The sequence below is a fragment of the Paenarthrobacter aromaticivorans genome (assembly GCF_019038615.1).
GTDB classification, from domain to species: Bacteria; Actinomycetota; Actinomycetes; order Actinomycetales; family Micrococcaceae; genus Arthrobacter; species Arthrobacter aromaticivorans.
In genome coordinates this window covers 1-56892 of the sequence record NZ_JAHOPC010000017.1, presented here as the reverse complement: position 1 = coordinate 56892, position 56892 = coordinate 1, and the positions used below count along the sequence as shown (strand labels likewise).

The 56892-nt window shown below is 61.9% G+C and carries 54 protein-coding genes and 1 pseudogene (1 of these 55 only partly in view); 17 read left to right on the top strand and 38 right to left on the bottom strand.

The genetic code is table 11. The features are described from left to right. The 5 genes from KSW38_RS20820 to KSW38_RS20800 form a co-directional block, all read right to left on the bottom strand. On the bottom strand, window positions 1-158 hold the start of the coding sequence (locus KSW38_RS20820; protein WP_216926857.1) for a molybdopterin oxidoreductase. The gene continues 190 nt to the left of window position 1, outside the view; only the first 158 of its 348 coding nucleotides appear in the window; the start codon lies at window positions 156-158; the stop codon falls past the left edge of the window. Between the two features lie 142 nt (window positions 159-300). Continuing rightward, window positions 301-1950 (bottom strand): ABC-F family ATP-binding cassette domain-containing protein, encoded by a 1650-nt coding sequence (locus tag KSW38_RS20815; protein WP_216926856.1) that lies wholly within the window; start codon window positions 1948-1950, stop codon window positions 301-303. 164 nt (window positions 1951-2114) lie between these two features. Continuing rightward, the gene (locus KSW38_RS20810; RefSeq protein WP_308169457.1) at window positions 2115-2978 is read right to left on the bottom strand and encodes a metal ABC transporter permease; all 864 of its coding nucleotides are present in this window, start codon (window positions 2976-2978) and stop codon (window positions 2115-2117) included. Window positions 2979-2981: 3 nt separating this feature from the next. Further along, window positions 2982-3716, bottom strand: coding sequence for a metal ABC transporter ATP-binding protein (locus tag KSW38_RS20805; protein WP_216926855.1), 735 nt, complete (start codon window positions 3714-3716; stop codon window positions 2982-2984). After that, on the bottom strand, window positions 3713-4657 hold the full coding sequence (locus tag KSW38_RS20800; RefSeq protein ID WP_216926854.1) for a metal ABC transporter substrate-binding protein: 945 nt from the start codon (window positions 4655-4657) through the stop codon (window positions 3713-3715). The genes KSW38_RS20805 and KSW38_RS20800 overlap by 4 nt, the downstream gene beginning before the upstream one ends. Before the next feature lie 51 nt (window positions 4658-4708). Here KSW38_RS20800 and KSW38_RS20795 point away from each other — a divergent pair, with 51 nt between their 5' ends. The 4 genes from KSW38_RS20795 to KSW38_RS20780 all read left to right on the top strand — a co-directional run bounded on the left by KSW38_RS20795 (window position 4709) and on the right by KSW38_RS20780 (window position 8546). Continuing rightward, window positions 4709-5437: a CPBP family intramembrane glutamic endopeptidase gene (locus KSW38_RS20795; RefSeq protein ID WP_216926853.1), complete on the top strand. Its 729-nt coding sequence runs from the start codon at window positions 4709-4711 to the stop codon at window positions 5435-5437. Between the two features lie 67 nt (window positions 5438-5504). Beyond that, window positions 5505-6455 carry a 1,4-dihydroxy-2-naphthoyl-CoA synthase gene (locus tag KSW38_RS20790; RefSeq protein ID WP_216926852.1) on the top strand — a complete coding sequence of 317 codons (951 nt, stop codon included), beginning with the start codon at window positions 5505-5507 and terminating at the stop codon, window positions 6453-6455. 9 nt (window positions 6456-6464) lie between these two features. Further along, a complete protein-coding gene (locus tag KSW38_RS20785) occupies window positions 6465-7604 on the top strand; it encodes an AMP-binding protein (protein ID WP_216926851.1) in 1140 nt (379 codons plus the stop codon). Between the two features lie 60 nt (window positions 7605-7664). Further along, window positions 7665-8546 (top strand): 1,4-dihydroxy-2-naphthoate polyprenyltransferase, encoded by an 882-nt coding sequence (locus KSW38_RS20780; protein ID WP_216926850.1) that lies wholly within the window; start codon window positions 7665-7667, stop codon window positions 8544-8546. Between the two features lie 6 nt (window positions 8547-8552). On the opposite strand, the gene KSW38_RS20775 is transcribed toward KSW38_RS20780, so the two are convergent. Beyond that, window positions 8553-8864: a DUF4229 domain-containing protein gene (locus KSW38_RS20775; protein WP_216926878.1), complete on the bottom strand. Its 312-nt coding sequence runs from the start codon at window positions 8862-8864 to the stop codon at window positions 8553-8555. Between the two features lie 87 nt (window positions 8865-8951). On the opposite strand from KSW38_RS20775, the gene KSW38_RS20770 reads away from it, so the two are divergent. Together KSW38_RS20770 and KSW38_RS20765 are read left to right on the top strand one after the other, a co-directional pair. After that, window positions 8952-9395 (top strand): PLD nuclease N-terminal domain-containing protein, encoded by a 444-nt coding sequence (locus KSW38_RS20770; RefSeq protein ID WP_216926849.1) that lies wholly within the window; start codon window positions 8952-8954, stop codon window positions 9393-9395. A 5-nt stretch (window positions 9396-9400) separates the two neighbouring features. Then, window positions 9401-10012 (top strand): hypothetical protein, encoded by a 612-nt coding sequence (locus KSW38_RS20765; RefSeq protein ID WP_216926848.1) that lies wholly within the window; start codon window positions 9401-9403, stop codon window positions 10010-10012. Window positions 10013-10091: 79 nt separating this feature from the next. Here the strand turns inward: KSW38_RS20765 and ccsB are convergent, their stop codons facing one another. Genes ccsB through KSW38_RS20740 form a run of 5 tightly spaced genes read right to left on the bottom strand, consistent with a single transcriptional unit; the run spans window position 10092 to window position 14925 of the window. Next, entirely contained in the window at window positions 10092-11159 is a 1068-nt protein-coding gene (gene ccsB, locus KSW38_RS20760; RefSeq protein WP_216926847.1) for a c-type cytochrome biogenesis protein CcsB, read from the bottom strand. After that, the gene (gene resB, locus KSW38_RS20755; protein WP_216926846.1) at window positions 11159-12889 is read right to left on the bottom strand and encodes a cytochrome c biogenesis protein ResB; all 1731 of its coding nucleotides are present in this window, start codon (window positions 12887-12889) and stop codon (window positions 11159-11161) included. Before resB ends, ccsB begins: the two co-directional genes overlap by 1 nt. After that, the gene (locus KSW38_RS20750; protein WP_216926845.1) at window positions 12889-13644 is read right to left on the bottom strand and encodes a cytochrome c biogenesis CcdA family protein; all 756 of its coding nucleotides are present in this window, start codon (window positions 13642-13644) and stop codon (window positions 12889-12891) included. The genes resB and KSW38_RS20750 overlap by 1 nt, the downstream gene beginning before the upstream one ends. Before the next feature lie 5 nt (window positions 13645-13649). Continuing rightward, entirely contained in the window at window positions 13650-14255 is a 606-nt protein-coding gene (locus tag KSW38_RS20745; RefSeq protein ID WP_216926844.1) for a TlpA family protein disulfide reductase, read from the bottom strand. A gap of 4 nt (window positions 14256-14259) precedes the next feature. After that, window positions 14260-14925, bottom strand: a complete 666-nt coding sequence (locus tag KSW38_RS20740; protein WP_216926843.1) for a histidine phosphatase family protein — start codon at window positions 14923-14925, stop codon at window positions 14260-14262. Between the two features lie 215 nt (window positions 14926-15140). Here KSW38_RS20740 and KSW38_RS20735 point away from each other — a divergent pair, with 215 nt between their 5' ends. The 3 genes from KSW38_RS20735 (at window position 15141) to KSW38_RS20725 (ending at window position 17699) form a co-directional block, all read left to right on the top strand. Then, the gene (locus KSW38_RS20735) at window positions 15141-15692 is read left to right on the top strand and encodes a YceI family protein (RefSeq protein ID WP_216926877.1); all 552 of its coding nucleotides are present in this window, start codon (window positions 15141-15143) and stop codon (window positions 15690-15692) included. A gap of 181 nt (window positions 15693-15873) precedes the next feature. Then, the gene (locus KSW38_RS20730) at window positions 15874-16554 is read left to right on the top strand and encodes a hypothetical protein (RefSeq protein ID WP_216926842.1); all 681 of its coding nucleotides are present in this window, start codon (window positions 15874-15876) and stop codon (window positions 16552-16554) included. A 263-nt stretch (window positions 16555-16817) separates the two neighbouring features. Further along, window positions 16818-17699, top strand: a complete 882-nt coding sequence (locus KSW38_RS20725; RefSeq protein ID WP_216926841.1) for a hypothetical protein — start codon at window positions 16818-16820, stop codon at window positions 17697-17699. A 48-nt stretch (window positions 17700-17747) separates the two neighbouring features. Here the strand turns inward: KSW38_RS20725 and KSW38_RS20720 are convergent, their stop codons facing one another. Together KSW38_RS20720 and KSW38_RS20715 are read right to left on the bottom strand one after the other, a co-directional pair. Further along, on the bottom strand, window positions 17748-18455 hold the full coding sequence (locus KSW38_RS20720; protein WP_216926840.1) for a redox-sensing transcriptional repressor Rex: 708 nt from the start codon (window positions 18453-18455) through the stop codon (window positions 17748-17750). An 83-nt stretch (window positions 18456-18538) separates the two neighbouring features. Next, the gene (locus KSW38_RS20715) at window positions 18539-18793 is read right to left on the bottom strand and encodes a glutaredoxin family protein (RefSeq protein ID WP_216926839.1); all 255 of its coding nucleotides are present in this window, start codon (window positions 18791-18793) and stop codon (window positions 18539-18541) included. A 229-nt stretch (window positions 18794-19022) separates the two neighbouring features. On the opposite strand from KSW38_RS20715, the gene KSW38_RS20710 reads away from it, so the two are divergent. Beyond that, complete coding sequence (locus KSW38_RS20710) at window positions 19023-19838, top strand: HAD family hydrolase (protein ID WP_216926838.1); 816 nt, start codon at window positions 19023-19025, stop codon at window positions 19836-19838. A gap of 151 nt (window positions 19839-19989) precedes the next feature. After that, a complete protein-coding gene (locus tag KSW38_RS20705; RefSeq protein WP_216926837.1) occupies window positions 19990-20955 on the top strand; it encodes a DUF559 domain-containing protein in 966 nt (321 codons plus the stop codon). A gap of 232 nt (window positions 20956-21187) precedes the next feature. On the opposite strand, the gene KSW38_RS20700 is transcribed toward KSW38_RS20705, so the two are convergent. The 11 genes from KSW38_RS20700 to KSW38_RS20650 form a co-directional block, all read right to left on the bottom strand. Continuing rightward, window positions 21188-21286 carry a 30S ribosomal protein bS22 gene (locus KSW38_RS20700; RefSeq protein WP_003792170.1) on the bottom strand — a complete coding sequence of 33 codons (99 nt, stop codon included), beginning with the start codon at window positions 21284-21286 and terminating at the stop codon, window positions 21188-21190. Between the two features lie 171 nt (window positions 21287-21457). Beyond that, a complete protein-coding gene (locus tag KSW38_RS20695; RefSeq protein WP_017199160.1) occupies window positions 21458-21670 on the bottom strand; it encodes a helix-turn-helix domain-containing protein in 213 nt (70 codons plus the stop codon). A gap of 151 nt (window positions 21671-21821) precedes the next feature. Further along, window positions 21822-22979 (bottom strand): 3-deoxy-7-phosphoheptulonate synthase, encoded by a 1158-nt coding sequence (locus KSW38_RS20690; RefSeq protein ID WP_254186761.1) that lies wholly within the window; start codon window positions 22977-22979, stop codon window positions 21822-21824. A gap of 219 nt (window positions 22980-23198) precedes the next feature. After that, on the bottom strand, window positions 23199-24206 hold the full coding sequence (locus KSW38_RS20685; RefSeq protein WP_216926836.1) for an acetylxylan esterase: 1008 nt from the start codon (window positions 24204-24206) through the stop codon (window positions 23199-23201). Window positions 24207-24256: 50 nt separating this feature from the next. Then, a complete protein-coding gene (locus tag KSW38_RS20680) occupies window positions 24257-24934 on the bottom strand; it encodes a DUF1961 family protein (RefSeq protein WP_216926835.1) in 678 nt (225 codons plus the stop codon). Then, a complete protein-coding gene (locus KSW38_RS20675) occupies window positions 24931-25602 on the bottom strand; it encodes a rhamnogalacturonan acetylesterase (protein ID WP_216926834.1) in 672 nt (223 codons plus the stop codon). Before KSW38_RS20675 ends, KSW38_RS20680 begins: the two co-directional genes overlap by 4 nt. A gap of 23 nt (window positions 25603-25625) precedes the next feature. Then, window positions 25626-26498, bottom strand: coding sequence for a carbohydrate ABC transporter permease (locus KSW38_RS20670; RefSeq protein ID WP_216926833.1), 873 nt, complete (start codon window positions 26496-26498; stop codon window positions 25626-25628). Beyond that, on the bottom strand, window positions 26498-27472 hold the full coding sequence (locus KSW38_RS20665; RefSeq protein ID WP_216926832.1) for an ABC transporter permease: 975 nt from the start codon (window positions 27470-27472) through the stop codon (window positions 26498-26500). The genes KSW38_RS20670 and KSW38_RS20665 overlap by 1 nt, the downstream gene beginning before the upstream one ends. Then, entirely contained in the window at window positions 27469-28998 is a 1530-nt protein-coding gene (locus KSW38_RS20660; RefSeq protein WP_216926831.1) for an extracellular solute-binding protein, read from the bottom strand. Before KSW38_RS20660 ends, KSW38_RS20665 begins: the two co-directional genes overlap by 4 nt. A 3-nt stretch (window positions 28999-29001) precedes the next feature. Further along, window positions 29002-29244 (bottom strand): hypothetical protein, encoded by a 243-nt coding sequence (locus KSW38_RS20655; RefSeq protein WP_216926830.1) that lies wholly within the window; start codon window positions 29242-29244, stop codon window positions 29002-29004. Beyond that, window positions 29237-29968 (bottom strand): YesL family protein, encoded by a 732-nt coding sequence (locus tag KSW38_RS20650; protein ID WP_216926829.1) that lies wholly within the window; start codon window positions 29966-29968, stop codon window positions 29237-29239. The genes KSW38_RS20655 and KSW38_RS20650 overlap by 8 nt, the downstream gene beginning before the upstream one ends. 354 nt (window positions 29969-30322) lie before the next feature. Between KSW38_RS20650 and KSW38_RS20645 the strand changes: the two genes are divergently transcribed. Beyond that, window positions 30323-32356 (top strand): DUF6807 family protein, encoded by a 2034-nt coding sequence (locus tag KSW38_RS20645; protein WP_216926828.1) that lies wholly within the window; start codon window positions 30323-30325, stop codon window positions 32354-32356. A 22-nt stretch (window positions 32357-32378) separates the two neighbouring features. Here KSW38_RS20645 and KSW38_RS23900 read toward each other — a convergent pair. From KSW38_RS23900 to KSW38_RS20610, 6 genes and pseudogenes are all read right to left on the bottom strand, one after another. Beyond that, window positions 32379-33611, bottom strand: a pseudogene (locus KSW38_RS23900) (IS30 family transposase). 67 nt (window positions 33612-33678) lie between these two features. Beyond that, a complete protein-coding gene (locus KSW38_RS20630; RefSeq protein WP_428982416.1) occupies window positions 33679-34995 on the bottom strand; it encodes an MFS transporter in 1317 nt (438 codons plus the stop codon). 40 nt (window positions 34996-35035) lie between these two features. Next, window positions 35036-35704: a Poxvirus protein I5 gene (locus KSW38_RS20625; RefSeq protein ID WP_216926825.1), complete on the bottom strand. Its 669-nt coding sequence runs from the start codon at window positions 35702-35704 to the stop codon at window positions 35036-35038. A 25-nt stretch (window positions 35705-35729) separates the two neighbouring features. After that, window positions 35730-36647 (bottom strand): carbohydrate ABC transporter permease, encoded by a 918-nt coding sequence (locus KSW38_RS20620; RefSeq protein WP_216926824.1) that lies wholly within the window; start codon window positions 36645-36647, stop codon window positions 35730-35732. Beyond that, window positions 36644-37597 (bottom strand): carbohydrate ABC transporter permease, encoded by a 954-nt coding sequence (locus tag KSW38_RS20615; RefSeq protein WP_216926823.1) that lies wholly within the window; start codon window positions 37595-37597, stop codon window positions 36644-36646. The genes KSW38_RS20620 and KSW38_RS20615 overlap by 4 nt, the downstream gene beginning before the upstream one ends. A 48-nt stretch (window positions 37598-37645) precedes the next feature. Next, entirely contained in the window at window positions 37646-38932 is a 1287-nt protein-coding gene (locus tag KSW38_RS20610) for an ABC transporter substrate-binding protein (protein WP_216926822.1), read from the bottom strand. A gap of 290 nt (window positions 38933-39222) precedes the next feature. On the opposite strand from KSW38_RS20610, the gene KSW38_RS20605 reads away from it, so the two are divergent. Further along, window positions 39223-41208 (top strand): beta-galactosidase, encoded by a 1986-nt coding sequence (locus KSW38_RS20605; RefSeq protein WP_308169458.1) that lies wholly within the window; start codon window positions 39223-39225, stop codon window positions 41206-41208. A gap of 156 nt (window positions 41209-41364) precedes the next feature. On the opposite strand, the gene KSW38_RS20600 is transcribed toward KSW38_RS20605, so the two are convergent. From KSW38_RS20600 to KSW38_RS20590, 3 genes are all read right to left on the bottom strand, one after another. Next, window positions 41365-42732 carry an ABC transporter substrate-binding protein gene (locus tag KSW38_RS20600; RefSeq protein ID WP_216926820.1) on the bottom strand — a complete coding sequence of 456 codons (1368 nt, stop codon included), beginning with the start codon at window positions 42730-42732 and terminating at the stop codon, window positions 41365-41367. A 143-nt stretch (window positions 42733-42875) separates the two neighbouring features. Continuing rightward, on the bottom strand, window positions 42876-43808 hold the full coding sequence (locus tag KSW38_RS20595) for a carbohydrate ABC transporter permease (RefSeq protein WP_216926819.1): 933 nt from the start codon (window positions 43806-43808) through the stop codon (window positions 42876-42878). Then, the gene (locus KSW38_RS20590; protein WP_216926818.1) at window positions 43801-44745 is read right to left on the bottom strand and encodes a carbohydrate ABC transporter permease; all 945 of its coding nucleotides are present in this window, start codon (window positions 44743-44745) and stop codon (window positions 43801-43803) included. Before KSW38_RS20590 ends, KSW38_RS20595 begins: the two co-directional genes overlap by 8 nt. A 374-nt stretch (window positions 44746-45119) precedes the next feature. Between KSW38_RS20590 and KSW38_RS20585 the strand changes: the two genes are divergently transcribed. Genes KSW38_RS20585 through KSW38_RS20575 form a run of 3 tightly spaced genes read left to right on the top strand, consistent with a single transcriptional unit; the run spans window position 45120 to window position 49539 of the window. Then, window positions 45120-46343, top strand: a complete 1224-nt coding sequence (locus KSW38_RS20585; protein ID WP_216926817.1) for an acetylxylan esterase — start codon at window positions 45120-45122, stop codon at window positions 46341-46343. Then, a complete protein-coding gene (locus tag KSW38_RS20580) occupies window positions 46340-48412 on the top strand; it encodes a DUF6807 family protein (protein WP_216926816.1) in 2073 nt (690 codons plus the stop codon). Before KSW38_RS20585 ends, KSW38_RS20580 begins: the two co-directional genes overlap by 4 nt. Then, on the top strand, window positions 48409-49539 hold the full coding sequence (locus tag KSW38_RS20575; protein ID WP_216926815.1) for a M24 family metallopeptidase: 1131 nt from the start codon (window positions 48409-48411) through the stop codon (window positions 49537-49539). The genes KSW38_RS20580 and KSW38_RS20575 overlap by 4 nt, the downstream gene beginning before the upstream one ends. An 85-nt stretch (window positions 49540-49624) precedes the next feature. Here the strand turns inward: KSW38_RS20575 and KSW38_RS20570 are convergent, their stop codons facing one another. Genes KSW38_RS20570 through KSW38_RS20550 form a run of 5 tightly spaced genes read right to left on the bottom strand, consistent with a single transcriptional unit; the run spans window position 49625 to window position 55556 of the window. Beyond that, window positions 49625-51076 (bottom strand): aldehyde dehydrogenase (NADP(+)), encoded by a 1452-nt coding sequence (locus KSW38_RS20570; protein WP_216926814.1) that lies wholly within the window; start codon window positions 51074-51076, stop codon window positions 49625-49627. Beyond that, window positions 51057-52205, bottom strand: coding sequence for a mandelate racemase/muconate lactonizing enzyme family protein (locus KSW38_RS20565; protein ID WP_216926813.1), 1149 nt, complete (start codon window positions 52203-52205; stop codon window positions 51057-51059). The genes KSW38_RS20570 and KSW38_RS20565 overlap by 20 nt, the downstream gene beginning before the upstream one ends. Then, on the bottom strand, window positions 52205-53110 hold the full coding sequence (locus KSW38_RS20560; RefSeq protein ID WP_216926812.1) for a 5-dehydro-4-deoxyglucarate dehydratase: 906 nt from the start codon (window positions 53108-53110) through the stop codon (window positions 52205-52207). The genes KSW38_RS20565 and KSW38_RS20560 overlap by 1 nt, the downstream gene beginning before the upstream one ends. Further along, window positions 53107-54105: an NAD-dependent epimerase/dehydratase family protein gene (locus tag KSW38_RS20555; protein WP_216926811.1), complete on the bottom strand. Its 999-nt coding sequence runs from the start codon at window positions 54103-54105 to the stop codon at window positions 53107-53109. Before KSW38_RS20555 ends, KSW38_RS20560 begins: the two co-directional genes overlap by 4 nt. Window positions 54106-54134: 29 nt before the next feature. Then, window positions 54135-55556, bottom strand: a complete 1422-nt coding sequence (locus KSW38_RS20550; RefSeq protein ID WP_216926810.1) for a Gfo/Idh/MocA family protein — start codon at window positions 55554-55556, stop codon at window positions 54135-54137. 179 nt (window positions 55557-55735) lie between these two features. Here KSW38_RS20550 and KSW38_RS20545 point away from each other — a divergent pair, with 179 nt between their 5' ends. Further along, window positions 55736-56764 (top strand): LacI family DNA-binding transcriptional regulator, encoded by a 1029-nt coding sequence (locus KSW38_RS20545; protein WP_216926809.1) that lies wholly within the window; start codon window positions 55736-55738, stop codon window positions 56762-56764. Window positions 56765-56892: the final 128 nt, after the last annotated feature.

The following is a 56892-nucleotide window of genomic DNA, read 5'->3' as shown; positions in this document are numbered from 1 at the left end:
AGTTCGGAGCTGGAATTACCGCCGCGGAAGTAGAGCGTCTGGTTCACGACGCCGTCCGGGACAAAGTGCGCGAGCTCGCCATGAAGGGGAACCGGCTTTTCCATACCGATGCCCTCAAACGGGAAAATGCCTTGGAGGAAGAGGTTCTTGGAAATCACGGAAAGATCCTTTCGGCCGGCTTCCCTCCATGGTGCTCCGCCGATGTTTCAGGACGCTTGGTGCCGTGTTTCCATTCGCAGGACACAGCGTAACGATCGCTTTGCGAACAACTCACCCCGGCGGCAGGGGCGGCGGCGGGGGTTAGAGCAACTCGCCATCCTGCATTCCGTACCGGACCCAGCTACCCACCGAGCCGGCCGCGGCACAGCGATCGAACCACTCCCCCAGTGCGCGGTCGTGGCTCACGATGACCAGCGTCCCGGCGAAGCCTGCGAGCGCAGCTTCCAACTGTTCCACGAGCACTGGCGCAAGGTGGTTGGTGGGTTCGTCCACGATCATGGTCTCGTAACTGCCCAGAAGCAGTCTGGCCAGGGCGAGCCGGCGTTGCTGTCCGGCCGAGAGGCTGCCCACGGGAACGTGAAATTCCGCAGGCCGAAACAAGCCCAGGCGCAGCAGGTTCTCGGCGTGTTCGTCGATGTTTCCGCCCAGTCCGGCGGCAAACGCGGGAAGCAGCCGAAGGCCTGGACGGGGCGGTACGTCGAGTTCCTGTTGCAGGTACCCCACCGTGCCCTGAACGGCCACGGTGCCGGCTGCGGGCTCCAGCGTCCCGGCCAACACAGAAACCAGCGTTGATTTTCCTGCACCGTTGGGACCAGTGATGAGGACCTTTTCCCCGGTTTCGACGCGGAAGTCCGTTGGCTTGAGGCGCCCGGGCACGCTAATGCCGTGTGCTTCGATGGCCGGTCCAGCAGCTTCCTCCAGCTGAACGTCAAGTTGCGCGGCTAGCTTCAGCGGCACGGGTGGCCGGTCAATGGGGTTCTCTTCGAGCCGTCGCAGGCGTTCCTGCGCATTCCGCACTTTGCTGGTGGCTGCGCGCTGCCAGGTGCCCTTTTTGAAGCCGGTGGCAAATTTGTCGTTGTCGCGCACTCTGCCATAGCCCATGCCGCCCGAAACCGTGGCGGCCTGGAACCGTTCGGCGGCCATGGCGTCGAGCCATTCCTCGTATTGCTGCACCCAACGGGCTCGCTGGGCGGCTTTCTCGCGGAGGTAACCTTCGTAGCCATTGCCGTACCGATTGACCGAACGGCGTTCGGCGTCGACTTCGATGACAGTGCTGGCTACCTTCCGCAGCAAGACACGGTCGTGCGAAACCACCACAACGGTCCCTCGGTGCGCAGCCAACCTCGACTCCAGCCACGCCGTGCCGTTGGCGTCCAGGTGGTTGGTGGGCTCGTCAAGGAGCAGGGCTTCGGCGGGGTCGGCCAGTAGGCACGCAAGGGCCACCCGCTCCTGCTCGCCGCCGGACAAAGATCCAAGCGTTCGACGCCGGTCCAGACCTCCCAGCCCCAGCCGGTCCAGCGCTGCTTCCACCCGGGATTCGGCGGCATACCCCTCACGGAGTTGGTACTGGGTCTGCAGGCTTCCATAGCGTTCCAGGGTTTCGGAGTCGGCATCCGCAAGGTCCCGCTCCAGTTCAGTGATGCTGGCCTCGAGCGCCCGCAACGCAGTAAGCGACGCGTCAATGGCGTCCCCCACAGTGAGCGAGGCCGGAAGTCCGTGTGTCTGGGCGAGATAACCCACGCGATAGCCGGCATTGCCCACCAAACCTGCCGTGCCGTCGTCGGGCGTTTCTACGCCGGCCAGCAAGCGGAGAAGGGTGGATTTGCCCGCCCCGTTTTCTCCGACAATGGCAACGTGCTCGCCGTGATCGATGGTGAGATCAGCGCCGTGGAAAAGTTCGCGGTCCCCGTAGCCATGGGAAACGCCGGAAAGGTGAAGGTGGTCAGTCAAGAGGTGTCCTCGCAAAGTCCGCAGTGAATGGCAGGAAACCGCTTGGGGTACTGCCGTTGTGGGGTACTGGGGATGCAGCCGGATGGAAGGGCTGCTCTCAAGACTTCATCGCTCCAGACTGCCGGGCGAACGCTTGCACGTCAAGAACAGGCGCCCGTCAAGTGTCAGGCCGCGGCCACCGCCCGCTTGCGTCGGGCCTTCGCCAGGCGCGTACCAATCAGTCCTTGCCTCGGACTGAACAGATAGACGACGGCGAACACAGCGCCTTGGGTGACCACCACCATGGCACCTGATGCCGTGTCCAGGTAGTAGCTGAGGTAGATGCCTGTCATGGAGCACACCACCGAGATGACCGGGGCGATCACCAGCATCCGGGAGAACCTGTCCGTCAGCAGGTAAGCGGTGGCGCCGGGAATGATCAGCATGGCCACCACCAGAACCACGCCCACGGTTTGCAAAGCCACCACGGATGTCAGCGCCAGCAGGCCGAGCAGCAGGGCTCCAAGCCGCCGGGGCGACAGGCCAATGGCGTGGGCATGCGTGGGATCGAAGGCGTAGAGCGTGAGGTCCCGGCGCTTGAGGATCAGGATCGCGAAAGTCACTACGCCAAGGACCACAACCTGGATGAGGTCAGGAACGCTGACGCCCAGCAGGTTGCCGAAAATGATGTGGTTCAGGTCGGTCTGGCTCGGCGTCACGGAGATCAGCACCAGGCCCAGCGCAAAGAGCGAAGTGAACACGATGCCGATGGCCGCATCTTCCTTCACCCGGCTTGTGTTCCGTACGACGCCGATCAACGTCACGGCGATCAACGCGAACACCAACGCACCGAGTGCGAAAGGCGCACCCACAATGTACGCGAGCACGACGCCGGGAAGCACCGCGTGCGATACGGCGTCGCCCATGAGGGACCAGCCGATCAGAACGAGCCAGCAGCTAAGGACGGCACAAACAACGGCGGCAATTGCCGTGGTGGCGAGGGCACGCACCATGAAGTCGTAGCTCAATGGTTCAAGCAGGAATTCCACGGCTTAGCCCCTGTTCATGACGTCGAGGCCGAATGCCATGGCCAGATTTTCGGGTTGCAGCACCACGTCCGGGCTGCCATGCATCAGCACCTTGCGCATCAGGAGCACGGCTTCGTCGCAGAGTTGCGGGAGCGCGTGGAGGTCGTGGGTGGAGATAAGGATGGTGGCGCCGTCAGCGGCAAGTTCGCGCAACAGCCTGGTAATAGTGGCTTCGGATCGCTTGTCCACTCCGGCGAAGGGTTCATCCAGGAGCATCATGGTGGCGCCTTGGGCGATGCCGCGGGCTACGAAGGCACGCTTCTTCTGCCCGCCGGACAGCTGGCCGATTTGGCGGTCGGCAAACTCGCCAAGCTCCACCCGTTCCAGGGCCTGTTCGACGGCGTCCCTGTCTGCTTTCCGTGGACGGCGGGTGAAACCGAGGTGCCCATAACGGCCCATCATCACCACATCCCGGACGGACAAGGGGAAGGCCCAGTCCACATCCTCGCTCTGCGGGACGTAGCCTATGCCGGCCTCCTTGCGGGTCTTCATGGGCGGGTGACCGTTGATGAGGACCCTGCCGGAATCGGGTTTCACCATGCCCATGATGGTCTTGAACAGGGTGGATTTGCCCGAGCCGTTCATGCCGACCAAACCGCAGATTCTGGCGTGGTCCAGGGTGAGGGATGCGGAGTCCAGCGCCAGCACCTCGCCGTAGTGGACCGTGACATTCTCAACGACAATCGCGGGGCTGGTCATGACGCTCCTCCTGCCAGTGCTGTGGTGATGGTCTTCGCATCGTGGCGGATAAGGTCCAAATACGTGGGAACAGGACCGTCTGCTTCTGATAGCGAGTCCACGTAGAGGACGCCACCGAATGTGGCCCCGGTAGCACCGACAACTTGGCGCATGGGGGCGTCCGAGACGGTGGATTCGCAGAACACTGCCGGCACTTGGTTGTCCTTGACGAATTCGATGGCCCGCGCGATCTGCTGGGGCGTGGCCTGCTGCTCCGCGTTCACGGCCCAGATGTAGACCTCTTTGAGTCCGGCATCCCGGGCGAGGTATGAGAATGCACCCTCACAGGTCACCAGCGCCCGGTGTGCTTCCGGCAGTACGGAGAGCTTGGAGACCATCTCATCCTGGACGGTTTGCAGTTTGGCGTTGTAAGCCTTGGCATTGGCTTCAAACTCGCTGGCGTGGGCCGGGTCCAGCTTGGCGAAAGCCTTGGCCATGTTGTTGGCGTAGATCTGGACGTTGCTGGGGGACATCCATGCATGCGGGTTCGGTTTGCCCTGGTAGGAGTCTTCTGCGATGGGCATGACCTTCACGCCGTCGCTCACCACGGCGTGGGGCACATCGAGCCCCTCCACGAATTGGGAGAACCATGCTTCAAGGTTCAGGCCGTTATCCAGGATGAGGTCGGCCTGGGCAGCCTTGCGAATGTCCCCGGGAGTGGGCTCGTAGCCGTGGATTTCAGCCCCGGCCTTGGTGATGGATTCCACCCGGAGCTTGTCACCGGCGACGTTTTTGGCGACGTCGGCCAACACGGTAAAGGTGGTCAGGACAACGGGCTTGTCATCACCTCCGGCGGAGGAATTCCCTCCGCAAGCGGAGACCCCGAGCACCAGAGCGGATGCGGTCAGTAGGGCAGCGAATCGGCGGACAACTTTGGCGCACCGAAACGAAATGTTAGGCATACCGAAAATTGTAGCGAAGCGGGGGCCACCCAGCAAAGATAGTCTGGTCATATGGGCACCATTTCGACGCAGGCGAGGCTTTACCGGTTCAACGCCCTGGACGCCGTGGCCGTCGCCGCCTACGTGGGTTTCACGGTCTACTTCACGTTTGCGGGCGAATCGGTGGAGCGAATGATGCTCCAGTTTTTTTCTGACCCTGCCACCGCCTCGTATGCCGTTAACGCGCTCTTTTATGCCGCCGTCGGGGTCTTTGCCTTGGCGTCGGCTTGGCGCATAGTTGGCCGTGACGTCAAGATCCTGGGCACCCGCCCTTGGTTCACTCTTGGAATGGTGCCCCTTGCGGTGGTGGTCATGCTGATCATCACGGCTCTCCTGGTTGGGGCGCTCGGTACGGCGCAGACTTCCGAAAACCAGTTGGGCATCCAAGGCCTCCTACAGCGTGTGCCGGCCTGGCTCATGGTGCCGCTGCTGGTGGTCCTGGGGCCATTCGTGGAGGAGTACTTGTTCCGGCACCTACTGATCGGCAAGTTGTCGCAGTACGTGAACATTTGGATCTGCTGTGCCATTTCGGTAGGAGTTTTCGCGTCGATCCATGTTGTGGGCAGGGAAGGGTTGGTGTTGTCCGCCCTTGCGCCGTATCTTGGCATGGCCCTTGTGCTGGTAGCGGTCTATGTGTGGACGGGAAAGAACCTGATGTTCTCCTACTTCGTCCATGCGGCCAAGAACCTCCTGGCCGTGGTTCTCATATATGCGATCCCGCCGGACTTCCTCCCCCACTAGGCAAGACGGGACCTGCCGCCAAGACCACGAGTTCTGCATCAGCCAAGGCCATTACTAGACTCGGACTGTGAACAACCAACTCCCTGCCAAGGTTTCCGACATCTTTGACCCCTCGCGCTGGCGTACCGTTTCCGGCTTCGACGACTTCAAGGACATGACGTACCACCGGCAGGTTGACCGTTCCGCGGACGGCACAGTCAAGGACCTCCCCACTGTCCGCATCGCCTTCAACCGCCCCGAGGTCCGCAATGCGTTCCGTCCGGGCACTGTGGACGAGCTGTACCGGGCCATGGATCACGCCCGCATGACTCCTGACGTCGCCACCGTACTGCTCACGGGCAACGGGCCGTCGGAAAAGGACGGCGGGCACTCGTTCTGCTCGGGCGGCGACCAGCGGATCCGCGGCAGGGACGGCTACCGCTACGCCGAAGGCGACACCCAGGAAACCATCGATCCCGCCCGGGCAGGCCGCCTCCACATCCTGGAAGTCCAGCGCCTGATGCGGACCATGCCCAAGGTGGTCATCGCCGTCGTCAATGGTTGGGCAGCCGGCGGCGGACATTCCCTCCACGTGGTCAGCGACCTCACCATCGCCTCGCGCGAACACGGCAAGTTCAAGCAGACTGACGCCACGGTGGGAAGTTTCGACGCCGGATATGGCTCTGCGCTGCTGGCGCGCCAGATAGGGCAGAAAGCCGCGCGGGAGATCTTCTTCCTGGCCCGCGAATACTCCGCCGAGGACATGGTGAAGATGGGAGCCGTGAACGAGGCCGTGGACCACGCGCGGTTGGAGGAAGTCGCGCTGGAGTACGCGGCTGATATCGCCCGCCAGTCCCCCCAGGCCATCCGCATGCTGAAGTTCGCCTTCAACCTGGCCGACGACGGCCTTGCCGGGCAGCAGGTCTTCGCCGGTGAAGCCACGCGGCTGGCCTACATGACGGACGAGGCCGTGGAGGGCAAGGAAGCCTTCCTCCAGAAACGCGACCCCGACTGGTCCAACTTCCCCTACTACTTCTAGGACTCCCCCGTGGACATCGATCCCGTACTCAAAGCACTGGCCGCTGCCCTGCATGGCGAGGGTCCCGCCGTCGAAATTGTGGTTCACCAGGACGGCCAGCCGGAAGCAGTCCCGGTAGAGACCGGCGTGGAAGAAGCCGCAGTGGTGGTCCGAACCTCCGGCTCCACCGGCACGCCAAAGGCGACTGTCCTCACTGTGGATGCCCTGGCGGCGTCCTCTGTTGCCACGGCAATGGCATTGCGCGGTGAAGGCCAGTGGCTGCTGGCGCTCCCCTTGCAGTATGTGGCTGGCGTCCAGGTCCTGGTTCGCTCCCTCTATGCTGGGACGCGGCCCTGGGTGATGGACCAGTCAAACGGCTTCACGCCTGAGGCATTCACAGCTGCGGCCGGGGAACTGACGGACAAGATCCGCTTTACGTCGCTGGTCCCCACCCAGTTGCAGCGGCTCCTGGACTCCCCCGCACCGGAGACCCTTGCCGTGTTGCGCCGCTTCAATGCGATCCTGCTGGGCGGCGCGCCAGCCTCGGATGAGCTGCTGGCAGACGCCCAGGCGGAAGGGCTGCACGTGGTCACCACCTACGGCTCAGCCGAGACGTGCGGCGGGTGCGTGTACGACGGCGAGCCGCTGGACGGCGTCGAGGTCCGCATCGGAGAGGGCGAACTGGAAGGACGCATTCTGCTGGGCGGTGACACCGTGGCGGCGGGCTACCTTGACGCCCCGCGGGCCACAAAGGCCGCGTTCTTCGAGAAGGACGGCGTGCGTTGGTACGTCACCGGCGACCTCGGCGAAGTTACCGACGACGGCAAGCTCACCGTCCTTGGCCGCGCCGACGACGTCATCATCACCGGGGGCGTGAAGGCCTCCGCCGGATATATCCAAAGCAAACTGGAAGAGCTCGACGGCGTCACCGCGGCTTTCGTCGCGGGTGTCCCGTCGCGTGAATGGGGCCAGGCCGTGGCAGCGTACGTGGCCATGACCGATCCCTCGCCGGAAGGGCTGAAGAGATTCACGGCCCGCCACGAAGCAGCGTTGGGGGTCTTGGCCCCCAAGACCGTGGTTGCCGAGAAGGACTTGCTGATGCTGCCCAACGGAAAACCGGACCGGCTGGCCATGATCGAACAGCTTTCCGCCGCGCATCAGGGACAATAGACACGTTCTGCCCTCATGACTCCGACCATAGATCAACGCGAAATACACGAGGTACTACACGTGGCGACAGCTGCACAATGGATTCAAGGAGCCCGGCTCCGCACACTGCCCGCGGCAATCGCGCCCGTACTGATCGGTTCGGCAGCGGCGTACGAGCTCCATGCTTTCCGGCTGCCGAATGCGATCCTGGCGGCGCTCGTGGCGCTTCTTCTCCAAGTGGGCGTCAACTACGCCAATGACTACTCGGACGGCATCCGCGGGACGGACGAGGACCGGGTGGGGCCGCTGCGCCTGGTTGGTTCCGGACTCGCCAAGCCCGAGCAAGTGAAGTGGGCCGCCTTCGGTCTGTTCGGCGCTGCCATGGTGTGCGGGCTGATCCTGGTCATCATCACCCAAACCTGGTGGCTGATCCTGGTGGGCCTCGGTTGCGTCCTGGCAGCCTGGGGCTACACGGGCGGCAAGAACCCTTACGGCTACCTTGGCTTGGGCGACGTCTTCGTTTTCGTGTTCTTCGGCCTGGTGGCAACGCTCGGCACAACCTACACCCAAGCCGGGCAGGTTAGCCTTGCAGCGGTCATCGGCGCGATCGGCACCGGACTCATCGCCTGCGCCCTGCTCATGGCCAACAATGTCCGGGATATTCCCACGGACACGGCGGCCGGAAAACGGACCTTGGCGGTGCGTCTTGGAGACAGGCATGCCCGCGAGAGCTACGTGTTGATGCTGGCCGTCGCCATCCTGCTGGTGATTGTTCTGGCACCCACCAAGCCATGGATGTTGATCGTTCTCCTGCTGATCCCCGCCTGCCTGATGCCTGCCTGGCTCATGGTCAACGGCAAGAAGCGCAAGAGCCTCATACCCGTGCTCAAGCAGACCGGCCTGATCAACCTCGGCTACAGCCTGCTGTTCTCGCTCGGCCTGATCCTGAACCGCGGCTTCTAGGTTTTCCTACTTGGAACCCGGGCGTTTGTCGTTGTTGACGGCGATGTCCGGGTTCTGCTCCACGAGGCCATCCTCTGCCTCGGCGTCCTCAACCTCACCAGCGGTGCGGATGGGCTTGGCGCGGCCGGAAAAACGTTCCCGCATGGCCGCAGTGGCGGCGTCGCGCTGTTTCTGGAAGAAGAGGTAACTGATGGCGAACGCGATCAGCCCCGCGAAGACCACCGCCAGGACCCAGCCCACCTGCAAAAGGGCGAAAAGGATGAATAACGGCACGAACAGCGCCATACGGATGAGGGAATACTTCAGGAAAGCCACTATCCAAGTTTAGCGGTCCGGATGGTTGCACTCTGATCACAGCCGGAACCGGGCGTCCAGTGAATGCCTTCCGGCGACTAGACTTGGTGCATGCTCCGGGTTGTTGGCGTCGTCGTCGTCCTTGTTATCTTCGTCTACGCCCTCGTGGACGTGATACGTACCGATGGCAGGTACACACGAGGCATCTCCAAGCCCGCGTGGATCGTGGTCATGATCCTCCTGCCCCTCCTCGGTGCCGTCCTTTGGTTCATCTTCGGCAGGCCCTACGGCAAGGCCTCGGCGCAGCCAATCCGCCGCCACCCCACCGCCCCGGACGACGATCCCGAGTTTCTCCGCAATCTCGAATCCCGCCGCCGGAACGCCGCCGAGGAAGAGCGCCTCAAGAAGCTCAAGGCAGAACTGGAAGCCAAAGAGCGAAAGCTCAATGGTACTGATGGAGCGCAGGGCAGCCAGGGCAATAAAGCCCCTGGGTACAAGTCCGGCGATGCCAAGCGCGGCGAGCCCGATACCCATGGCACCGACGAACTGAAGTAGGGAACATGGCCCAGCAAGCTGATGGATCACGGCAGTCGTCTGCTACCGCGTCACCCATCGGCGGGCCACCCAGGTCTACGCCGCCTTCGAGCTCCGGCGTCTCCCTGTCTCCTCCACCGTCCCTTGACGGCGTCGTGCGGCCACCGGGCCCTGCGCTGCTGTCCAGGTGGCTGTGGGTAGCCAGCTTTGTCGCAGGAATCGCAGTAGTCGTCACCACTTTCCTTGCCCGCGACTCGCACCTGGACCGTCTGAAGGGCGTTATCGCGAACAAGCTCCCCGATGGCGACGCCCAGGCAGTCGAGGGTGCAACCGCCGTCGTGTTCCTGGGAAGCCTGGCCATGCTTGCGCTGGTGGTCGCGATGGAAGCGGTCCTGCTGGCCGTGGCCTTCAGGCGCCGCAGCTGGGCGCGCTGGCTGCTGGCACCGGTGGCCCTCCTGCACGCCGTGGTCACAGTGATCACAGCCGATTTCGTCGTGGCGCCGGGAGGCGAAGGTGTCCTATCCACAGTGCTGCTAGCCGTGCAGTACGTCTTGGCTGCAGCAGGCCTGATCCTGTTGTTCCTGCCCTCCACCACGGCGTGGCTGATGAGCGGACGACGGCGCGCGACGGAAATCTAGCCGCGTCCACCGCGGCTAAACGCCAGCGAGGCCTTTCACGCCTGGCGCCTGAAAAGCGTTCTGCTGACAGCCCCGAATATTAGAGCCCGGAGTATGAGTGCAGGCCGTTGAAAACGGTGTTCACGAGTGTGAAGTTGATGATCACGCACGCGTAGCCAACGATCGACAACCACGCTGCGCGGGTTCCGGTCCAACCACGGGTGGCCCGGGCGTGAAGGTATCCGGCGTAGACCACCCAAATAACGAACGTCCACACTTCCTTCGGGTCCCAGCCCCAGAACCTTCCCCAGGCCTTCTCAGCCCAGATGGCACCGAACATGAGGGTGAACGTCCAGCCGATGAAGGCGATCGCGTTGATGCGGTAGGACAGGTTTTCCAGGCTCAGCGCATTCGGAACCACCCGCATGAAGCCAAGATTGTCCGCGCGGCCCGCGGCCAGGTTCTTCTGCCGGTACGACTGCACCAACTGCAGCGCGGACATGGCGAACGTCAAAGTAAACAGGGCCGAGGACAGGACAGCGATGGAGACGTGGATGATCAGCCAGTAACTCTGGAGGGCCGGAACCAGGTGGCCCACCGGCGTCCAGAACGATACCGAGGCAGCCACCAGCATGATGATGGCCAGCCCGATGACGAACGTACCCAGGAACCGCAGGTCACGGCGGATGAGCACGATCAGGAAGACTGCCACGGCGACGAATGCGCCGGTGGTGAGGAACTCGTACATGTTGCCCCACGGCACCCGGCCTGCGCCCAGTGCACGGGTCACAACGCCCGCACCATGAATGAGCACGCCCAGGACTGTGAGTGCCACAGCCACCCGCGCAGGCACGCGGCGTTCGGCGGAGTACTTCATGTCGCCGGCTGCGGTGCCGCCCTCCACGGTGAGGCCCGACGTCGGACGCTCGGCACGGCCAGCCGGCCCACCGGCGTCGACGCCCCCCAAGCCTCCGCCGCCGCGACCAGCCGCCACAGCCACCTTCTGTGCTGGGGAGCTGGCAGCAGCCTTCTCGTCGATGGCACGCAGCGCCTTGCTGCTCTTGGCCAGGTCCCAGGCAAACGCGATGAACGCCACGGTGTACGTGCCGGCGGCCAGCAGCATGAACAGCTCGCTGTACTGGCCCAGGGTTTCGTTGATGACGGGCATTACTGGTCCTTCGAGGTTGGGGAAGAGACTGTGGGGTTTGCTGACGGGTTGGGGTTTGCTGACGCGTTACCCGAGTCAGAGGGGATCTGCCATTCCCGGGTAAGGAGTTCGCGGAGGGCTGCTGCTTCGCCCGCGAGCCGGTGGTCTTCGCCTCGGGCCAGCAGGCCATATTCCACCATGGTGCGGCCGTCCTGGTGGGTCCCCGTGCGGACCCAGACACGGCGGCGGTTGACGTAGAGCGAAGTCACCAGGCCGGCAACGGCCAGGAGGCCGAAGATCAAGGCGTACAGCTGGCCTGGGTTGTGGTGGACGTCCACGCCGATGTACTTCTTGACGCCGTCGAAGCTGATGCTGCCTTTGCCGTCCGGCAGTGTTTTGGTCATCCCCGGGGCCAGCGTGATTCCACCGGCTTCAAGTTTTCGGCCATTGAGCTGTTGGAGGTTCCTGACATCCAGCTCGAACACGTTCTGGGGTACGCCCTTGTCCAGGCCGAGGTCCCCAAAGTAGGAATCCAGGCTCAACTGTGGGTTGAAGAGTTCGGGACTTGCGCTGAAGGAGATGCCGTCCTCGGACTTGAAGGCGGTGGGCAGGAAGAAGCCTTGGAATGCCAGCTGGTCCGGTTTGCCGTCCGGCACCTTGATGACCACGGATGAGTAGTAGTTATCGCCCTGGACCTTGGCCGTGACCGGGCCTTGGAAAGCAATGTTGCCCTCGCCGTCGCGGACCGTCACCACGGGGGCGTAGCCGTTTCCGGTGAGGTACAGGCTGGTGCCACCCAGAGTGATGGGATCGTTGACCTTGAGGATTTCCTTCTTCGCCGGCGAATCCGGATTTTCCTTGGTGGTGACCTCGGCGGTGTAGTCAATGGGCTGACCGATCTTCTTTGGCGATTCGCGATCGAAGGTGGCCTCAAACTTGTCCAACTGGATGGAGTAAGGCTGGAGCCAACTGCTCTGGAAGTTGGTGCCCGGGGTGAATTGGTCGTAGCCCACCAAAGTATTGACGAACGTCTCACCTTCCACCAGGATCCGCTGGCCGCTGTATCCGAACAGGCCGCCGATAGCCACGGAAACCAGCACGCCGATCAGTGAAGTGTGGAAGACCAGGTTGCCGACTTCCTTCAGGAAACCGCGCTCGGCACCCAGGGACGGGAGGTCGCCGTCGACGTCCCTGACTTCCACGCGGTAGCCGCGCCTTTTGAGCAGTCCAGCGGCATCGTTGATGGCCTTCGACGCCGGGATCCCGGCGTCGGCGGGCAGCGCCAGGGTGCCGTACTCAGGCAGGCGCGAAAGGCGCTTGGGGGTGCGCGGGGGCTGTGACTTCATGGCCTTGTAGTGGGCAATGGCCCGCGGGGTGACGCAGCCGATCAGGGAGATGAACAGCAGGATGTAAATGGCCGAGAACCAGGCCGACGAGTAGACATCATAAAGCTGCAGGGCATCGAGTAGCTGGCCGTAAGACGGGTTGTCCTTGATGTACTGGGTGACAACCGCAGGGTTCGCAGGGCGTTGCGGGAACAGGGACCCCGGCACCGCGCCCACAGCCAACAGGAGCAGCAGGAACAGCGCCGTCCGCATGCTCGTCAGCTGGGTCCAGGCCCACCGAAGCATGCCCAGGATGCCCAAGGAGGGCAGCGCGGCCTCGGACTTGGCCTGCTGGAGTTTTCCTTCCGCTGTCTTGGTGCTTTCAGCGGCTGGTGACTTCTTCTTGGCTTTCACGGACTCGCTCATCAGATTGGCAACTTCACATCGGTTTGGAACCAGTACTGCAACTCGGTCACCCAGGTTCCCCACACACCGGTGGCCATCAGGATGCCGAGCAAAATCAGGATGCCTCCGCCAAACCGCTGGATCGCCAGGCGGTGCGTCCGGAAGAAGGACATGACACCCATGCCCCGCCGGACGGCAAGGGCGATCAGGAGGAACGGGATACCCAGGCCAAGGCTGTAAACGAAGGCCAAAAGCGCACCCTTTGTCGCCGACGATCCACCGGACAGGCTCAGCAACTGTACCGCGGAGTATGTGGGCCCGATGCATGGAGCCCACCCGAGGCCGAACGTCAGCCCCAGCAGCGGCGCGCCCCACAGACCGGCCGGAGGCTTGGCATGGATCTTGGCGTCGCGCTGCAGCCAACCAAAGCCACCCATGAAGACGATGCCCATGAGGATGACCAGGATGCCCAGCACCTGGGTGATCCAGGCGTTCTGCGGACCTGTCAGCAGGGTCCCGAGTTGGCCGAACGCACCGCCCAGGAGGACGAAGATCACCGAGAAGCCCAGCACAAACAGCCCGATACCTGCCAGCATGCGGCCCCGCCGCTGCTTTTGGAGGTCGACGCCGGTCAGTCCCGTGACGTAGCCAAGGTAACCGGGGACGAGCGGCAGCACGCACGGCGAAAGGAATGAGACGAGTCCGGCCAGCAGCGCAACCGGCACGGCAAGCAGCAGTGATCCATTCAGGATCGTCTCGGCGAAAGGACTGTTCATTGGTACTACTCAGCCACTGCGGACGTAATGAGGGCCTTCAAAGTGCTCTTCTCAATTTCGCCCAGGACGCGGGAGGCAACTTTGCCCTCCTTGTCCAGGACCAAGGTGGTGGGCACCGCACCCGGAGGCACGATCCCGGACACAGACAGGAGCACGGCCCCGTCCTTGTCGTTGAAGCTCGGGTAGGTGAGGTTGAAGGTCTTGTCGAAGGCGTCAGCGGTGGCTTTCTCGTCACGCAGGTTAACGCCGAAGAATTGAACGCCTTGGTCCTTGAAGTCCTGGTGGAGGGCTTCAAGCTGGGGAGCTTCGACCCGGCATGGGGCGCAGGCCGCGAACCAGAAGTTCAAGACCGTGACTTTACCCTTAAGGTCTTCGGGCTTGACCGTGTCTCCATTGAAGAGTGTCCCCTTGAGCGCCACGGGTGCAGCGCGGTCCGCTTTGGCGAACTCCGTGACGGAACCGTCCCCGGCCACGTAGTTCTTGTTGTCGCCTTTTCGGGCCTGCTCTGCGAGGGAGTCCTTCTGGGCGCAGGCTGACAGGCCCATGGTAAGTCCTGCCAACAGGACACCACCGGCTGTCAGCACGCCACGACGCGAAAGGTTGTTGTCCATGTGCCTACGCCCCCGGGGTGCTTGCTGCACCGGGAAGGAGCACCGCAGCAGGTTCGCTGTATTCGACCCGCACAATCTTGCCGTCGTCGTCCAGGACCAGGGATGTCAGGGAGGTCAAAGTGCACTCACGCTTACGGGGGTCGTGCGCTAGCCGACGGCCCTCGGCGGACCGGCGGGTGGACCAGATGGGAAGCTGATGGCTGACGAGGATCGCTTCAGCGCCGTCGCCACCCAGTTCGATGGCCTTGACGCGTGCGTCTTCAACGGCAGCCAGGACCCGCGCTGCTTGCTCTTTATAGGGCTCGCCCCAAGACGGCCGCAGGGGGTTCCGGAAGTAGAACCAGTGCTTGGGTTTCAGGAATTCGCTGCGCGTGGGGTGGAGTCCCTCGAAGTGGTTCTCTGCTTCGATGATCCTGGGGTCCGTGTGGATGTCGAGATGGAGCGCCTCAGCAGTGGGCTGTGCCGTTTCCTGGGCGCGCGTGAGCGGCGAGGCGACCAAGTGGACAATCTTGGCACCCTCGCTCGCACGGACAGCGAAGTGCTCGGCCAGCATGCGGGCCATCTCCCGGCCCCGCTCGGAAAGATGGAATTCAGGCAGCCGGCCATAGAGGACGCCATCGGGATTATGGACCTCGCCATGGCGAAGCAGATGGACAGTTGCTTGGGGCATGTTTACCAGTTTCTCAAAGAAGCGGGGCGATCCGAAATCTTCTACCGCTAGTAGAACTCAAAGTTTTCTCAAAATGTTCCGTGGAGTTGGAATAAAAGATGCATATGCATGTTTATACTAGACACGAAGCTCGGTTGACGTTTCAAGTAAATGCATCAACCAGTCGGCCGGGCAAGCAAGCGGTACCTTCCACTACATACAGGAGCAACATCATGATGACCCTTCCCGCCAACGTCACCACCGGCATCTGGACCCTCGACGCTTCCCACAGCGAGATCGGCTTCACGGTCCGCCACGCAGGTATTAGCAAGGTCCGCGGTGTCTTCAAGGACGCCGACGCTACCCTCGAAGTTGGCGAGACGCTGACTGACTCGAAGGTCACCGCAACCATCCGGACGGCCAGCTTTGACTCCGGCGATGTCAACCGCGATGGCCACGTCAAGGGCGAAGACTTCTTCGATGTGGAGAAGTTCCCGGAGATCACCTTCGTCTCCCGCCACGTCAAGGCAAACGGCGACGGCTTCGATCTTGTGGGCGATCTCACCATCAAGGGAATCACCAGGGAAGTTTCCATCGAAACCGAATTCAACGGTGTCGCCGTGGATCCCTTCGGCAACACCCGTGCAGGCGTCTCCGGCGAAACCACCATCAGCCGCAAGGACTTCGGCCTGACATGGAACGCAGTGCTCGAGGCCGGCGGCGTCCTGGTCAGCGACAAGGTTGTCATCAACTTGGAACTCGCGTTCATCGCACCGGCAGCTGCCTAGATCCACAGCAGCTTGCACGGCAGTCCCGAGTAAACGGCGCCCCGTCACAGTTCAGCTGTGGGGGCGCCGTTTCGCGTACTCAGAAGTCACCCTGCGATTATTCGGCAAACACCCTGTAGTTAGCTGCGAACCGGCTCCAAATCTCCTATGCATCCTTCAACCTGCGGTCTAAAGTGATGCCATGAGTAACCCAGACGAAGCACCACAGCCTCAGCAGCCCGGCTCCCAGCCTCCGCAGCCCGGCAATGTTCCTCCTGCGGGTTACCAACCACCGCAGGGTTACCAACCACCGCAGGGCTACCAGCCGCCGTCGCAACCTGGCCAGTATTCGCAGCCCGGACCGGGTCAGCAGGGCCAGCCAGGTGGTTTCCACTTCGAAATGCCCACCGACGGACCCCGCAACTTCAACGATGTCCTTCCGCAAGGTGGTTTCTCGGGCATCTTCAAGACCATGGGCCTGCCCACCGAGCTCAAAGTGTCCTACTTCATTTGGGTCATCTCGGGACTCCTGGGCCTCCTCTTTGGCCTCATTGGACTTTTCGCCATCATCGCCGCGTTCGCTTTCATGCCAGGAGTTGCAGCACTCCTTCTGGTTCTCCTGATCATCAGCCTTGCTGTTGCAGCCGCCCAGATAGTCCTCGCCATGAAGATGAAGGAAGGCAAGGAATGGGCACGCCTTGCCCTCACCGTCCTTGCCGCGGTTTCCCTGTTGCTCGCCATCTTTGGCTCCATCAACGCCGGCGGACCCGGTGCGGGCCTGGGTGGCAACTGGTTTGGTTTCCTGGTCAGCGCAGTCGCCGTTGTACTGATGTGGTTGCCGAACTCGCAGCTGTGGTTCAAGGCAGTAAAGGGCGCCGTCTAACCCTCCTGAAGTACCGGCGTCGGGCTCTCATCCAAGCCGCCCTGACAGGTGAACAAGGCCGTGGTGGTCCATTGGACCACCACGGCCTTCATCATGAAGGCGTACGCCATCGTGATGATTTCAGCTCAAGCAGGAAATTCCTGCGTGGGATCATCCGCAGCACCGGACCCCGGAGGTACGGTGGAAGCAGAACCAGGCTGGGGGCAGGGTCTTTTTGCTGATCCCGGCAGCCGTACCAGCAGTCGAACAAGCAAAGGAATGCCATGAGCAACCCTCCATACCCGCCGTCCAACGCCGGGGACGCCAATCCCGGCGATGCCAACACCGGTGATGCCAACAAGGGCGACGCCAACAAGCCTGAGCAGCCGGGCCAGCCATCCATGCCACAGTACGGTCAGCCCTCGGCACCGCAATATGGTCAGCAGACTCCCCAATATGGTCAGCAGCCGAGCGCTCCGCAGTACGGTCAGCAGTCCCCGGCTGCCCCGCAATATGGTCAGCCCCCGGCTCCCCAGTACGGCCAGCAGACTCCCCAATATGGTCAGCAGGCTCCGCAGTTTGGCCAGCAGCCATCTCCCTACGGTCAGCAGCCGTCTCCCTACGGTCAGCAGGCCCCGCAATACGGCCAGGACACCAACTGGCCCAGCCAGCAGCCAGGGCCTACCACCGTTCCCCAGATGGTCAACATCTCCTTCTGGATGATCATCGCGGCGGGCATCCTCTCCGCCATCAGCTCGCTGATCCTGGCCACCACCGGCTCGGATGCCTTCATCAACTCGATGATGCGGCAGGCCGCACAGCAGGGAACTGAATTCCCCCCAGGCTCCCTGGAAGGCATGCGTGGCGGTCTTGTCGTTGCCGCGATCGTTGGGGCCATCGTGTCCCTTGGCCTATACGCCTTGGTTGCGTTCCCAGTCCGCAAGGGCAAGAACTGGGCGAGGATCCTGGGCACCGTCTTCGCGGCAATCTCTGTCCTTGGCCTCGCCGGACTGTTCCAATTCGGTGCCACGTACGGCATCCTGCAGCTCTTGGTGATCCTGCTGGGAGTTGCCGCAATCGTCCTGCTGTACCTGCCGGCGTCGGCTCCGTACTTCCGCAAGCCGCAGCCCTTCGGCAACCCATACCAGAACCCTTACGGCCGCTAAGCCAACAAGCTTGCTGCCATAACGTCAGCGGGCGCGGACCCGGTAAGGCTAGACAGCCTGACCCGGTGTTTGCGCCCGTTGTGCGTGGTAGGCCAGGATCTGCAGCTCGGTGGCCATGTCCACCTTGCGGAGGTTCACGTGCGGCGGAACCTGCAGGAGAACTGGAGCAAAGCTCAGGATGCTCCGGATTCCAGCAGCGATGACGCGATCACAGACTTCCTGGGCCACTGTGGCGGGCAAAGCCAGCACCACCATGTTGGTATGGGTGCGCTCCAGGACACGTTCAAGTTCCGCTGAATCGCTGACCCGCAACCAACCCACCTCGTTGCCGATCACCATGGGGTCTGCATCGAATATAGCCACGACGTCGAAGCCCCGGGACTCGAAGCCGCCATACCGCGCCAGCGCCTTGCCGAGGTTACCGGCACCGACAATCGCGACCTTCCAGTCGTGCGTCAGGCCAAGGGCTGCGGCAATGTGACGGCTGAGGTACTGGACTTCATAGCCCACGCCGCGGGTCCCGTACGAGCCGACGTAGGAGAGATCCTTACGCAGTGTGGAGGAGCTGACGCCTGAAGCCTCGGCCAACGCGTCCGATGACACACGTTCCACGCCTTCTGCCAGGAGCGAGTTGAGCGCGCGCAAATAGAGAGTCATCCGGGCCACAGCCGCGGGCGGGATCTGCTTGGCGGCAGGTTCGTGGTCCCCGCTTGTTGCCCCCGGGGACGGTTCCAGCGCAGTCACGGTTTTCTCCATTGCGTCGCTTGTTGTTCCACTCTATGGCCCTTGGCCGGACTCAACAAAAGCCGGTACTTCCGGGTAACAGAGTCCTCTGGCCCTCAGCCTTCGAGGACTCTTTTCAAAGTACGGGTCAAGCGCTGCTCGTCGATCTTCCAAAAGTCGCGCTGGACCCCATCCACCAGCACCACTGGAATTTCCTCCGCGTAACGCTGCTGCAGTTCTGCGTTACCGTCGATTGCCTGCTCGGTCCACGGGACGCCCAGTTCCGAGGTAACGCGCTCGACGGCGGCACGCGCCTCCGTGCATAGGTGGCAGTCAGCTTTGGTGAGGAGAACGACGTCGGGAATAGCCATGTCACAACGGTAACCGCCCGAACGCTCTCTCACATCCCACCCCCTCCCGGCCATCCTTCTCTCACATCCCACCCCCTCCCGGCCATCCTTCTCTCACATCCCACCCCCTGCCGGCCGAACGCTCTCTCACATCCCACCCCCTCCCGGCCATCCTTCTCTCACATCCTCTAGGGCAGCCCCCACCGTGCGCCCTCAACGCTGGGCTCTGGCGATTGACTAGACTCAAGGCATGCCCGACGAGAAGAACGCCGCTGTGGTCGCTGACGCCAAAGTGCAGCAGCACACAGGCGAAGCCGCTTTCTTCGACGTCGATAACACGCTGATGAAGGGCGCCAGCCTCTTCCACGTGGCTCGCAAGATGTACGAACGCAAGGCCTTCACACTGTCCCAGGCGGCCGGCTTCGCTTGGAAGCAGTTCAAGTTTGTGATGCGTGGCGAGAACATGGACGACGTCCATGCCGTGCGCGATTCCGCTCTGACCCTGGCAGCCGGGATCACCGTCGAGGACATCAAAGCCCTGGGCGAAGAAGTTTATGACGAAATGATCGAGTCCCGGATCTGGCCTGGGACGAAGGCCCTTGCGGAGCAGCACCTTCGTGTCGGCCGGAGGGTGTGGCTAGTGACCGCCACGCCGATTGAGGTTGCCACAGTCATTTCCAAAAGGCTCGGTCTGACAGGCGCGCTGGGAACCGTGGGTGAGGTCCATGACGGAATGTATACCGGAAAGCTAGTAGGCGACATCCTGCACGGGCCGGCTAAGGCCATCGCGGTCCAACTAGTGGCTGAGCAGGAAGGCTTGGACTTGGATCACTGCTGGGCTTACAGCGACTCCGCCAACGACATCCCACTGCTCACCATGGTGGGTCACCCCGTGGTGATCAACCCCGACTCCAAGCTGCGCCGGCATGCCCGCGACAACAACTGGCCGGTCTACGATTTCCGGTCCGGACGCCGTGCAGCAACGCTCGGGCTGAAGGCGGCAACCGTGGGTGGCGCCATTTATGGGCTGTGGCGTGGATTCTCAAAGTTCCGCGGCCCCCGCTAACCGTTCTTCTCTCACATCCCGACGCCTTTCCACCGTTCTTCTCTCACATCCCGCCCCGTTTCCACCGTTCTTCTCTCACATCCCGCCCCGCCAGTCGGAGGCCTGTGGATAACTTCTGCACGCTCAGCTGCTTCCAAGGAACAATGCGGGTATGCAGAATTCGCTACTCAACCCATCAAGCCCGGTCTTGGGGCCCTTCAGCCTGAACGAAGCCAAAGCAGCGGGCATCGATCCCTCAGTCATTTGGCGCAACAGCAACATCGTTCCCGTTAGCCGTGGCTTGTACCGGCCAAGTGATTGGGATTTCGACCTTGCGTCAGCCGCCCGTTCACTCTCCTCCGCCAGCCCTGGCGCTTGGATCTCCCATACAACTGCCGCCAGGCTCCATGGTCTTGTATTGCCAGCGTGGCTATCGGATTCAAACGAATTGCACTTGAGCAAACCGCGACATCTGCCGTCGGTCCGGCGCAAAGGCATCATCGGGCACACCCAAACGCTCTTCGAGGGAGAGATTGAGCAAGTCCAAGGAATTTGGATGAGCACTCGAGCCCGAACATGGCTGGATTTGGCGCGTCGTCTTCCCCTTCATGACCTCGTATGCGTGGCAGATCAGTTGATTCGCATTCCACGGCCCGACTTTGAGGGGCGCGTTGCGCCGTTCGCTACTGCTGAGGAGCTTCGGAGCATGGTCGAACGGCACAAAAACCGCCAAGGCGTCGTCCGGGCACGGGAAGCCCTGGACCTTATGCGCGTCGGGGCCGACTCGGCTCCCGAGACTTTGCTTCGTTTGGCCATGTTTGATGCCAACTTGCCGGAACCTCAGCTCCAGGTGATGCTCCGTCCGAACGACCCCTTCTCGCCTTCAGCGGACTTGGGTTTCAAGAGCCGTCGCCTCGCGATCCAGTACGACGGCGGCCATCACCTTGAGGAGGAGCAGATGCATAGCGATCGGCGCAGGGATAAAGCATTTAGGGCAGCCGGTTGGACTGTCCTTGTCTTTGGAAAAGAGGACCAGGCGGACAATTTTGGCAGCGCCGTTCGGCAGATCAAGAGGGCGCTACGGACTGCATGGGTAGATCCATCCGTTGCATCCGGGTTTGCCAGGAACACGACGTGAGAGAAGATCCGGCCACACCCCGCAGGACGTGAGAGAAGATCCGGCCCACACCCCGCAGGATGTGAGAGAAGATCCGGCCCACACCCTGCAGGATGTGAGAGAAGATCCGGCCAGAAGCGTCCCGATGTGAGAGAGGAACAGCCAAAATGCCGCAGGATGTGAGAGAGCGTTGGGATGCAAAAATGCCCGCTGCCTTGGAAGGCAACGGGCATTCACGCTTGGTGAAGTATCTCTACTTCTTATTGCGGCGCTGGTGGCGAGTCTTGCGAAGCAGCTTGCGGTGCTTCTTCTTGGCCATACGCTTGCGGCGCTTCTTAATAACTGAACCCACGAAAGTTCCTTACAAACTAGATGAAGGTCCTGTCTGTTGGAACGGATCCGCGGACTAGCAGCAGACAGTACAACTGACAGATTCTTACATTGACGTAAAACGTTCCTTAACAGAGTACCGCTTCAAAGGGGCACCCCGTGACCACGGTCCGCGGGACGGACTGCGGCGCCCTCAGGCGGTCTCCGATTGTCCGTCGACCACAGCACCCTTGAGGTACTGGGCCACGGCTTCCTCAGGCACCCGGAAGGAGCGGCCAAACCTGACGGCAGGCATTTCCCCGGAGTGGACCAGGCGATACACAGTCATTTTGGAAACACGCAGGACGTCGGCTACTTCAGCCACAGTCATGAAACGCGCATTCGAGAAGTTAGTCTCCGCGGACATTTCCCATATTCCTTTGCTCTCAGCCGGACAGGACACCCCCAGTAGAACGGTGTGCCGATGCTGAGCCATCAAACAACCATGTGCTAGATACTCTAGAGGCTGAAGTGACCAATGTGAAAGCATTTCGGCTAAGTGGGACTCTACTCCGCGGCTACTCCCCCGAAACCAGCCGGCGCTTCCGAGCCGATGCAGCGAGCTGCTCCAGGACTGAAGCGGTGACATCCCATTCCATGCAGGCATCGGTCACGCTCTGGCCGTAGACGAGTTCCTGCTCACCAGCCAGCTGCTTGGCCACGTCGAGGTTCTGCGCCCCGCCTACCAGGAAGCTCTCCAGCATCACGCCGGCAACAGGAGAAGAGGTACCCGCCTCGAGTTGCGCGCCGATTTCCAAGGCAACCTCGGCCTGGCGGTGGTGGCTCTTGCCGCTGTTGGCGTGGCTGGCGTCCACGATCAAGCGTGGGTTCAGTCCCTTGGCGGCGAGCTTGGATGAGGCAGCGGCAACGTCTTCCTGCGAGTAGTTGGGGCCCTTGCGGCCGCCGCGCAGGATCACGTGGGTGTCCGGGTTGCCGGACGTGGCCACGAGAGCCGCGCGGCCGTCGTCGTCGATTCCCAGGAAGGCTTGCTCAGCGGCGGATGCGCCGCATGCGTCAATCGCCACCTGGAGGTCGCCGTCGGTTCCGTTCTTGAAGCCGATGGGCATGGACAGCCCGGAGGCGAGCTGCCGGTGGATCTGGCTTTCGGTGGTGCGGGCGCCGATGGCACCCCAGGAGACGAGGTCCGCCATGTACTGGGGGCTGATGGGCTCCAGGAATTCGGTGGCGGTGGGCAGGCCCAGCGCCGTGACCTGCTTGAGGAAGCCGCGGGCGGCGCGCAGGCCGGCAGCGATATCGTGGCTGCCGTCCAGGTGGGGATCGTTGATGAGGCCCTTCCAACCGACCGTGGTGCGCGGCTTCTCGAAGTAGGTCCGCATGACGATCAGCAGGTCTTCCTTGTGCTTCTCCGCCTGGCTGACCAGCCGGCGCGCGTATTCCAGACCGGCCTTGGGATCGTGGATGGAGCAAGGCCCGACGATTACCAGCAGGCGGTCGTCCACGCCGTCCATGATGGCCCGGACTTCATCCCGGCCACGGTCGACGACGGCAGCTGAGCGGGCGTCCAGCGGCAGCTCGGCGATGAGGTCCTGAGGGGCCGGAAGCGGCTCGAAGCGGGCCACCCGCAGGTTGGAGGTGGCGGGCTGGGAAGCTTTCCCGGCAGCGGGGAGTGCCTCGTTATCGAGTGTCTCGGTGGATTCTGCAGCGATGCTGGTCATTTCTGGGTCCTGTTCCGGATGCGGAGCGGGCCCCTTTTCAGAACCCGCCGGATATGGCGAAGGGCAGAGAATGATCTCTGCCCTGCTGGCTCTGAAGGAAAGTTGGATGCGTGTCAGTTAGACGCGGGCCCCTCCAGAGCCAACGAAAAATACGCATACCAACGGTTAGTCATAGCCACACCATAACCGCGGTTCGTCAAACCGGGCAAATTGGGTCCGTCATGATGACAAAAGTTTGCGGAGAAACTGGAGCTGCTTGATCCAGTGGTGTTCCTGGCCGCCCTCGTGGTTGTTGAAGCGGTATACCTCGATGTCCTTAGCGGGCGCACCTCCTGCAACACCGTAATTGTTGAAGCTTGCAAAGACCGTTGACGGCGGGCAAATATCGTCCATCTGCGCTGCCGAGAAGAGCGCAGGCACCGTAGCGGCCCGGCCGAGATGCACGCCATCGAAGTAGTTCAGCACGGCAAGCATGGGCTCGTACTTTTCGCGGTGCCGCCCCAGGAAACCTGCAATTTCGGGGTAGGGCCCGCGGGGCGCGATGTCGATCGCACGGGGAAAGTCCTGCAGGAAGGGGACGTCGGGCAGCGCGGCGATCACGCCGTCGAGCCTTCCGCCGGCCAGCCCAGCGGCCGCCACGGTAATGCCACCTCCTTGGCTGATCCCGGCCACCACCACTTTGGAGGGGTCGACGGCGGGATGGCTCTGCGCCGCTTCTACCGCGCGGAAGGCGTCCACGTAGACCCGGCGGTAGTAGTAATCGTCCTGGTGCCCCGAACCGCGCGTCATGAGCCCGGCATAGTTGACTTCACCAGCTGATGGGTGCGGATCCGGGGTGTCACCGGAGACGCCGCCGTAGCCCTGACCGCGGGTGTCCATGATGAAGTGGGCGTATCCAGCCTGCGCCCACCGGGTGTTCTGGTTGGCCAGCCCGCGTCCGCCGGAGTAGCCGATGTACTCCACGACGACAGGAATCTGCTGCCCTGCTTCCAGGTGTGAGGGAACGTGCAGCCAGCCCTTGATGCGATCTCCCCCGAAGCCGGAGAAGGTGACATCGAAGGTGTCGATCACGGCGAGATAGTTGTCGACGGGTTCGAAGACGGCGTCCAGCGGCAAGGCCCTGGCCTCGGCGATGGTGCGGTCCCAGAAGGCTTCGAAATCAGTAGGCGGAACTGCGCTGGAGGTGTAGTTACGGAGCTGCTCAAGGGGCAGGTCAAAGAGAGGCATGAGGACATCCTACGTCATAGGGTTGTGTCGCCGGTCACCAGGACGGGGAACTACAAGGGAGTAATGGACAGGTTTCGGTAAGCCGCCCGTAGAGGGGCCATTTGGCGGATTCCGAAGTAGCCGCCAGCCAAGGGTTCCTGACTCGCGTCTAGCCAATCGAACAGGGGCAATCCATTGATCGAGAAGGCAACACGGCGGCCATCTTTGATGACTTCCATCCTGTAAAAGCCGTCAGCGTCATCGGCTGGAGGAAGCGGGTCCGCTCCCTGCGCTACGAGTTCGAAGCCGGCACTTTTGCGCAGGTTGCACGTCCTGAAGGCCCGCTCCGTGGCGTATTTGTGGCGGAAGTAGGAGATGTGGAGGGCATCGATATCCCCTGAGTGGTACTGCGGGTAGTAACCGGTCCGCGGAGCGAGGGAAGCAGAGAACAGATCCTTGCCGTCGTGCCCCCGCGCGGAGAAGAACACCATGGCCAGGCCTGGTTCCTCAATCGGAAGGAACTCCCACCTGATCCGGACATGGTCCGGTGTCTCCTCAGGGCACCAGAGGGTCCAGTGCGCGTGGTCTCCATGTTCCTCCGCGTCGAGTGTACCGGAAAGGAGAAGCGCGCTGGTTCCGTCGCCGCCCAAGGCCGGCCCGCCGTCGTCGTACGTTCCATACTGGACCGGCCCTTCGGCGACCCAACCAGCGATATCAGAAGGACCCCGCAAGGGGTTGGAGTAGATCAAGCGCCCACTCCAGCTTTGAGGGCAGCGGCCAACCCGTAGCCGAGCGCTTCGAGCTGCTCCGCGACGTAACCCGCAATCCGGCGCGCACCCGTCTCGTGGAAATGCGTGTTGTCCTCAAGGCCCCCGGCCCAATGCGCATGCTCGCCGGGAGCGAAGTGGAAGAACAACTCCTTGGACCCCTCCTCCCCCAGCTCCTCGTACAGCGCACGGGTCCATTGGTTGAGGTCGAAGACGTCCAACCCCAGCTCCACGCCAAGTTCACGCACGACGGCGGGATAGTCACCCAGCGTCTCCAGCAGCGTTCCATCGAGGAAGTTCCGGCGCTCCACCGACGTGCAAAGAATGGGAACACCACCCTTGGAACGGACATCGGCCACCATCCGCTTCAGGTTGTCGGTGTAGCCCGTTCGCGCGGCGAGGTGCTCCCGCTTCTGGTCGTTGTGCCCGAACTGGACCAGCACGAGGTCGCCCTTAACGGTCTGGTCCAGCAGCTGATGCCAAAGGCCTTCATCGCGGAACGACTCCGTGGTGGCACCACCCTTCGCGTAATTGTGGACGGCAGCCCACCAATAGGTTTCGGAGGCGAGGTGGGCTCCCCAACCACTCATCGGGTATTCGTAACTCGGGCAGGCTGCCACGGTGGAGTCGCCCGCGAGGAGTATTTTCATGAGTTTCCTTTCATCAGGAGCTGCTACCCCTTAACCGAACCGATCAGCATTCCTTTGGCAAAGTGCTTCTGCAGGAAGGGGTAGAAGATGAGGATGGGCAAGGTTGCCACCACGATCACGGCGAACTTGATGCCTTGCTCGGGCGGGATGTATGACGGATCCACATTGCCGGTGCCAAGGAGATCCGATGCAGCGGTGACCTGACGCAGGTACATCTGAAGCGTCCACATGTTGTTGTCGCTGAGGTACAAAAGCGGGGACATGAAGTCGTTCCAAATACCCACAGCGTAGAAAAGCGCAAACGTGGCCAATACCGGCTTGGACAGCGGCAGCAGGATCCGCCAGAGGATTCCAATCTCCGTAGCTCCGTCCATCTTGGCTGATTCCTCGAGCTCGGCAGGGAGCTCCTGGAAGAAGTTCTTGATGATGATCAGGCTGAACGGGTTGATGGCCGCAGGCAGGATAAGAGCCCAGTAACTGTTCAGCAAGCCCAGGTCCTTGACCAGCAGGAACGTTGGAATCATGCCGCCTGAGAAGACCATGGCAAAAACCACCAGGGACAGGATCAGTTTCCGGCCACGAAGTCCACGTTTCGCCAGCGGGTAGGCCATGGTGACCGTGAGGACCAGTTGCACCAGCGTCCCAACCAGCGTGACCAGCACGGTGGTGATCAGGGCTTTGGTAAAGGACGGCGTGGAGAAGATGTACTCATACGCCCCCAGCGTGAATTGCTCGGGCCAAACGAAGAACGCCCGCCGGGTAATTTCCGCTTCGTTGGCGAAGGATCCTGCCAGGACGTAGACGAAAGGCAACAGTGTGATGATGCCGATCAGTGTCAGGAAGACGTAGTTGGCGGCATCGAAAATCCGACCGCCACGCGTGTTGTGAATCTTCATTAGAAAAGTCCGCTCTGGTTGAACCGCTTGGACAGCCAGTTGGTGCCGAAGATCAGTACTATGCCCACCAAAGACTTGAAAAGCCCGACGGCGGTGCTGTAGCTGTAGGCGCCTTGGGTGATGCCTACGAAGTACACGTAAGTATCGAAGACGTCGGCCACGCTGCGGTTGAGTGCGTTGGTCATGAGGTAGATCTGCTCAAAGCCTGTGTTGAGCATCTGCCCGATGGCCAGGATGAGCATCACGATGATGGTGGACCGAATGCCGGGCAAGGTGATGTGCCAGACGCGCCGGAACCTGCCGGCGCCGTCGATAATTGCGGCCTCGTACTGGTCTTGGTCCACGGTGGCCAGTGCCGCCAGGAAGATGATGGTTCCCCAACCGGTGTTCTTCCAGATCTCTTGAAGCACAATCAGCGGCCGGAACCAGTTCGGATCGGACAGGATGTCCACATTGGTGCCGAACAACCCGTTGACGAACTGGAACAACGGTCCGATGTCCAAGGCGAAGAGCAGGAAGCTCAGCGACGCCACGATGGTCCAGGACAGGAAGTGCGGGATGTAGACGAGTGTCTGGACGGTTCGCTTCAGCACCGAAAGCCGGACCTCGTTGAGCAGCAATGCCAGGACGATGGTCAGCGGAAAGGCGATCCCCAGGTTCAGGAACGCCAGGATCAATGTGTTCCCCAGCAACCGCGGAAAGTCCGGGTTGGCGAAGAAGTCGGTGAAGTTGGTTAGACCCACCCAAGGACTGCCGTTGACGCCCAGGAATGGAACGTAGTCCTTGAAGGCGATGGAAACACCGTACATGGGACCGTACCGGAACACTGCGAAGTACGCCACGCCGGGCAGGAGCAGTAGATACAACCATTTGTAATGCGCGAAGTGGACTGCAAAGCTGCGTCGCCGCGCCGGGGCGGGCGGCGTGCTTGCCGCCCGCTCCGGGGCCTTGGCTTCGACGACCGGGGCGGTCACTTCTTGGTGTCCTGCCACAGCTTGTTTATCTCTTCTTTGACCTTGTCACCGCCGCTGGTGTTCCACAGCTTGATGGCATCCTTTAAGCCCTGCTCGTCCAGCTGCCCAGCCAGGTACTTGATGCGGGCGTCGGCCACGATGTTGTCCAGCTGCGCGCCCTTGGCCACATACGTGGGCGAAACGAAGGCTGCGGCCGGGTTGTACACGGCACTCTTGAGGTCGTTCGCCATCACTGCAACGCGATCGTCAAAGACCTTCTGCTCGTACTCGGACGCCTGCTTCACTGGGTAGAAGTTGTTCCCCGTGACGTTGGTTCCGAGTTGTGCGTAGCTCTTGATGTCGGTGTTGACTACCTTGCCCTCCGGCGTTTCCGGCTTGATGGTGGCCGCCAGTCCTTCCTCAACCGTGAAGTTGACTCCCTCGATGCCGTTGTTCATCAGGACGGCAACTTCCTTGCTGTTGAGTTTGTCCAGGAATGTCAGGACGTTCTTCAGGTCGGCTTCGGTTTTGACGCTGGACTTGGGGATGGCAAGGAAGCCGGAGTAACCATCGGTCGGGTGGGCGTGCAGTTCACCGTCCGGGCCCTTCAGGCTGCCCACGAAGCCCACTTTGTTCTGGAAGTCGCTCGGGTTGGCCTGCTTGAAAAGGTTGATCAGCACGCTGACCCGGGAATCGACGTCGACAATAATGCCGCCCTTGCCGTTGAAGAAGGGCTCATTCCATTTGGTGGGATCGAAGGTAGCGAAGTCGGGGTTGATGAGTTTCTCGTCCACCATCTTCTTGATGAAGCGATCAGCCTGCAGGAATTCCTCGGTTTCGAAGCTCGGCACCAGCTTGCCATCCCGCTCGGTCCAGCGGTTTCCGGCGCCGAACCAGGTCTCGATCATGTCGTAGGGGCTGTTGGTGCCCAGTGCGCCCCACTTGGGAATCGTGATGCCGTAGGTATCGTTCTGGCCGTTGCCATCCGGATCCTGTTCGGTGAATGCCTTGGCCACCTTGTACAGGTCTTCTGTGGTCTGCGGCGCTTTCAGGCCCAACTTGTCCAGCCAATCCTGGCGGAACATCACGGCGGCGCGGATCGGATTACGAGCCCGGAAAACCCCGTAAACCTTGCCGTTGACGCTGGCGTTTTGCTGGACTTCGGGGAACGTCGTCTTGAGGTTCGGGTAGTCCTTGAGTTTGTCGGTGAGGTCCCAGAACGCCCCGGCTTCGGCGTTCTTCACGAAGCCCGGAGACTTGCCCTGCACCACCAGGACGTGCGGGATGTCGGAGGAAGCCAAGGTGATGTTCATCTTGTCCTCGTAGGAGGCGTTGGGCGCCCAGGAGATGTTGATGTCCTTGCCTGTGAGCTCTTCAAGCTTCTTCTGCACAGCGCCGTCCGGGGTTGGCGGCTGCGCTTCCAGGAAGGGCGCCATGATCTTGACGGATGAGAGGTCCGACGCCGGCGGTTCGCCACCGCAGGCGGTCAGGGCCAAGGCGGCAGAGACGACGACGGCGGCCGCCAGGGTTGGTTTTCTACGGATCATTTCCTACTCCACTTCTTCGGGGTTGTTGTCGATTGACGATTCCGGGGCCACGCCGGGGAAGCGTTTCAGGCTCCACAGGTGACGGCCGTTCGCATCTTGATACGTTTCATTAATGGTCACGCCAGGAGAATCTGCGCCCGGCTCGGGGCCTCCTTGGACAAGTTCGGCATGCCCTTGGATATCAAGGGATCGATGGAGGACACGGCCCGCGCCTGCGGGCGGACCTTGGCGACTGGCCTCAAACAAGACTGGTCTCCTTGTCAGTGGAAGGGGCGGTCAGGGGGCTGGCTGCCGTGATGGTCGCTTGATCGCCAGAGACGAGGACAACTGCTGCCGCAGGGTCCGTTTCCTTGGCAGCCATGGAGTCGTCATTGGCGGCAAAGAACCGGTCACACAACCAGCCGGTGAGATAGAGCCAAGCACCAACAGCGAAGAACGGCACAAGGCCGGGAAGTGAGCGGCAGGCGAATACGGCGGCCGCCGTTACGAACAGGAGTATGACGGTCCCCGCGAGGTGGCGCATGGCAAACCGGGACGACATCACAAAGTACTGGGGAAGCGTGAGTTCATATCTGGCAAACATCGGAAAGAGGTAGCACAACGTTCCGGCCGCAAAGAGGACAGCCAGGAGGATCGCGGCCGATGCCACTTGCGAACCCAGATCCCAGCCAGCAGAAAAATAGCCCCAGTTCAGGGCCAAGGCCGCTGCAACTACCAAGACCGGAACGCCGAGGGCATTGCCCTTCGCAAAGTTCTTGAAGTACTCCTTGGCATAGCGGCGCATCAAAGGCGTGGCGCTTCCCTGCACCTTCTCACGAACCAGGATGTGGGCAGCTGCGGTGCTAGGTCCTATACCCAGCACCACGCCACCCAGCAGCGTGAAGACGATCCAGAGCATATTCAGGCAGGCGATCCACAGGAGTGTGTCGAAGAACGTGTAGGCCCGAAAGCCAAATCCCCCAGAAGTCATGGCGCTCCCTTTCTCCATCGTTGCAGAACTCACCCAAATATCTGGCGGCGGCGATCACCTTGCAATCTCGCCTCGGTCACCGATCCCAGCCAATCGGGACTTGACCGGGTGCGCCACATCACAAGTAAACGGTTTCACCGCAATCTAGACTGACCGGCCACGTCCGGTCAAGGTTTGATTTGAATCGTTACATTCAAGGAAGGATCGCGCTACACTTGCAGAACCAGCTATTGGAAAGCGCTTGCCGAGTGTACCTTGCGGGAGATAGCCTGAAGCGCCGGGCCTCTTGAGAAACGCCTTATCGAGCACGCCTTGAGGTAGTCGCCAGCAGTTGCCAGCCAGCAGAGGAGAATCATGGAAACCACTTCGGCCGGGTCGGCGAAAAGTCCCGGCACCCTCAGGGCTGCACCGGCAAGGATCGCCCTGGTAGGGGTTCATGGCTTCGGCGCCCATCACCTTCAGAACCTGGAAAGGCTCAGTTCGGAGGGCGTGGTGGATCTAGTTGCAGTCGCAGACCCGAATCCCCCGGCCCCAGGCACGTTGCCGCCTTCCACGGCCGTCCACTCCGATCTGGATGAGCTGCTTGGAGGAGGCCATCAGCCGGACGTGATCATTGTGGCAACTCCGATCCAGACACACGCCCCCTTGGCTCTTTCCGTGCTGGCTTCCTCCGCAGATCTTTATCTCGAAAAGCCTCCGGTCGCTTCCATGAGCGACTTCATCCGGCTCCAGGAGGCAGCGGCAACAGCTGGCCGGAGCGTCCAGATCGGGTTCCAAAGCCTGGGCTCCCATGCACTCACCGCGCTGGAAAAACTGGCCAGCGGGGAGCCTTCGGCAGAACTCCCAGGCATTGGGACGCTCAAAGGCATTACGGCCACAGGGCGCTGGGTCCGGGACCGCGCATATTACAAACGCTCGAGGTGGGCCGGAAGGCGCAGCCTCGGCGGAGTTGACGTAGTGGATGGCGTCGCCACCAATCCCTTGGCCCACGCGATAGCCACTGCCCTCCATATCGCCGGAGCCCGGACAGCAAAAGACCTCGCCACCGTGGAGACGGATCTCTACCGGGCCAACGACATCGAGGCGGACGATACCTCGGTGATTCGCATGCGGACGGTGGACGGGCTGCCCATCACGTGCGCCCTGACGCTGTGCGCCACCGAGTCAGTGGAACCCTACGTCACGCTGCATGGGACCGAAGGAACGGCCGTGTTCCACTACACCGAAGACCGCGTGACAGTCCGCACCGAAGCGGGCGAAATGGCGCACACGTTCGGACGTGAAGACCTCACCGAAAACCTGCTCCACCATTTGTCCCACGGCACTGCGCTGCTGAGCCCCTTGGATGAAAGCGGTGCTTTCATGCGCGTCCTTGAGGCCATCCGCACCGCTGAGGCACCGGCACTCATTCCTCCGCAATACGTGGAATGGGTAGGCGTAGGCGAACAAGCGCATGCCGTGATTCATGGGATAGAAGAAATCCTGGAGCGGGCAGCCCGCGCTCATGCAACCTTCTCCGAGCTCGGGCTTCCCTGGGCGCGGAAGGACGCTACCGCTGAGCCCCTCTTCGGCGCACGTAGCGACTCTCCCTCTGCAGTCTTCCGCGCTGGCGACGCCTTGGAACCAGAGCTTTCGCCGCGTCCCTATCTCCACCCTGTTACGACGCCATCAGGGATCGTAGTGACCGAACATATGCCTGTGGATCACGTATGGCATCTCGGTGCCGGGTTCGCCCTTCAGGATGTCAACGGAAGCAACTTCTGGGGTGGTCGAAGCTATCGGCGCGCCGCTGGCAAATATATGGATCTGCGGGACCACGGCCGCATCAAGGTCAATGGCGTACGTCGCGAGGAAGACAAAACCACGCTTGACCTCCACTGGCTCGCGGCCGACGGCCCCCTCCTCCTCGAAGAGCAACGGAGCTACCAGCGAACGCTTCTGGACTCCAACACCTGGCGACTCGATATCCAGACGCAATTCACCGCCGTCGTGGATGTCTCACTGGGCAGTCCTGGTTCGCATGGTGCCGCGGGCAGTGGTTATGGCGGCTTCTTCTGGCGCCTCCCCACCAACGATTCCCCACGCGTCTTCTCCGCCACTGCGGAAGGTGAAGCTGCGGTGCATGGTTCGGTTGCTCCCTGGCTTGCGTGGAGTGGAGAGTTCGACGGCGGCCCGGCCACTTTGGTGTTTGCCGCACCTGCCGAATCGGCGGACCCATGGTTTGTTCGCTGCAGTGAGTACCCTGCCGTGGGTTCGGCCCTGGCGTGGGATACCGCGGTGGAACTTGCTGCCGGTACGTCACTCACGCGTACAAACACGGTCTGGATCAGTGACGGAACCCTGGGCGTGGAGGCTATTGAGGAGTTGGTCCGCCGAGATGGCATTTGATGGCAATGTTTCCCGGGCGGTTTCAACTGGCTAGTGCAACACCATCGATTAGTTTGGCCAGTCTTTCAGATGGGGTGTCCCATTGGAGTGTTTGTCGTGGTCGGATGTTGAGCAGGTGCTGTGTGTGGGCGAGTTCTTCGTCGCTGACTTGATTGAAGTTCGTCCCTTTGGGATGGATGTCGCGGACTAGTCCGTTGGTGTTCTCGTTCGTTCCCCGCTGCCAGGGTGAGTGCGGGTCGCAGAAGAATAGCTGGCAGCCGGTCACGACAGTGAAGGTGGCATGTTGGGCCATTTCTGTTCCCTGGTCACAGGTGATCGTTTTCAGCATCGCCTGGGGCAGGGTGTGGATCATTTTCTGCATGACCTCGATGACCGTGGCACTGTCTCGGACTCCCGGCAGCCGGCCCAGCAAAGTGAATCGGGAGGACCGCTCGACCAAGGTGACGATCCCGGAATTGCCTGGACCCACGACCAAATCCCCTTCCCAATGCCCTGGCACGGCACGGTCATCGACTTCGGCGGGCCGGTCGCTCAGCCGGGCACCTTCGAGCCAGGGCCGCGTGTTCCTGGCGGGCAACTTGGACTGGGGCTTACGGCCCGTCCGGCCGGAGCGCAGGGCCTTCTCCACGGTAAGTTCGTGCCGCAGCGCACCTTTGCCTTGAACCTAGAGGGCCTGGTAGATGGTTTCGTGGGACACGTGCATCTCCGGCCGCTCGGGGAACTTTTTCCTAAGATCTGCAGCGCTTTGTTGGGGTGAAAAACGCTGGTTCAAGCGTGCCACGACCTCGTTCCACACCGCCGTTCCCGCAGAGAGCTTTGCGGTACTGGTGCGGGTCCGGCGCGTGAGTGCCCGGTGTTGGGCTACTTTGGCGTCGTAATGATACTTACCCCAGTGCTCGATACTGTGTCGACGGATTTCCCGGGACACCGTTGATGGATGCACACCCAAGGCCCTGGCGATCCGCCGCACAGAACACGGTTCGGGTAAATCCAGAGAGGCTTTGATATATGCCCGGTCCTCCAAAGTCAGCCGCCGGTAACTCCGCTCTTCACTCCGCGAAAGAGCATCCGGAGCAGTTGGACGAAGCAGGCCACCACCCGGGCCGGACACAAGTTCCATGCCCGCTAGTTTCGCCCATCGAGACACAACCTGCCTGGACATCCCTATGCCCGCAGCAACCTCAAGGGTGGACTCACCGTCCAGCAATCGACGATAAGCACGCCCACGAACCGACCACGACACCTTCTTCGCCAAAACACCCTCCACAAACACCTACAGGGTGTTGCACTGGCCACCTGAAGACGCCCCGTCTCAACTGTCATCAAATGCCATCTCGCGCAGCAACGCGCTGGCGCCACAGGATCGCACCTACCACTGCCGCTGACACCATACCCAGAGCTCCCGTCACCACAAGGCCCGCCCGGACGCCGAATTCTTCCGTGAGCCAGCCGGCGAGCAAGCCTCCCAGGGCGTGCCCACCCAAGAGAAGTGGAAAGTAAAGGGCCAAGACCCTGCCCCTCACGCTTGCACCGGCTTCGAGTTGGACGCTGGTGGCTGCACTGGTAAGGAACATGAGCGTCATGAAGCCAACCACAATGAGCATCACCACGAATGACTCCTGCGTGGGCATCAGAGCAGCGAGTAACTGGGCCAGGCCAAAGAGCCCGGCGCTGGCAACAATGCCCTTGCGCCCAAAGCGCTTGATACGGCTGGCCACCAACGCGCCCACCAAGGCTCCCAAGGCGCTGACCATGTTGAAGAGCCCAAATCCGGCGGGACCGCTGTGCCACACACGGTCAGCGAATGCTGCGAGGACCACGGGACCGTTCATCCCGAATGCTCCCAAGAGGCCGGCCAACAGCATGATGAGAAGAAGCTGCGGCCTGGCACTCACATACTTGAAGCCGGCCAGGATTTGTCCACGCTTACCCCGGGGTGGGCCGTCGGGGTCGTGTGCGTGATGAAGCTCAGCTGGCCGGATAAGAGCGATCATCACCAAAACGGCCAGCCCGATCCCCGCGTTCGTCGCAAACGCAGCGGCTGGGCCAGCTTGGGCAATGACGACGCCGGCCAAGGCGGGACCGAGCATGGCACCCAGCTGACCTATCGCACTGTTGAGGCCAATCGCCGCCGGTAGTCCGGCATCACCTACCACCTCATTGACGAAGACTTGCCGGGCGGGCCCATCAATGGAGCTGGTAATTCCTAAAGCAATGCAGGAGCCATAGACAACCCACACGTCCGTGCCGCCCATGGCATTCCAAGCAGCTAGTCCAGCGGCCAGCAGTGCAGCTACGGACTGGCACACCATGAGGATTCGGCGCTTCGGAAAGAGATCTACCAGCACACCACTGATGGGACCAACCACCAGCATGGGCAGGAATTGAAGTGCCACAGCCAATCCCACCGCAGCCGGGCTTCCAGTGAGCTGCAGGACAAGCCAGTCCTGGGCGAGTCGTTGCATCCACACACCGCCGCTGCCGACCAGCGAAAGCGCCACGAAGATCCGGTAATTGTGGTGGCGGAGTGGGTAGTGCCACGCTTCGGCGGAGCGGGGCCTTGGTGAGGCGGCGTCTTTGCCGGCGGAGTTCGAGGTCTTGTCAGAGGGACGGCGCGGTGGCAACGGACGCGGTGACACGGGGTGGTCAGCTCGATTCAGCAGGTTGTCGGATGCACTCTCAGATTTGGGTGCGGCTGGCGGCCCTGATCTTGACGGCAGCCGCGGCAAGGATCAGCATGCCGGGAACAATGACGAAGAGTGCCTGCAGCATCCACACAAAAACGACTGCCACGAAAACCGCGGCGAGGAGCAACAGCGAACCGCTCCCATCACGGAACGAATCAGTTTTGGCTTGGGAGTAGGCAAGCCGCCACCGCTGCTGTGGGCCGGGAAGATCCGTGGACTTGCCGCCGGCGTCCCCCGCCCAGATCACTCCGCCGCTCCAGTTGCCGGCGATCCTGAGCAGGAGCACGGCGGCTGCGGCCGCCAGAATCAAGGTCGCGGGCAGGATCAGTGCCCGCCCGGGCAGTTGCCCCACCAGTGCGAGCAACAGGTTAAGGACAATCACGACGGCGGCTGCCGCCGTCGTGATTCCGATCTTCCAACTGCCGGGAAGTGCACGGCGGAAGTTGCCCCAAAGGCTCCGAAGGGAGTCATCCCTGCCACTGAGGTGCCGTTCAAGATGCGCGACGCCGGCAGCATAGGCGGCCGGCGCCGTCACCAACGGGACGGATAGGAGGAGCACAATGACTCCCGCGAGGATGGTCTCGGAGAACAGAGCAAATCGGTTGACCGAGATGGCCGGCTTCTCCGAGGAGGACTTTCCTGTTGTGTCCATGACGCTCATTCTGTTCTTCAGCCTTCCGTGTCCGTCAGCCCTTGAGGCCCTGTGTTGAAACGCCTTCTACGATGTAGCGCTGGAAAACCAGGAAGAAGACCAACACGGGCAGGAGCGCAAGAACGGACATTGCGATCATCGCTCCATAATCCGAGCTCTGGGTCTGGTCCACGAAGAGCCGCAAAGCCAGTGGCAGTGGGTATTTTTCGGGGGTGTTCAGGTAGAGCAGCGGGCCCAGGAAGTCGTTCCAGCTCCAGATGAAGGAGAAGATCGACGTCGAGATCAATGCAGGCTTCATGAGCGGCAGCATGATCGAGCCGAAGATGCGGACGTGTCCGGCGCCGTCGATGCGGGCGGCCTCGTCCAGTTCTGCCGGAAGGTTGCGCATGAACTGGACCATCAGGAAGACGAAGAACGCGTCGGCGGCCAGGAACTTACCGATCAACAGGGGCACATAGGTGTCTACCAGGCCAAGCTGCTGGAACACGATGTACTGCGGGATGATCACCACGTGGAACGGGAGCAGCAAGGTGGCAATCATCATGCCGAAGAAGATTCCGCGGCCAGGGAAGTTGATGCGGGCAAAAGCGTACGCTGAGACACTCGCTGAAAGGATGGTGCCGACTACTGCGCCGACGGCCAGAATCAGGGAGTTGGTGAAGAACGTCAGGGTGGACACCCCGCCGATGCCGTCCATGGCCGTGACGAAGTTGTCGAAGCTGAAGTTGTTGGACCATAGCTGGGTGGTGGAACCACCGATTTCGGAGTTCGGTTTGAAGGACGAGGCCACCATCCACAGAGCCGGGTAGAGGACTACCCCTACGAGCGCCAAGGCAACGATGTGGAAGATGATGCTTTTGATGCGCTTGGCTGTGCCCGACTCGGACTTCGGGTTGTACACCGGGGCTGGAGTGGCGGGCGTGGACTGGGTAGGGGTTGCCATTGTTGTCATTTTGAATCACCGCTGTAGTGGACCCAGGACTTGGAGGTCTTGAAGAAGATCAGCGTGATGATGCCGACCACGATCACCAGGAGCCAGGCCATGGCCGAGGCGTAGCCCATCCGGAAGTCGCTGAAACCGCGCAAGTACAGGTAGAGGGTGTAGAAGAGGGTGGAGCCTGCTGGGCCGCCTTCACCATTGGAGATGATGTACGCAGAGGCGAAGATCTGGAACGCGTGGATGGTTTCCATCAGCAGGTTGAAGAAAATCACCGGGGAAAGCATGGGCCAGGTGATGTTGAAGAACTTACGGACCGGACCGGCGCCGTCCATCGAGGCTGCCTCGTAGAGATCGGCAGGAATCTGCTTGAGCCCGGCCAGGAAAATCACCATCGGAGCGCCGAACTGCCAGACCGTCAGAAGGATCATCATGGGCATCGTCATGGATGGATTGCCCACCCAACCGCCGAGGTTGATCCCGAAGAAGGACAGGCCCTCATCCACGGGACCGGAATCGCCGAACATCGCCTTCCAGACAATGGCGATGGAAACACTGGCACCGATCAGGGAGGGAGCGTAGAACGCAGAACGGTAGAACCCCTGTCCCTTTCGCTTGCTGTTCAGCAGCATGGCGATCGCCAGGGCCGCAGCGAGCTTCAAAGGGGTACCGAACACTACATAGCTGAGGGTTACTCCCACGGACTGCAGGAAACGTTCGTCTTGGAAGAGCGTGGCGTAGTTGTCCAGGCCTATCCACTTGGGGGGATCGAAGAGGTTGTAGTTGGTAAAGGAGAGGTACAGCGAGGAAATCATCGGACCCACGGTCAGGGCAATGAATCCGAGCAGCCAAGGAAGCAGGAAGGTGTAGCCGGCGCGGGCGTCCGCCCCTCGCCGCCGCGATGTGCGCTGCTGCAAGGGAGCGGTCGACTGGGAGCGCCTGCTCAGGGTTGGGCTTTGAGTCACGAGATCAGTCCGTCGGTTGGAAAGCCTGGGCCAGACACGAATGTCTGATCAGGCATTCTGCTTGATAAGGTCTTCGGCTTCCTTGAACCAGGCATCTGCAGCACCGTCGATGGTGAGTTTGCCGTAGTTAAGGTCCGAGCTGACGCGCTTGAATGAGGATTCAAGCGTGCCGAAACCGACGATGGGCGGCTCCGGAGCATCCTTGAGGTACTTCTCGATCGACTTTTCGTAGTCCACCACCAGCTTGTCTGTGCCTTCAAAGGTGGTTCCGTCGCGCTGGGTCTTGGACGCAGGAACACCACGGGAGGTCTTGAAGATCTGGCCTACCTCGGGATCGTTAACCATGAAGTCGATGAAACGGGCAGCAGCATCCTTGTATTTGGTCTTGGCGCTGGCCACCATCAGCATGGACGGCTTGAGGAAGAGTCCCAAGTTGTCGGAGTTATCGGAGGGAACCGGCACAAGCTTGAGTTCCTTGGCACCACTATCGCCGAGGTAACCGGCCATGAAGTTGTCCCACGTGACTTCCGTGGCAGTGACGTTTGAGCCGAACGGGGACTTCGGCAGCAGCTGCGTCGTCTTGTCTTCGCCAACGATCGCCGGGGTTCCCCGAAGCTGGGCGGTGGTGTTCCACCACTTCTTGAGGTCGTCCTTGGAGAACCCGAGCTTGCCTTCGTCCGTAAAGGCTTGAATGTTGTTCTGGCGCAGCCAGATGTTGAACATCCACCAGACACCGGTGTAGTCCGTGCCGCCGAACAACGTTCCGTTGCCCTTCTGCCCCACCTCGGCAAGGAAAGAGTTGAACTCCTTGTAGTTCCACGTTCCGTCAGGCTCGGCGATGCCCATGGCCTTGAGCTTGGCGGGATCGTAGTAGACAGCGAACGCATTGGTGCTGGTGGGGATACCGTAAGTTTTTCCACGGATCTGGCCCGAAGGCAGGAGTGACTTGTCGAAGGCATCCGTGTTGATCTTTACCGTGCCCAGGTCCAGTAGTTGGTTCCGCTGACCATAGTCGCGTAGGTAGGACAGGTCCCACTGCATAACGTCCGGCAGGCCACCACCGGCAGCTTCCGTGGCGCGCTTCTGCCAGTACCCAGCGAAGTCCGTGAAGTTGCCGTTGACCTTGACATCCGGATTCTTGGACTCAAAAAGTGCAATCGCCTTGCGTGTGCGTTCGGCGCGGTCGTCGTTGCCCCACCAGGTGTACGTGATGGTCACGGGATTCTCGGCAGAACCCGTCTTGCTGGACGATGAAGACTGGCCGCAGGCGGACAGGAACGCCGCAGATGCAGTGCCAAGGGCCACCGTGGTGAGGAAATTCCTTCTGTTGATCATGAGAGCCTCCTTGCTCAGTTGGTGCAAGCCTGTTCGGTTCTCCCACAGGGAGAGTGACCTCGCTTACACTCGTTCTGAATCGATACAATATCCTCAATCGGGAATCTGGGCAAGCGTTTTCCAAGATCCTCGCCTAACCTGATAGCAGCCAAGCTCCACAGTTATCCCGCACTGCCGAACCTGACCAAGGAGTCCCTTTGCCCTCCCCTGAACTCTCCCGAGGCCCATCCGAAGGCCCGTCCGAAAGCCCCTCGGAAAGCCCGTCCGGAACCCCGTCCGTATGGACCAGCATCAACGGCCTGGCCTACGGCGGCGACTACAACCCTGAGCAATGGCCCGAAGACGTCCGCCGTGAAGATATCGAGCTGATGAAGGAAGCGGGGGTCAATTTCCTGAGCGTCGCCATCTTCTCCTGGGGCCTACTGGAACCGATGGAAGGCCAGTACGATTTCGGCTGGCTGGACGACGTAATGGACAACCTCCACCAAGCCGGCATCAAAGTGGCATTGGCTACGGCCACCGCATCACCGCCGGCCTGGCTGGCCAGGAAACACTCCGAAATCCTTCCTGTGACAGCGGAAGGAACAAGGCTGGAACGCGGCTCGCGACGGCACTACACGCCGTCGTCCTCGGTGTACCGCAGGTACGCAACCGCGATGACCAGGGTCATCGCCGAACGCTACAAGAACCACCCTGCGCTGACATTGTGGCATGTGGACAATGAGCTCGGCTGCCATGTTGGCGAGTTCCACGGTGAAGAAGACGCTGCCGCATTCCGGGCCTGGCTGGAACGCCGGTACGGATCCATCGAGGCCCTCAACGAGGCATGGGGAACCGCGTTCTGGTCCCAGCACTACGCTTCGTTCGAGGAAATCATCCCGCCCGGTGCCGCACCCACCACCCTTAACCCCGGACAGCAGCTGGACTTTGCACGGTTCAACTCGTGGGCGTTCATCGATTACTACCGCGCCCTGCTGGCAGTAATCCGCGAAGTTACACCCAACGTCCCGGCCACCACCAACTTCATGGTTTCCAGTGCCACCAAAACCTTGGACTACTTCGATTGGTCCAAGGACATGGACGTGATCGCGAACGACCATTACCTGGTGGCGGCCGATCCTGAACGGGAAATCGAGCTTGCCTTCAGCGCTGACCTCACGCGCGGCGTGGCCGGGGGCGAACCGTGGATCCTGATGGAACACTCCACATCGGCGGTCAACTGGCAATCCCATAACCAGCCAAAGATGTCCGGGGAAATGCTCCGTAACTCCCTGGCCCACGTGGCCCGCGGCGCCGACGCCGTCATGTTCTTCCAGTGGCGCCAGAGCAAGGCTGGATCTGAAAAATTCCACTCAGCCATGGTTCCGCACGGCGGACGCGACACCCAGGTCTGGCGCAACGTGGTGGAGCTCGGCGATGCCCTGTCCAAGATGGAATCCGTGAAGGGTTCCCGCGTGGAGTCGAGGGCTGCTTTCGTCTTTGACTACGAAGCATGGTGGGCCTCCGAGCTGGATTCGCACCCAAGCCAGGACCTGAAGTACTTGGAAACCATGCGGGCTTTCCACCGATCTCTGTACCTGCGTGGTGTCAGTACGGACTTCGTCCACCCCTCCGCCGACCTCTCAGGCTACGATCTCATCCTGGTCTGCACCCTCTACGCCGTGACGGATTCTGCGGCCGCCTCTATCGCTTCCGCAGCAGAGGGCGGCGCAACGGTCCTCATCAGCTACTTCAGCGGCATCGTGGATGAGCAGGACCACGTTCGGTTGGGTGGCTACCCGGGAGCTTTCCGCGAATTACTGGGAATCCGAACCGAGGAATTCCATCCGCTCTTCCCTGGCAGCACAGTCACCCTCAGCGATGGAACAGTTGGTTCCGTGTGGAGCGAGCACGTTCACGTGGCTGAATCTGGCGGCGCACCAGCCGAGGTCCTGGCTACCTTTACGGACTACCCGCTCGACGGCGTCCCCGCCCTCACCCGCAGATCCACCGGGGCCGGGGCGGCTTGGTACCTTGCGACACTACCCGACGCCGACGGCATCGATTCACTCACTGCCCGGCTGCTGGAGGAAGCTGGGGTGACGGCCGTTGCCGAGGCTTCTGCCGGCGTCGAACTCGCCCGGCGGCGATCCGCGGATGGCAGTAGCTTCCTCTTCGCCATCAACCACAGCCGCGCGGACGTGACGGTGAAGGCCGACGGCGACGAGCTGCTGAGCGGAGCGCGCTTCAGCGGTGTGGTCCCCGCCGGAGCCGTGGCAGTTATCGCGGAAGACTAACCCAACCCAACTGGGTAGCAGCAGTGCGCGTTTAGACCCCTCAAAACGCGCACTGCTGCTACCCAGTTGGGTGCGCGCGCGCAAAAACCGCGCCCCGGGCGGATCACGAATGATTCGCCCGGGGCGCGGTTCTCTTGGTGAGTTGCTTCCGGAAAGCTAGGCTCCGATCGCGGACTTCATCTCGTCCACGGCCTTCTTACCGGCTTCCTCTGTGGAGAGCCTGTTGAACAGGACTTCCGAGGAGTAGCGCTTGATGATTTCCTGGATGGCACCTGCGCCCTTCGGCGGTGCGGCCGGGGCTTCGCCGAGTTCGGGCTGGATCTCGCTGATGAAGTTGACCACCTTGGTGTCCGGCGCCGCCAGCTTGGGAGCGATTGCTTCGCGGACGTCCGAGTTGGGGTATACGCCCCGGTCAGCCAGCAGAATTTCTCCGGCCTTGACGTTGTTCGTCAGGAAGTCGATGAACTTAGCCGTCTCTTCAGGGTGCTTGGTCCTGGAGGATGCAGACCAGAACTGGGAAGCCTTGTACCAAAGCTGCGTATCAGCGGCCTTGCCAGTCTTGGACGGGAAGCGGAGGATCTGCAGTTCGCCGCCCGCAGCTTTCTCGAGCGCCGGCAACTGGTTGGACCACCAGAACGCCATGCCGTTCTTGCCGGTTGCCAGGCCACTCTGATCCAGCGGCGCAGCTTCGGCCTCAACAATTTCGGATGCCGACGGAACGGCCTTCTTCTCGCTGAGTTCCTTCAGGAAGTCCCAGTAGCCCGCGATGTCCGAGGGTTCGAAGCCAAGCTTGCCATCCTGGGTGTAAAGGGACTTGCCGTTCTGGCGCAGCCACACACCCAGGGACGCCTCGTCGGTGCCGTATGCAGCAGCGCCATAGGTTCCCTTCGGCGACTTGCTGGTGACCTCAGCCGCGATGCGTTCGAAGTCTTCCCACGTCCAGGTCTTGTCGTCCGGAAGTGCGACGCCCGCAGCCTTGAAGACCGCCGGGTTGGCCAGGATGGTGGCAGCGTTGATGCCAGCTGCAATGCCAGTGAGCCCCTTGGAACCCTTGCCGGCATTCAACGCGGCTTCGTCCATCTTGGAGGTGTCGATCTTATACTTGGACAAGTCCAGGAGCGCCCCACGAGTGGAGTACTCGGTGATGTACTTTTCGTCCATCTGGATGATATCCGGAGCATCGTTGGCAGCAACTTGAGTGGCCAGTTTGTCCCAGTAGCCGCTCCAGTCGCCATACTCGGCCTTGATCTTGATGTTGGGGTTTTCGGCCTCAAAAGCCGCGATGGCTTGCTGCGTCAATTGCGCACGCTTGTCGCCACCCCACCAGGAGAAGCGGAGCTCCACCTTGCCGTCGGCACTCTTTTGTTCTGCTCCGCCGCCACAAGCGCTCAGCGCCAGAACGGCTGCAGCTGTGGCAGCGATAATGGCCGAGGCGCGAAGCCGCCGCTTGGACCGCGCGGCCGTTGCGCGGGCTTTGGAAGCACCTGCAGGGGCGATTCCTTCACCCTTTGGAAATACCGGCACTGTTGTCTCCGATCCTCTTTGATCTTGATGCGAATGAGAAAGCGTTTTCTTGCGTGGATTTTATGCTACAAGCCACAATCTTGTATTACAAGATCTCAGCTTGTATAACTTGTCGGGCGAAAGCCCTGGGACTCCCAACTGCCCTATTTGATGCCGGTAGTTGCGATGCCCTTGATGAGGAACCGCTGGCCGAACAGGAAGACAAGGAAGACGGGGAACAGGGACACGATGGACATCGCGAAGAGTGATCCCCAACTGGTAGCGGACTGCGAGTCAACGAAAGCGCGAAGCGCTACGGGGACAGTAAACATGTCCGGATCAGTCAGGTAGATGAGTGCACCGAAGAAGTCGTTCCACGTCCAGATGAATGTGAAGATCGTGGTGGTGGCGAGGGCCGGAACCATCAAAGGCAGAATGACCCGGAGGAAAATCCTCGGATGCCCGGCGCCGTCAATGCGGGCAGCCTCATCCAATTCCTTCGGAATGCCACGGATGAACTGCACCATGAGGAACACAAAGAACGCGTCCGTTGCCAGGAGCTTCGGCACGATCAGCGGCCAGAACGTGTTCACCCAACCGATCTGCGAAAACAGGATGTACTGCGGCACGATCACAACATGGAAGGGCAGCATGATGGTCAGCAGCATGATTCCGAAGAACAGCTTTTTGCCGCTGAACTGCAGCCGGGCGAAGGCATAGGCGGCCATGGAGCACGAGATCAGGTTTCCGACGATCGAGCCGAGTACGACGATCGCAGAGTTGATCATGTAATGCCCGAAGGGGTGCGTCAGCGCAGACCAGCCATCGGTGTAATTGCTCATTTCCAGGTTGTTCAGCCAAAGGCCGGGTTCGCGGAAAATGAGGTCATTGGGCCGCAGCGAGGAAACAACCATCCATAGCAGCGGATAGATCATGATCCCGCCAACCAGGATCAGGATGGCGTGCTTGATGAGTCCTTTGATGCGGGCGTTGCGGCTGAAGGCCAGGTTTCCTGGCGATTCGCGGCGGCGCGGGCTTTTGCTGGTCTTGCTGCTTTGGCCCTCAGCTGCGGGCGGCAGGGTCTGGATTTTAGTCATCGTAGAACACCCAATACTTTGAAGCGATGAAGTTGATGGCAGTGAAGGCGCCGATAATGACCAGCAGGAACCAGGCCATCGCCGAGGCGTAGCCCATATCGAACTGACCGAAGCCCTTCTGGTACAGATACAGCGTGAAGAACATGGTGGAGTCGGATGGTCCGCCGTTTCCGCCGGAGACGATAAACGCCTGCGTGAACGACTGGAACGAACCAATGATTTGCAGCACCAGGTTGAAGAAGATGATGGGGCTCAGCATCGGCAGCGTGATCCGCCAGAACTTCTGCAAAGTGGTGGCGCCGTCAACTTCGGCGGCCTCGTAGTACATGTTCGGGATCTGGCGCAGGCCCGCCAGGAAGATGATCATCGGGCTGCCGAATGTCCAGACGTGCAGCAGGATGATGGAGCCGAGCGCCGTGTTTGGATCCGAGATCCATCCAGGCCCCTGGATGCCGATCATGGCGAGGACCTGGTTCACCAGGCCGGTGGTGCCGAAGATCTGCTTCCAAAGAATCGCGACAGCCACAGATCCGCCCAGCAGCGACGGCAAATAGAAGATGGAACGGTAGAACGGAAGGCCACGAAGCCCTTTGTCCAGGACCAGCGCGATCACCAGGGCCACAGCCAGCTGGAGCGGCACGCCTACCAGCACATATGTGAAGGTAACGCGCAAGGAGTTATGGAGTCGAGCATCGCCGAACATGCGGACGAAGTTGTCGATTCCCACCCACTGCGGTGGTTGCAGAAGGTTGTAGTCCGTAAAGGACAGGTACAACGACATCAGCATCGGACCCACGGTGATGACCACGAGGCCGATCAGCCACGGAAGCAGGAAAACATAGGCGGCCTTGTTGTCGCGACCGTTCGCTTTCTTCTCCTCCTTGGTCATGGGCCCCTTGCGGCGCGTCATTGTGGAGAGTTCGCCGATGGCGCTCATCGCTTCCCTCCTGCCTGACCGCGAACGCCTTTCGGCGTCCCCGTATGTTCATAAGCGGCCATGTGGTCTCCTTTGGTCATCGTGGCCATCCACGGAGTACGAGTGTGGTTGATGCTTGCCTTCCGGGACGCCGCCGTTCACTCGGCGGCACCCCTTGACTCGCCGGGATGTGGATCCTGGTGATCAGCGGCTCCGTACCAAAGTAAACGCTTTCTTGACCCATGTACAGCCTTTTGCTAATTTTTGAGAAAGCGTTTTCTGAGGAAGCCGCCAATAACCGATTTACACACGCCGAAGAAGCCCGGTGTGCGCTTTCGCACATCATCCGCACCGAAAAGGCAGGACACCATTGTTCCCCAAGCACGGCGACTGCCATGACCACTGCTGACATGGCAGGAATGCCCATCCGCCCCAGCGCTCTTGGCCGCTACGAGGATTGGCCCGCTTACGCCGCCCGGCATCACTTCGCGGCAACCTCTCCAAGTGCCCAGCAGCTGGTGGACACGCTCGGGGTCCCTGCCACTGCGCCGGTTACTGAATACAGGGTGGAAACCCAAACAGAGCACGACGGCGTCATCACCTCCCGCTTGTCCTGGCAGCTTGGTTTCGGACCAAGGACCTCGGCCTGGTTCGTGCGGCCAGCCCGCTCCACTGGCCCCCTGCCCGGGATACTGGCTCTTCACTGCCATGGCGGGATCAAATCCCATGGCGCGGAGCGGCTGGTCTTACTTCCACGAGAAGAAGAGAACGACGCCGGGGCCACCACCACTGCGGCTGGCTTCGGTCGTATACCGGTCCAATTACGGGAAAAGCTCTACAGCGGGCGCCACTGGGCTACATGGCTTGCCCAGCAGGGTTTCGCCGTCCTGGCACACGACGCCTTCATGTGGGGCAGTCGCGGCTTCGGTCTGGAAACCCAGCCTTGGCGGACGGCCCAGTCCGTCAACGGCCAGCAGGCACTGTGGCGGGAGGCCGGCGTCGAGCCTTCCCCGGCGGATCTTTACAACGCAGCAGCGTCCAATCATGAAGAAACCGTGGCGAAAGCCGCAACGCTCCTTGGCACCAGCATCGCCGGGACGGTGGCGCATGACGACCTCACGGCGCTAGGCATCCTGGCATCCCTCCCCGGAGTCGATCCGGAACGCCTTGGATGCACCGGATTTTCAGGTGGAGGCGGCCGGGCCATGGTGCTCGCCGCCCTCAGTCCACTGATCCGCAGCTATGTGGTCACGTGCATGATGACCACCTTCGCGTCCCTCCTCCCTGCCTACCTCGATGCCCATTCCTGGTTGCTCCACTCCCCTGGCCTGTCAAGGCTGGGAGATTGGCCCGATCTGGTAATGCGTTCAACTGCCGGCGCTGTCCTGGTCCAGTACGCACTAGCCGACCAGCTGTTTCCGGAAGCAGGAATGCGCGACGCCGATGCCCACCTTTCGGAGCGGATGCCGGCTGGGCGGTACACAGGCAGCTTTTGGCCCGGGCCCCATGTTTTTTCCACCGCCATGCAGGAAGAGGCGGCAGCTTTTCTCTCCTCCAACCTCCAGGCCGATGAAGCCCATGGTTTCCCCACAACTGATCCCGCTAGGACAGCACTATGACTTTGCCCTCAACGGCCTCCCACACAATCGTGGGCGTTCACAACCAACTGCCCCGGGTAGCACTCGTTGGCGTTCACGGATTCGGCGAACGACACCTTGAAAACCTCCATCGGCTCAGTTCCGCCGGAATGCTTGAACTAGTGGCTGTTGCCGATCCACGGCCACCCGCCCAAGGCCAGTTGCCTCCTGACGTGGGCGTCTACAATTCCTTGGACGACCTCTTGGCTGCGGGAAGTGCCCCCGACGTCGTCATCATTTCCACTCCTATCCAAACCCACGCTCCGCTGGCCCTCGCAGCACTGGGGGCAGGCGCCAACGTCTACCTCGAAAAGCCTCCCGTGGCTTCCATGGCCCAGTACGAAAGCGTCCTCGCAGCGTCGGCGAGCGCCGGTCGGATTGTTCAAGTCGGTTTCCAGAGCCTTGGTTCGCATGCCCTTCCCGCCATAGAAAAGCTTGTGGCATCTGGTGAGATCGGCGAGGTCCGCGGCATCAGCGCGACGGGCCAGTGGCTCCGGACAAAGGGGTACTTCACGCGCTCCCGCTGGGCCGGTAAGCGAAGCCTGAACGGTACGGATGTGGTGGACGGCGTCGCGACGAACGCCTTGGCACACGCAGTGGCTACCGGGCTGCGACTCGCAGGTGCCAGGAGCGTTGCCGACGTCGAATTGGTCGAAACCGACCTTTACCGGGCGAATGACACCGAAAGCGATGACACTTCCGTGATCAGGGTCCGGACGGCGACAGGCACCGTGCTGACCTGCGGGCTGACGTTGTGCGCGCCCGTGCAGTCGGCGCCATCGGTGACCGTCTACGGAACGCTCGGGCAGATCACGCTTTCCTACACCGAAGACAGCCTGGAGATCACTACTCCGGACGGGATCCGGAATGAGATTTTCGGTCGGACGGACCTGTTGGAAAACCTCCTTTCAGCACGGACGGAACAGGATCTGCTCAGCCCATTGAGTGGAGCCGGCGCCTACATGTCCGTGTTGGAAGCGGTCCGAACCTCGGACGCACCCCGGCTCATCCATCCGGACCATGTGACGTGGCTGGGCGAAGGCGACGACGCCCATGCCGTGGTACGGGACATCGAGTCGTGGATCCACCGCGCCACCCTGGGCCAAGCAACGTTCGTGGAACTCGGGGCGCCGTGGGTTGAAAAAGCTGCGGTTACCGATGGAGCAGCCAAGCCAGAGCTGAAGGTCAACGGCAGAGCCGTCGCCACTATGCAGGACGGCTCACGCATCCGGCCAACCTCCTCGCCGCGCCCGTACCTCCACCCCGTCCGCACCCTTGCCGGCACGATCGTAAGTGACCACATTCCGGAGGACCATGTGTGGCACCTTGGAGCGGGGGTCGCCATCCAGGACGTGGACGGTATCAATTTCTGGGGTGGCCGGACCTACACGCGCCACGCCGGTGCGTACGTCTGGCGCAAGGACCACGGCCGCGTGGTCCTTGAGTCCGCGGAACATAGGGATGGACAGCGGAACGAGCTATTGAGCTGGGTGGGCCCTGACGGTTCCCCTGTCCTCCGCGAACAGCGCGAGTGGCGCTGGGCCGCCGTCGGAAATTCCGTCTGGCAATTGACGCTGGACTTCACGCTCGAATCCGCCACGGGACGCCCGGTGCTGCTAGGCAGCCCCGGTTCCAACGGAAGGTCGCAGGGCGGTTATGGCGGCTTCTTCTGGCGCCTGCCAAGGGTCAGTGACGCAACCATTTGGACCCCTGACTCGCGCGGGGAAGATACCGTCCATGGCAGCGTCGCGCCCTGGCTGGCTTGGTCAGGAACTTTCGACGCCGGAACGGGCGGCGGCCATAGTGCGGGCGATCCGGGCTTGGGGCATCCGGCCACGCTCGTCTTCCTGGCATCCCCTCAAGCAGCGGACCCCTGGTTCGTTCGGCACTCGGGCTATCCGGGCGTGGGGCTGTCCTTGGCGTGGGAGTCGCCGGTGGCCACCGAACCCGACCGCCCTGTGCATCGCACCGTCAGGGTGCTCATCGCTGACGGCTTCCTAGCCACACAGGACATTGAACAGCTCATCTCAACCCAGGGGGACCCAGCATGACCGCTCCGACTCAATCTGCAGTAACGCCGGACGCCGCACGGACATCCGGCGCTGCGTCCCCGGCCCCCGGCAATGCCACCGACCGTGTGGTGAAGCGCCGCCGCATAATGGACATCCTGGACCGTTCGGATCGAGACTCGCTTCTGCTCACGAGCAACACGGCACTCACCTGGTATCTGGACGGCAGTCGTGTCCATATCAGCCTGGCAGGGGATCCCATCGCCGCCCTCCTGGTGGATCGAGCCGGAGATCATCTTGTGACGTTCAACAACGAAGCCGACAGGATCGAGGCAGAGGAGCTTCCCCAGGGCGTCAACCTGCACAGTATTCCGTGGCACGGCCAACTGCATGCATCTGCGGCCGGGCTGGCCGACGACGGAAACCCTCTGATGGAAGCCGCTGTCGCGGGGGAATTACGGGCAGCGCGACAACAACTCCTGCCTGCAGAAACAGCCCGCTATGCCCAATTGTCCGCAGATGCCGCCAAGGCGATGACCGACGTCCTCACGGCAGCAACGCCCGGGACAACCGAATTTGAGCTTGTCTCGGACTTGGCTGCCCGGATTGTGGCAGTGGGCGCCGAGCCCCTTGTCCTGCTATGCAGCGGTGCTGCCAGGAGCGGTTTCCGCCACCCGCTGGCAACGCATGCTCCCATCGGTCGCAGGGCAATGGCCGTGGTTTGCGCCCGCCGTCATGGCTTGGTGGCCAACGTGACCCGTTGGGTAGCGTTCGACGCCGGCACTCCACAGGAGCTCGACGCCGAAGCACGCATCGCAGCGGTTGAAGCGGACATCTTCCGGGCCACCGTGCCGGGTGCCAAGCTCAATGAGGTGTTCGCCGCTATCCAGGATGCCTATGTGCGCCACCGGTTTGGTCCCGATCAATGGACCCTGCATCATCAGGGCGGTCCAGCAGGTTATGCCGGCCGTGATCCGCGGGTCACCGCGGACGTGACGGACAGGATCGTCCTCGACCAGCCGTTCACGTGGAACCCCTCCGGACCGGGCGTGAAAATCGAAGACACCGTGCTGCTCACAGAAGGCGGAGTCAAGGTGCTGACCGTCGACGAGCGCTGGCCGACGACGGAAGTGGACGGCCGCCGTCGTCCGATCACCCTGCGGCCGTAGCGCGTTACCAACCACAAAACGCGAAGGGCGAGGTCACCATCACGGTGACCCCGCCCTTCGCGTACTGCAATCCTGCTTGGCGCCCTTAGCCCAGGGTTAGCGCGCCGTCCACCCGGCGCGGGATGCCTAACGGGTTCGCCTCGCGCAGGGCAGGGTGCAGGATGTTCTCCGGAGCGTCCTGGTAAGCCACGGGACGCTGGAAGCGGCGAACCGCGGTAGCGCCCACTGAGGTGAACAGCGATGTCGTGGCGGGGTACGGTCCTCCGTGCTGCTGCGACCAGTTCACTGCAACGCCAGTGGGCCAACCGTCGAACAACACGCGACCTGCAAGCTCACTCAGCTGCTCCACAAGCGCTGAAACGTCCTCCCCTGGCTGCGCGTGCACGGTGCCGGTGAGGCTGCCTGGAACCTTGGCGAGGGCCTGTGACAGCTCTTCCTCATTGGCGTACTCAATGAGGAGCGTGGTGGGGCCGAAGCACTCTTCCAGCAACTCATCAGGACGCTCCAGCACGTTGGCGGCGCTTGTCGAGAACACCACCGGAGCTGCGCCGTCGGCCAGGCTGTCCTGATCCACTGTGCCGCTCACCACCGCAACGCCCGGCTGCTCCGCGACGCTGCGCAGGCCGTAAGGATAGGCCTCCGCGATCCGCTCAGTCAGCATGGCCGCGGTCGGCTTGTCCTTGCTCGCCTCTGCCACCTGGGCAGCGAAGTCGGTGCCCGCGGGGATGAAAACGAGTCCGGGCTTTGTGCAGAACTGTCCCGCTCCCTGGGTGAACGAACCAGCCAGGCCAGCAGCAAGTTCCTTAGCGCGATCGGCCAAAGCACCATCCGTGATGACCACGGGGTTCAGGCTGCCCAGTTCGCCATAAAAGGGGATCGGTTCCGGGCGGGACGTTGCGAGGTCGAACAGTGCGCGGCCGCCGGGGATGGAACCGGTGAAGCCCACAGCCTTGATGGCGGGATCCTGCACCAATGCGGTACCTGCCTCGCGTCCGCTCACGAGGGCGAAGATGCCGTCCGGAGCTCCGGCCTTGGCCAAGGCTTCGGTCACGATCTCGGCAGTCCGCTCGGACAGGCGTAGGTGGCCGGAATGTGCTTTGACGATCACCGGGCAACCGACAGCGAGCGCCGATGCAGTGTCGCCACCGGCCACCGAGAACGCGAACGGGAAGTTCGACGCCGAGAACACGGCCACGGGTCCAATCGGACGCAGGATGCGGCGCAGGTCAGGCTTGGGCGGCGTGGCGGCAGGATCCGCGTGATCGATCACTGCCTCCAAGTACGAGCCCTCGGTGATCACCTTCGCGAACAGCCGGAGTTGGCCGCTCGTCCGGGCCACCTCACCTGTGAGCCGAACCGTACCAAGGCTGGTTTCGGAGTCAGCTATGGCCACCAGTTCCGTCACGTTGGCGTCCAGGGCGTCGGCGACGGCGGTCAGCCAGGCTGCGCGCTCGGCGTCGGACGCTGCGGCGGTCACCTTGAAGGCTGCGGCGGCAGCCCCTGTCACCGCGGTCAGGTCAAGAGTTGCTGTACTCAATGTGGTTTCCTTTACTCTCAGGGGCGGAGCTCTCAGGGGCGGAGCTCTCACGTGCGGCCGGCTTTTGGGCAAAGTCGAAGCCAAGGCCGGGACGGCTTGCCGAGCTGAGCCTGCTGTTGCGGATTCGGATGGGAGAGGGCTCGGCGAGGATGCCGAGCTGCTCGAAGGAAGCGTCTTCCACTTCTTCCACGCTCACGGCCTCGGCCAAGGTGAGCGCCAACTGTCCGGAGAGTTCCGGAAGAAGGTGCGGAGCCACCCTGATGCTGTTCGCGCGGGCCAACTCCACGATCCTGCGGAACGGCGTAATGCCGCCCACCCGGACAATGTTGGGTTGGATGATATCCACGGCTTCGGCTTCGATGAAGTCGCGGAAACGGTAGATAGTGTGGACGTTCTCGCCAAGCGCGATCGGCACGGGAGAGTGTTTGCGCAGGCGCCGGTAGGCCCACAAATCGTCAGCACGGATTGGCTCTTCAAGCCATTCCAATCCGTACTCCCCCAAAACATCCAAGGCGCGGAAGGTATGCGCCAGGTCCCAGCGTTGGTTGGCATCAATCATGAGCAGGCGGTCCGGGCCAATGACCTGCCGGACCGCGGCAACCCGTTCAGCGTCTTCGCGTAGCTCAGGCTTTCCCACCTTGATCTTCACAGCCTTATGGCCAGCGGCAACCCAGCGCTGTGCCTGCTCCACGAGTTGTTCCAAGGAGTAGTGCAGATTCACGCCCGAGCCATAGACCTCCACTGATTCCTGGCGTTGACCCAGGAGAGCAGTGACGGAGGTGTCGGCCTGACGGGTTTTAAGGTCCCACAGCGCGAGGTCCACACCGGCCATTGCGATAGTGGTCAGGCCTCCCCCACCTGCCTCGTGCAGACGCTTCCAGAGTTGGTCCCACACCGCTTCGGGATTCGGTTCCAACCCAAGGATGAAGGGGGCGATGTCGTAGTCCAGAAGTGCTTTGACTGCCTGGGGACCAATAGTAGGTGTCCACGAGAAACCGTGGCCCACGCCGCCGTCGTCAGTACTCAGTTCGGTGACGATCACGTGGTTCTCGGGAGCCTCAGCCCCCCAGCTACGCAGCAACGGAACCGTGATCAAACGCGTGGTGAGGCCGGTAATGCGCGCTGTCATCAGCTGAGCGCCAACTCGTGGCCCTTGGCCAGGATCGACTTCAGCTCCAGCAGCTGTTCCGCCGTGGGGTCCACCAGTGGCGGACGGACAGGGCCTACCGGCAACCCTGCCAATCGCAGCCCCGCCTTGATGAGGGAAACGCCGAAGCCTGGAGTCTGGTCCCGAAGCCTCACGAGGGGTGCATAGAAGCCCTCAAGCAGGGCGTTCCGGCGGTCTTCGTCACCAGAAACGTATGCGTCGTAGTAGGCCTTCGCGATCTCCGGAGCCATGGCAAAGGCGGCCGAGGAGTAGAGCGGGATCCCGAGGCCGCGGTAAGCGCCCTGGGTCAGCTCTGCCGTGAGGAGTCCATTGAAAAGTGCGAAGTCGGTTCGGCCGCTGGCGTTGATGGCAGATACGATTTCCTGCGCCAGGCCGACGTCCCCGATCCCATCCTTGAAGCCGATGACTTTCGGGTTCGCGGTGAGGCGGCTCATGGCTGCGGCCGTGAACTTCGCCGTGCCACGGTGATAAACGATCACGGGCAGGCTGCTGGCGTCGGCGATGGCCTCGACGTAAGCAACGACGCCGTCTGTTGGCCCTGTAACCAGGTACGGCGGGAGAACCAGCAGGGCGTCGGCGCCTGCCTCCTCGGCTACCTTGGCGGCAGCAAGGGCGTGGCCCAACGGGCCGCCGGCGCCTGCGACTACCGGGACGGCTCCAGCAACAGCTTCGACGGCGGCAGCCACCACGGTGCGGATCTCATCCAGGGAGAGGGCGTGGAATTCACCCGTGCCACACGCTGGGAAAACACCTCCGGGGCCGTAAGGAAGGCGCGAGGTGATGTGCTCCTTCAGAAGGGCCACATCCACCGAGCCGTCTTCGGCAAAGGGTGTGACGGGGAAAAACAGTACGCCGTCGAAGTTCATGGTGTCTCCTTGGTTGCTCCCGCCGGGACCAGGCCGGCGTGATTCTCGTCGTTGAGTAGTGCTTGCTCTGATGCTGCTGAATCTGCGCTTTCATATGGCGGCGTAAGTTCGGTTCGCCAACTGCGCTTGGGCTCCCAGCCAAGAAGGTCACGCGCTTTCCCGATGGAGAACGCCGGGCTGGTACCGGACAGGTGTTCGGTAAGCGGGCCGCTGCCCGGCAAAAAACGCGGGAACAGCTCAGCGAGCGGAGCAGTGGCCAAGGCATCCTTCGCTCCGACGAAGAAGACCTGCCCGTTGGGGATTGCATCCATCTTCTCCAGCAGCACGTCCAGGAAGTCGGCCACGTCCCTGGCATCGACATAGTTGAACAGCGCCGGGGCTGAAAGTGCCGGATCGGCAAGGCGTTCGCGGACAGTGTGTCCTTGCTGTGTTGGCGCGCCTTGCCACTCCTCCGGGGAGATGACAAAGCAGGGCCGGAATGCCGCGTAGCGGATCTTGTCCCCCTGCGCCGCCGCAAACATCTGCACTGTTTGCTCGGCGATCAGCTTGGACAGCGCGTAAGCATTCCAGGGCTTAGGCGGCGTCTGCTCGTCCAACGGGAACGACGGCGGCAGCCAACCTGCGGGTGAGCCGTAGCCCAGGGCGGTGGGGCTGCTTGCCGTAATAATCTTCGGAATACCCGCATCAGTGGCTGCACTGATGACCGCGTAGGCGAGCCGGGTATTGGTACTGAAGATGACTTCCTCAGGAGCGCTGAAAGGTACGGCGATAGCAGCGAGGTGGATGACGGCGTCGGGGTTTGTTTCCCGGAGGAGCCGCTCCGCTTCTCCCGGGGCCAAAAGGTCCGCCGTTCGCTGCACTGCGCCAGTGGGCAACTGCTCCGCCGGGATGGCGTCGCGATCAACCGAGACCACCTCGTGGCCCGCCTGGGCAAGGCCGGCAACGACGCTGCGGCCCAGCCGGCCGGAACCGCCGGTGACGAAAATCCTGCTCATGGTGTTGTCCTTGTGTAAGTGGTGGGCCGCTACGCCTGGCCGCGGCTGAGATCGACGCCGAGGCCAAGTTCACTGATGCGGACAGGGAATCCGGTGTCCAGGGACTGGTTGCCGGCGATGCCGACTGAGACGGAACGGAGGCCGTCAATGTACCCCGACGGGCGGCCCAATGGGTCTACGCCCGGGCCGTTGAAGAGGTCTGAGAGCAGCAGGTTGTCGCCGCCTCCGTGGCCCCCCTCACCGTTGACGATCGGGACCTCGTAGGCCGCCTCCCAGTGGCGCTGGACCACCAGGCGCTCCCCGTTTCGTCGGACAGCGTCTTCTTCCTCGATGGGCGTCGCGCTGGGGTCCACCACGGTCTTCTTGTCAGTGCTGAATTGGACTGCTGCGCGCTCAACCACTTCGAGTTCGGCCCGGCCTTCCGTACCGTTGACGCTGACCCTGTAGCCCTCCCACGGGCTGTGGGCGTTCAGCGAGTAACTCAGCGTGGGGCCGCCCTGGTAGTCCACTACGAGGGCCAGGTTGTCCTCGATCGTGATGCCTTCAGTGAAGACGTCCTGGTCCCTGAGGTAGCCGTCGAACTTTTCATTGTCGTAGTACAGGGCCTTCAGGCGTTCGTCTTCCCGCATGTCCAGGCGGAACGGATCACGCGCCAAGCCATCAACCGTGCCGCGTTCGGGGCGGGCGCCCAGACCGCGCTCGGCAGCATTCTTGTCGCCATAAAAGCGGAGCCCTCCGGAGACGAAAACGCGCTCGGGGACGTCATTGATCCACCAGTTGACGAGGTCGAAGTGGTGCGAGGCCTTGTGGATGAGCAGGCCACCGGAGTTCTTCTTCTCACGATGCCAGCGGCGGAAGTAGTCTGCGCCGTGCACGGTGTCCAGCACCCAGGTGAAGTCGATGGACGTGACCTTGCCGATCACGCCGTTCTGGATGATCTCCTTAAGCGCGGTGTTGCGCGGCGAGTAGCGGTAATTGAAGGTGACTACGACGTTCCGTCCGGTTTCTGCCACGGCGTTGGTAATGCGGCGGCAGCCCTCAACATCGATGGTCAGGGGCTTTTCAACCACGACGTCGGCGCCCGCCTCGAGTGCCTCGACGATGTAGTCCGCGTGGGTGTAGTCGGGCGTTGTGACGATGACGCGCTCGATGCCGTTGGCCTGGATAAACTCTGTGAGCTTCGCTGGCTCAAAGGATGCCACTGGCCCCGGGCCGCCCAAATCCTTGATGAGTTCCTGGTAAAACTCCACGCGGCCTTGGTTCACGTCGGACAAAGCGACGAGGTCAGCTACGTCGGCGTGCTGTCCATAGATTGCGCGAATGTACATTTCCGAGCGGCCCCCGGTCCCGATGAGGGCAATGCGGGTCCGATGAGGGTCAGTGCCTCCGGGGGCGGATCCGGAAGTGTCCGCCGCCGTTGAATGGGTCCTGGCGGTGTCAACGTTGACCATGGGAATGCCCCTTTCAAAAGGCAGGAGTGAACCGCTTGACGGCCCGGCGTGATCTGGGAAGAATCATGAGAAAGCGTTTTCTCAGAGCGTTATAAGCTTTGTATCAAGACTGTGGCGGTTCCGTCAACCATTGCCCCAACGCCGGGGCAGCACGCGGACAGCCAACCGGAAGGGGCAACATGGCACGGAGGAACACCAATCGGCGGATTGGCATTGCCGATGTCGCGGAGAAGGCAGGCGTCTCGCACGCCACAGTGTCCCGCGTCATGAACGGTAACGCCGCCGTGGATCCCGGCATCGCTGCCCGCGTAAGGGCTGCAGCTTCCGAACTCAAGTACCAGCCGAATCCCGTGGGACGAAGCCTGGCTTTGGGCAAGACTGACACCATCGGCATTGTTGTCCCGGACCTGGCCAACCCCACCTTCCAGGCCATCCTTCGCGGACTCAGCATTGCGGCGTCCCAGGACGGGTATCGCGTCCTGATCGCAGATTCATCCGAGGTAACCAGCGAGGAAGCAATCCTCGCCGGAGAAGCCCGTCGCCGCTGCGATGGAGTGGTGCTCTGCGCACCCCGAATGGGCGATGCCGAACTTGAAGAGCTGGCACCTACCCTGCATCCGCTGGTCCTCATCAACCGCACCACGGTGGCCACCAACACCCCAAGCCTCAGCGTGGACTATGGCCAAGGCATCCAGGAACTCGCCCAGCACCTGGTGGGTCTGGGTCACCGGCGGCTGGCCTTCCTTTCCGGCCCGGAGCACAGTGCATCCAACCGGCAGCGCTTGGTGGGCCTGGAGAAATTCCGGAAGGAGCACCCGGAGATTGAACTCCAAATGCTCCATGGCGGCTCCAACTTCGACTCCGGACATGAATCCACCGAGGCCATCATCGCCAGTGGCGCAACGGGCATCCTGGCCTTCAATGACCTCGTGGCCATGGGTTTGCTAAGCGGCCTGCACGAGCACGGATTACGGGTTCCGGAGGACATCTCGGTGACGGGGTTCGACGACATCCCGTTCGCCAAGTACACCACTCCCCCGCTGACCACCGCCGCTGTTCCCATCAATGAACTCGGGAGCCTGGCCTGGCGCAGGATGCGCGAGCAGATCCAGCAAGCGGGGGAACCCACCACGCAAGCGCAAGACGAGTTCTCGCCGCGGATGGAAATCCGGAAGAGCACCGCGGCGCCGGCCCTGAAGCCCGCCTAGAAATGCAACGCGGGGATCCTTCTATGGTTGTCAAGGGTGGCGTGGGTCCGTGTTTGTGGCGTTAAGGGTTCGGTAGGTCCGTCGGGCGAGATAGCGTTTCACGCACCGGCGGATCTCCTTTTTGGTTC

Bases quoted from the DNA above. Each gene is read 5' to 3' on its own strand.
- KSW38_RS20805 (WP_216926855.1), bottom strand. From the start codon at position 3,716: ATGACCAGCCCCGCGATTGTCGTTGAGAATGTCACGGTCCACTACGGC.
- KSW38_RS20800 (WP_216926854.1), bottom strand. From the start codon at position 4,657: ATGCCTAACATTTCGTTTCGGTGCGCCAAAGTTGTCCGCCGATTCGCT.
- KSW38_RS20795 (WP_216926853.1), top strand. From the start codon at position 4,709: ATGGGCACCATTTCGACGCAGGCGAGGCTTTACCGGTTCAACGCCCTG.
- KSW38_RS20770 (WP_216926849.1), top strand. From the start codon at position 8,952: ATGCTCCGGGTTGTTGGCGTCGTCGTCGTCCTTGTTATCTTCGTCTAC.
- KSW38_RS20765 (WP_216926848.1), top strand. From the start codon at position 9,401: ATGGCCCAGCAAGCTGATGGATCACGGCAGTCGTCTGCTACCGCGTCA.
- ccsB (WP_216926847.1), bottom strand. From the start codon at position 11,159: ATGCCCGTCATCAACGAAACCCTGGGCCAGTACAGCGAGCTGTTCATG.
- resB (WP_216926846.1), bottom strand. From the start codon at position 12,889: ATGAGCGAGTCCGTGAAAGCCAAGAAGAAGTCACCAGCCGCTGAAAGC.
- KSW38_RS20750 (WP_216926845.1), bottom strand. From the start codon at position 13,644: ATGAACAGTCCTTTCGCCGAGACGATCCTGAATGGATCACTGCTGCTT.
- KSW38_RS20745 (WP_216926844.1), bottom strand. From the start codon at position 14,255: ATGGACAACAACCTTTCGCGTCGTGGCGTGCTGACAGCCGGTGGTGTC.
- KSW38_RS20740 (WP_216926843.1), bottom strand. From the start codon at position 14,925: ATGCCCCAAGCAACTGTCCATCTGCTTCGCCATGGCGAGGTCCATAAT.
- KSW38_RS20735 (WP_216926877.1), top strand. From the start codon at position 15,141: ATGACCCTTCCCGCCAACGTCACCACCGGCATCTGGACCCTCGACGCT.
- KSW38_RS20730 (WP_216926842.1), top strand. From the start codon at position 15,874: ATGAGTAACCCAGACGAAGCACCACAGCCTCAGCAGCCCGGCTCCCAG.
- KSW38_RS20725 (WP_216926841.1), top strand. From the start codon at position 16,818: ATGAGCAACCCTCCATACCCGCCGTCCAACGCCGGGGACGCCAATCCC.
- KSW38_RS20720 (WP_216926840.1), bottom strand. From the start codon at position 18,455: ATGGAGAAAACCGTGACTGCGCTGGAACCGTCCCCGGGGGCAACAAGC.
- KSW38_RS20715 (WP_216926839.1), bottom strand. From the start codon at position 18,793: ATGGCTATTCCCGACGTCGTTCTCCTCACCAAAGCTGACTGCCACCTA.
- KSW38_RS20710 (WP_216926838.1), top strand. From the start codon at position 19,023: ATGCCCGACGAGAAGAACGCCGCTGTGGTCGCTGACGCCAAAGTGCAG.
- KSW38_RS20705 (WP_216926837.1), top strand. From the start codon at position 19,990: ATGCAGAATTCGCTACTCAACCCATCAAGCCCGGTCTTGGGGCCCTTC.
- KSW38_RS20695 (WP_017199160.1), bottom strand. From the start codon at position 21,670: ATGTCCGCGGAGACTAACTTCTCGAATGCGCGTTTCATGACTGTGGCT.
- KSW38_RS20690 (WP_254186761.1), bottom strand. From the start codon at position 22,979: ATGACCAGCATCGCTGCAGAATCCACCGAGACACTCGATAACGAGGCA.
- KSW38_RS20685 (WP_216926836.1), bottom strand. From the start codon at position 24,206: ATGCCTCTCTTTGACCTGCCCCTTGAGCAGCTCCGTAACTACACCTCC.
- KSW38_RS20675 (WP_216926834.1), bottom strand. From the start codon at position 25,602: ATGAAAATACTCCTCGCGGGCGACTCCACCGTGGCAGCCTGCCCGAGT.
- KSW38_RS20670 (WP_216926833.1), bottom strand. From the start codon at position 26,498: ATGAAGATTCACAACACGCGTGGCGGTCGGATTTTCGATGCCGCCAAC.
- KSW38_RS20660 (WP_216926831.1), bottom strand. From the start codon at position 28,998: ATGATCCGTAGAAAACCAACCCTGGCGGCCGCCGTCGTCGTCTCTGCC.
- KSW38_RS20650 (WP_216926829.1), bottom strand. From the start codon at position 29,968: ATGACTTCTGGGGGATTTGGCTTTCGGGCCTACACGTTCTTCGACACA.
- KSW38_RS20645 (WP_216926828.1), top strand. From the start codon at position 30,323: ATGGAAACCACTTCGGCCGGGTCGGCGAAAAGTCCCGGCACCCTCAGG.
- KSW38_RS20625 (WP_216926825.1), bottom strand. From the start codon at position 35,704: ATGAGCGTCATGGACACAACAGGAAAGTCCTCCTCGGAGAAGCCGGCC.
- KSW38_RS20620 (WP_216926824.1), bottom strand. From the start codon at position 36,647: ATGACAACAATGGCAACCCCTACCCAGTCCACGCCCGCCACTCCAGCC.
- KSW38_RS20610 (WP_216926822.1), bottom strand. From the start codon at position 38,932: ATGATCAACAGAAGGAATTTCCTCACCACGGTGGCCCTTGGCACTGCA.
- KSW38_RS20595 (WP_216926819.1), bottom strand. From the start codon at position 43,808: ATGACTAAAATCCAGACCCTGCCGCCCGCAGCTGAGGGCCAAAGCAGC.
- KSW38_RS20590 (WP_216926818.1), bottom strand. From the start codon at position 44,745: ATGAGCGCCATCGGCGAACTCTCCACAATGACGCGCCGCAAGGGGCCC.
- KSW38_RS20585 (WP_216926817.1), top strand. From the start codon at position 45,120: ATGACCACTGCTGACATGGCAGGAATGCCCATCCGCCCCAGCGCTCTT.
- KSW38_RS20580 (WP_216926816.1), top strand. From the start codon at position 46,340: ATGACTTTGCCCTCAACGGCCTCCCACACAATCGTGGGCGTTCACAAC.
- KSW38_RS20575 (WP_216926815.1), top strand. From the start codon at position 48,409: ATGACCGCTCCGACTCAATCTGCAGTAACGCCGGACGCCGCACGGACA.
- KSW38_RS20565 (WP_216926813.1), bottom strand. From the start codon at position 52,205: ATGACAGCGCGCATTACCGGCCTCACCACGCGTTTGATCACGGTTCCG.
- KSW38_RS20560 (WP_216926812.1), bottom strand. From the start codon at position 53,110: ATGAACTTCGACGGCGTACTGTTTTTCCCCGTCACACCCTTTGCCGAA.
- KSW38_RS20555 (WP_216926811.1), bottom strand. From the start codon at position 54,105: ATGAGCAGGATTTTCGTCACCGGCGGTTCCGGCCGGCTGGGCCGCAGC.
- KSW38_RS20550 (WP_216926810.1), bottom strand. From the start codon at position 55,556: ATGGTCAACGTTGACACCGCCAGGACCCATTCAACGGCGGCGGACACT.
- KSW38_RS20545 (WP_216926809.1), top strand. From the start codon at position 55,736: ATGGCACGGAGGAACACCAATCGGCGGATTGGCATTGCCGATGTCGCG.